The following is a 56,881-nucleotide window of genomic DNA, read 5'->3' as shown; positions in this document are numbered from 1 at the left end:
CGTGCGGCGGAGAGGCCGGCGCGCGACAGCGCCGTAGCGGCGACACCCCTTGCGCCGCTGGGCCGACGCATGGCGATCGCCCGGGACGCGGCATTCGCCTTCATCTATCCGCATTTGCTCGACGGCTGGCACCGCGCCGGGGCGGAACTCACCTTCTTCTCCCCGCTAGACGACGAAACGCCCGATGCCGGCGCCGACGCGATCTGGCTGCCGGGCGGCTATCCGGAACTGCATGCCGGGCAGATCGCCGCCGCCGGCCGCTTCGGCGCTGCCATGCGGTCGGCGGCGGCAAGGGGCGTGGCCATCTATGGCGAGTGCGGCGGCTACATGGTGCTCGGCGAGGCGCTGACCGATGCGGACGGCACGACGCATCCGATGCTGGGCCTGCTGCCCCTGCGCACCAGCTTTCGCGAGCGCAGGCTGCATCTGGGTTACCGCCGGCTGGCCCCGTGCGGCCCGGGCCCCTGGACCGGAAGCCTGCGGGCGCACGAATTCCACTACACGGCCATCGTGTCGGAGGGGCCGGGCGCGGCGCTGTTCACCGCCGCTGACGCGCGCGGCGAAGACCTCGGCGGCTTCGGCCTGCGGCGCGGCAACGTCTTCGGCTCCTTCCTGCATCTGATCGACGGGGAGGCGTGATGACGCCGCCGCAGACCGATCCGAACGTGCTGCGCCACGGCGGCGCGCTGGATGCGGCGATCGCCCGCCATGGCGGATCGCGCGCCGACTGGCTCGACCTGTCGACCGGGATCAATCCGTCGCCGCCGCGACTGCCGGATCTCGATCCCGCCTTGTGGCAGCGACTGCCGGAAGCCGCGCTCGAGGCGCGGGCGCTGGCGGCCGCGCGGCACTGCTACGGCGCGCCGGCCGGGGCCGGCCTCGTCGCCGCACCAGGGACGCAGGCGCTGATTGCGGCTTTGCCGCATCTGTTTGCGCCGGCCGACATCGCGATCCTGACGCCGACCTATTCGGAGCACGCCCTGACCTTCGCAAGCGCCGGCCACCGGGTCTCGGGCTTCGAGAGGCTGGAGGCCGTGCCGACCGACGCGCAGATCGTGGTGGTGGTGAACCCCAACAATCCGGATGGCCGCGTCTTCGAACCGGCGGATCTTCTCGCCCTTGCCGACCGCCCGGCGGCAAGCGGCGGCCTTCTAATCGTCGACGAAGCCTTCGCCGATGTCGCCCCGTCCCGCTCGCTCGCCTCCGCGACCGGGCGCGACGGACTGTTGGTCTACCGCTCCTTCGGCAAGTTCTTCGGCCTGGCGGGCCTGCGCCTCGGCTTCGCGTTGACGGCGCCGGCGCTGGCGACGCGGTTGGCGGAGCGGCTGGGGACCTGGGCGGTGTCCGGCCCGGCCCTGGCCGTCGGCGCGACGCTGCTCGGGGACGCGAGCGTCGTGGACCAGATCCGGACCGACATCCTGCGCCAGCACGAATTGCTGCGGACAGCGCTCGATGGTGCCGGCCTGCCGCTGGTGGGTGGCACCGCCCTGTTCACGACCGTCTCGCACCCGTCGGCCCACGCCCTGTTCGCCGCGCTCTGCCGGCGGCAGATCCTGGTCCGGCCGTTCACGGCGCCCCGCGAATGGCTGCGGTTCGGCAATCCCGCCGATGCGCAGCAAGCCCGACGGCTGGAAACGGCGCTGCGCGAGGCGCTCGCCGAGATCGGCACGTCATGAGCCTGCATTTGGCCATCCTCTTCGCCGGAACGGCGCTCGACCGGCTGGTGGGAGATCCCGACTGGCTCTGGCGCCGGCTGCCGCATCCGGTGGTCCTGTTCGGCAAGGCCGTCGACGGGCTGGATGTCGCCCTGAACCGCAGCGAATTGTCCGAAGCCCGCAGGCGGCGGAACGGCTTTGTCGCCGCGGCCATCCTCGTCGCCGGTGCGGCGGCGATCGGCGTCGCCCTGTCGCTGCTTTTCGCTCTTGCCGGACCGGTCGGCTGGGGTCTGGAAATTGTGATCTTGGCGGTGTTCCTGGCCCAGAAGAGCCTCGTGGATCACGTGCGCGCGGTGGCCGACGCGCTTGGCCGCGAGGGGCTTGCCGGCGGCCGCCGCGCCGTTGCGATGATCGTCGGCCGCGATCCCGATGCTCTCGACGAGGCCGGCGTCTGCCGCGCGGCGATCGAGAGCCTGGCGGAAAACGCCTCGGACGGCGTCGTGGCGCCGTTCCTCTGGTACCTGGTCTTCGGCCTGCCGGGCCTGCTCGCCTACAAGGCGGTCAATACCGCCGATTCGATGATCGGCCATCTGAATGCCCGCTACCGCGCCTTCGGCTTTGCCTCGGCCAGGCTCGACGATCTGATGAACTGGCCGGCGGCGCGCCTGACGGCCGTGCTCTTCGCCCTCGCCGCGGGGCTGCATGCAAGGCGCGTGGCGGTCGCGGGAACGGTGCTCGACATCGCCCGGCGCGATGCCCCGCAGCATCGCTCGCCCAATGCCGGCTGGCCCGAAGCGGCGGTCGCCGCAGCACTCGATCTGTCGCTGGGCGGGCCGCGGCGTTATGGCGAGCTGGTGGTCGAGGCGCCGATGCTCCATCCGGACGGCAGGCGCGAAGCGGGCGTGGCAGATATCGCCGTGGCGATCGCCCTGTTCGCAACCATGGCCAACCTCATCCTGGCGAGCGCGGCGATCCTTGCGGTCGCGGCCTGGGCTGCCGGCGCATGAAGGGATCAGGCGAAAGAGAGCGCCAACCCCGCAAGGGCCGCCATCTCGACGAGCTGCTGGGCCGCGCCGAGGCAATCGCCGGTCTGGCCGCCGAGCCGACGCCGGATGAAACGGCGAAAGCCGAGAAGCACCAGCGCGCCGAACCCATAGCCCGCCAGCGTCGTTCCGATACCGCAGGCGACGACGCCGCCGGCGAGATAGAGGATGCTGCCGATGGCCAGGGCCAGGCGGCCGGTGCGCGCGTCCGGGCGTCCGACCGTGTCGGCGAGGCCGCCGGGATCGGCCGAGACCAGCGACGACCACAGCCAGGCCATGGCGCCGCGGCTGACGGCTGCGACGGCGACCAGCGCCAGGGCGGCGCTGCCCGGCCCGTGGCTGCCGGCAAGTTCGGCCACGAGCGCGATGCGCAGGACCACCGACAGGGCGAGCGCCAACGCCCCATAGCTTCCGACCCGGCTGTCCTTCATGATCGCCAGCGCACGCTCGCGCTCGTGATGGCCGCCGAGCCCGTCGGCGACGTCGCCGAGGCCGTCTTCGTGCAGCGCGCCGGTGGTGAACACCATGGCGGCGACGGCAAGCGTCGCGGCGACGAGCGGCGACAGGCCGGCGAAGGCGGCGACCATCAGGACCAGCGCCGCCGGCAGCGCCGCGATCATCCCCGCCACCGGGAAGGCATGGGTGTCGTCGCCGAGAAGGTGGGTGCCGGTGAAGGCGCGCGCCACGGGCGGCATGCGTGTCAGAAATGCCAGGCTGCGCAGCGTCGCGGCGACATATCGCTCCATGGCGGCCCTTGCTCCCCGCGAGCGGCTGCGCCATTGCGGCGACATCGCTTCCCATCCCCGAACGGCGCCCTGCGCCGTCAACGTTCCGGAACCTAGAGGATTCGCTCCATGTCCACCACCGGACTGCCCTTCGACGACATTCGCGATCTGGTGCGCCGGATGCCCGGTCCCGACATCGCCGCGGTGAATGCCAAGCGCGAGCGCGAGGCCCAGCTGACCAAGCCGGCCGGCGCGCTCGGCCGCATGGAGGAATTGTCGGAATGGCTGGCGGCGTGGCAGGGACGCCAGCCGGCCGTGCGCCGCCCGCTCGTGGCGGTCTTCGCCGGCAATCACGGCGTCACCCGCCAGGGCGTCTCGCCCTTTCCCGCGGACGTGACGGCGCAGATGGTGTCGAATTTCGCGGCCGGCGGCGCGGCAATCAACCAGATCTGTGCAACCTACGATCTCGGCCTGAAGGTCTACGACCTCGCTTTGGAGGTGCCGACCAGGGACATCACCGAGGAGGCGGCGATGGACGAGCGGACCTGCGCCGCGACCATGGCCTTCGGCATGGAGGTGCTGGCCGGCGAGCCCGATCTGTTGTGCATCGGCGAGATGGGCATCGGCAACACCACCGTCGCGGCGGCGATCTACACCGCGCTCTTCGGCGGCGAGCCGAGCGACTGGGTCGGCCCCGGTGCGGGCCAGGATGCGGCCGGTGTCGCGAAGAAGGCCGATGTCGTGGCACGAGCGCTGGAATGCCATGCCGGCCATCTGTCCGACCCGCTGGAAGTGCTGCGCCGTCTCGGCGGCCGCGAGATCGCGGCCATGGCCGGCGCGATCCTGGCGGCGCGGATGCAGAAGGTGCCGGTGATCGTCGACGGCTTCGTGTCCACTGCCGCAGCCGCCGTCCTGCACGCGATGGATCGCCAGGCGCTCGACCATTGCCTGTTCGGCCATGTGTCGGCCGAGCCGGGCCATATCCGGGCGCTGGAGACCATGAACAAGGTGCCGCTGCTGGCCCTTGGCATGCGGCTGGGGGAGGGCACCGGCGCGGCGCTCGCGGCCGGCATCGTCAAGGCCGCGGCCGAATGCCATTCGGGCATGGCGACCTTCGAGCAGGCGGCGGTCTCCAACCGCGCCTGAGCCCGGCGGGACGGCAGCTGCCGCCTATGCCTGCGACAGCTCCGCGGGTGGGGAAGGATCGGCCACGATCTGCGGCTGGCCGGTCACCGTGCGCATCAAGGCCCGGGCGGCTTCCGCCGTCATCGGGCGGCCGAGAAAATAGCCCTGGGCCGTCCCGCAGCCGAGGTCGAGCAGCCGCTCCAACTGTTCCTCGTTCTCGACGCCTTCCGCGGTGGTGGCGATCGACAAATCCCTGGCCATCATCGTCACTGCCCGCAGCACGGCCATCGAACTGGCGTCGCCGGGGGCGGAGTCGATGAAGCTGCGGTCGATCTTGATCCGGTCGAGGTCGAATTCGCGCAGATGGGCGAGCGAGGAATAGCCGGTGCCGAAATCGTCCATGGCGATGCGCACCCCCAGGCTGCGAAGCGCCCTCAGGGTGGCGCTGATCCGCCGGCCGTCGTCGACCATCGCCGTTTCGGTCAGCTCCAGCTCCAGGCGGTGGGGCGTCAGGCCGAATTCGGCCAGCGCATTGGTCACCTGGCGCAGCATGTCGGTCTTGTGCAACTGGACCGGAGACACGTTGACCGAAACATAGAGATCGCCCGGCCAGCGACTGGCCTCGCGGCAGGCTTCCTGCAGGACCCACGCGCCGATCTCGGTGATCAGGCTGGTATCTTCTGCCAGCGGGATGAAGTCGGACGGGGGCACCATGCCGAGCGTCGGGTGGTTCCAGCGGATCAGCGCCTCGAATCCGACCAGGCCGCGGTCCGGAAGGCTGAAGAGCGGCTGGTAGTTCAGGGTGAACTCGCCCTGCTTCAGCGCCCGTTCCATGTCGGTTTCCATGTCGCGCCGCTTGACGGCATCTTCCATCATGCCGCTTTCGTAGCACTCGATGCGGTTGCGGCCGTTCTTCTTGGCCTTGTAGAGGGCCAGATCGGCCTGCCGGACGACGAGGTCCGGATCGTCCGTGCCGCTGGCCGTGGCGATGCCCACGCTGCAGCCGATGCTGATCCGGTGACTGTCGGCGGTGAACGGACGCGCGAATGCCTCGACGACGCGGCGCGCCAAGGTGCCGCTGTGTTCCCGGTTGCCCGGCAGGATCGCCAGCTCGTCGCCGCCGAGGCGGAAGATCACGTCGTTGGGTTCGCAGCATCCGCGCAGCCGGTCGCCCACCTGGATCAGCAACGCGTCGCCGACCGGATGGCCCAGCGTGTCGTTGACGGCCTTGAAGCGATCGAGGTCGATCATCAGGATCGTGGTGGGCTCGGACGCAACGAACCGCGCGGTGAGCTCGTCCTGGAAGCTGCGACGGTTCGGCAATCCGGTCAGCGCGTCGTGATAGGCCATGTGGGTGATGGTGGCCTGGACCTTGCGGGCCTCGGTCATGTCGTCATAGGTCAGGATGGCGCCGCCGTCGGCCATCGGGCAGCAGGCCACACCGAGCACGCGCCCGTCGGCAAGCTGATGCTCGACGCGGGTAATGGTGGAGCGGCGCATCCAGATGGCGTGGGTGTTGGAGACCCGGGCGATGCGCGCGGCGTCCCATCCGGCGTGGGCGCCGAAATTCTGCAGGAAGGTCTCGAGCGGCATGCCCGGCCGCAATTCGCTCGAGCCGAGGCCCAGGAGTTCGCAGGCGCGCTCGTTGTGCAGGGTGATGATCCCGTCGGGCCCCACCATGACGAGGCCATTCGACATGTTCTGCAGGGCAGCCGACAGGACACGCAGATGCTCCGCTGCTTCCGCCGCGGCCTCCCGCGACGACGCGTCGAGCTTCTCGCCGTTCACCGCCAGGATGAAGGCGAGGATGAAGATCATCAGCGCAGCGAGCGCCACGAAGGCCGAGAGCGTCACCGGATCCACGGACCAGACCTGGGCGGCGGGGGCGGGACTGAGCGTGAGGCCGGCAATCGCGATGAAATGCAGCGAGCACACGCCCAGCACCATGAGCGCCGCGATCAGGATGCGTCGCTTGCCTTGCGGCCGGATCGCCATCGCCGCCGCGAAGAAGCCGCAGCCCGCGAAAAAGGACACGAGGGTGACCGGCAGGTCGTAGGTCGCCAGGCAGCCCTGCAGCGCGCTCATGCCGGTGAAATGCATGGCACCGACTCCGACGCCCGCAAGGGCGCCAAGCCAGATCCGCGCGGCTCGCGACGTGACGATGACGGTCGCCGCCAGCGGCAGGCCGACGCAGACGATTCCGGCGAGCACCGAGACGGCGGTGACCACCGGATCGTAGCCCAGGATGACATCGGGCCGAAAGCCGAGCATCGCAACGAAATGCGTCGTCCAGACACCGAGGCCGGCGACCGCGGCACTGACGGCCATCCATCGGTAGCGCCGGGCGCCCTCGACGGAACGGGCGCGGTCGAGAACCGTCAGGATGATGGCGGCCATGATGGCGCACACGACGAGGGCCGTCGTGACGAAGCCAAGGGAATGGTCGACGAGGAAGGTCTGGGCGAGTGCTGCCAACGAAATCCCTGGTGCCGATATCCGGCCTGCCGAAGCGCCGGATCGATCCGAACACTGAAACGAGGTCGGCGAACTCTGCCCGGGCGCCCATGAAGGAAGAGTGAAACCGTCCGGGATGATTGGTTGATCTTCGGTTGCAGGGCAGGCGGCGGGAAGCGAAAGACCAGGCGCGCACTAGCGGGTTGGCGCTGCAGGCTGTTTCAGGGTGATCGCGGGTGTGAATGCATCATGGCGGAAGGACGCCCGATCCGGCGCCCTTCCGGACCTCCTAGCGCACCACGAAGACCGAGGCGGAGGCGTGGGACACCAGATGCCCGGCATGAGACGAAAACAGATGGTCCGGCAGGCCCGGCACATGGGATGCCATCACCACGAGATCGGCACCGCATTCGTCGATGGCGTCGAGCAGGGTCCGGCCGAGCTCGACGCTCGGGTCGTGGCGGACATAGGTCTGCGCCGTCTGCTCGACGCCATGGTCGCGGGCCTGCCCCGACGCGAAGGCCTGCAGCTTGCCGGCATATTCCTCTGGCGTGTGGGCGACACCCGACGGGGTGTTGCCGGTGACCCCAACGTAATGCACCGGAATGTTGTAGAGACTGGCTAGGCCGGCAGCCGTCTTCAGCGCCTTGTCGAGCTTGTCGGCATGCGCCAGGTCGACGGGAATCATGATCTTGCTGTACATGGCGGTCTCCTTCGTGTCCGACTCCCGTCGATATGCGCACGAAGCGGCGTGCGGAGGATTGACGGCGATCAAGTGCCCGCCCGAAAGGCTGGATGACCCGGACGGTTCGTCCGCGGGTCGCCGTGCACATAAACCCGATCCCCCGCATCGACCGCGGCGTCGCCGCGTGCCCTGTCAGCCGGCGGAAAAGACCGCGCGATCGGCGGCCACGCAATCGCGGATGAAGTCGGCGACGGCGGCGATCCGCCGGATGTCCCGGACGCTCTCGTGATAGACCAGCCAGTAGCTCCGGTGGATCGTCTCGTCCGGCAGGATGCGCACGAGTTGCGGGCGATCGGCCGCCATGAAGCCATGGAGGATGCCGATGCCGGCGCCGGCACACACGGCCTCGGTCTGGCCCAGCGCGCTCGACACCTCGTAGCGCGCCGGCCAGTGCGCGACGATGTCCGCGTGGTAGGCGAGTTTCGGGCTGTAGAGGAGATCCTCCACCGCGCCGACCAGCCGGTGCTGGCCGAGTTCGGCGGCGGAGGCGGGGGCGCCGTGTTCGCCGACATAGGCGCGTGAGGCATAGAGCCCCAGCGCATAGTCGGTGAGCTTGCCCGCAACGAGCCGGCCCGCCTCGGGCCGGGCGACGGTGATCGCGATGTCGGCCTCGCGGCGCGAGATCGAGAACGCCCGCGGCACCGGCACGAGTTGCACGGTGAGGTCGGGATTGCGTTCGGTCAGGCGCCAGAGCCGGGGCGCCAGGAACGCCGTGCCGAAGCCGTCGGGCGCACCGACGCGCACCGTGCCCGACAGCGCCACGTCGGTCGCGCCGAGATCGGCGCGCGCCGCCAGCATGGCGGCTTCCATCCGCTCGGCCTGTTCGAGAAAGTCCCGCCCCGTCGGCGTGAGCTCGCAGCCATTGGGGCGGCGGTCGAGAAGCCGCGCGCCCAGCGCCGTCTCCAGCGCGGTGATCCGCCGGCCGACCGTCGCGTGGTTGAGTTCCAGCCGCCGGGCGGCAGCGAGGATCTGGCCGGCGCGGGCAACCGCGAGGAACAGCCTGACATCGTCCCAGTTCACGTCCTGCAAGCCCTCATTCCCCGCAAAGATGTCGATGTTCGCACAACGGATGCGCAAAGCGAAGGATTGGCTTTTGCGGTCGCCTGCGCGAAGACAGTCGGCAACAACCGCAACAGGAGGAAACCGGATGGAACAGATCGGACATTACATCGGCGGCAAGCGCGTCGCCGGCACGAGCGGCCGCACGGCCGACGTCTTCAATCCGGCCACCGGAGAAGTCCAGGCCCAGGTGGCGCTGGCGAGCGCGGCGGAACTGCGCGCCGCGGTGGAAAACGCAAAGGCGGCCCAGCCGGCCTGGGCGGCGACCAATCCCCAGCGCCGGGCCCGGGTGATGATGAAGTTCGTCGAGCTTCTGAACCGCGACATGGACAAGCTGGCCGAGGCGCTGTCGCGCGAGCACGGCAAGACCATTCCCGATGCCAAGGGTGACGTGCAGCGCGGCCTCGAGGTCGTCGAGTTCTGCATCGGCGCGCCGCATCTCCTGAAGGGCGAGTTCTCGGAAGGCGCCGGCCCGGGCATCGACCTCTACTCGATCCGCCAGGCGCTCGGCGTCGTCGCCGGCATCACGCCGTTCAACTTCCCGGCGATGATCCCGATGTGGAAGTTCGCGCCGGCGATCGCCTGCGGCAACGCCTTCATCCTGAAGCCGTCGGAGCGCGATCCGTCGGTGCCGATCATGCTGGCGGAACTGATGGTCGAGGCGGGTCTGCCCGAGGGCATCCTCAACGTCGTCAACGGCGACAAGGGCGTGGTCGACGCGATCCTCGACGATCCGGACATCCAAGCCATCGGCTTCGTGGGATCGACGCCGATCGCCCAGTACATCTATTCGCGTGGCTGCGCCAACGGCAAGCGCGTTCAGTGCTTCGGCGGCGCCAAGAACCACATGATCATCATGCCGGATGCCGACATCGACAAGGCGGCGGACGCTCTGATCGGCGCCGGCTACGGCGCGGCGGGCGAGCGCTGCATGGCCGTGTCGGTGGCCGTGCCGGTCGGCAAGGAGACCGCCAATCGCCTGATGGAGAAGCTGATCCCGCGGGTCGAGGCGCTGAAGATCGCGCCCTATACCGCCGGGGACGACGTCGACATGGGACCGCTGGTGACCGGCGAGGCGCAGAAGCGGGTGCTCGGCATGATCGACCGGGGTGTCGAGGAGGGCGCCAAGCTCGTCGTCGACGGCCGCGGCTTCAAGATGCAGGGCTACGAGAACGGCTTCTTCGTCGGCGCCTGCCTGTTCGACGACGTCACCAAGGACATGGACATCTACAAGACCGAGATCTTCGGTCCGGTCCTGTCGGTGGTGCGGGCCAAGGACTACGAGGAGGCGATCGACCTGCCGATGAGCCATGAATACGGCAACGGCGTCTCGATCTACACCCGCGACGGCGATGCGGCCCGCGACTTCGCCAGCCGCATCAACATCGGCATGGTCGGCGTCAACGTGCCGATCCCGGTCCCGCTGGCCTACTACACCTTCGGCGGTTGGAAGGCCTCGGGCTTCGGTGACCTGAACCAGCACGGCCCCGACGCCTTCCGCTTCTACACCCGCACCAAGACGGTCACGAGCCGCTGGCCCTCGGGCATCAAGGATGGTGCCGAGTTCTCCATGCCGGTCATGCGATAGGACCCAGGCACGACGAACCGAACAGAAAACGGGTGCCAGCGGCGCCCGTTATTGCTTGTCCCGCAGGTCCGGTCAGGCAGGGCGCCGGACCTTGAGGATCGGCGGTGGCGCCGCGTCCGGCGTGGCGATCGCGCCCCGTGCGCCCGCCGCGACCGGACCGGTACCGCCGACCGTGACCTTCGCCGCCTTGCGCCACCAGTCGAGGTAGCGCGCCAGCGCGAACAGGATCGTGAGGCCGACCAGGATCATCGGCGTGTCGAACCAGATCGAAGGTTCGTCACCGTGCTTGATCACCTGGCCGAACAGAGACAGCACCGTGCCGACCGCGAAGACCGGCAGGGAATGCCGGCCGAGCATGGCAAAGATGTTGTCGCGTGAGATGTTGGCGAAGGGCGAGGTCGCGGCGGCATTGGCGAAGAGATAGCAGATCGCCATGACGTGCAGGAGCCGGGTGAGGCTCACATAGGTCTTGTCGAAGCCGGTGATCAGCACCGGCAGCGGGCTCTGCCCCCAGATCCACCAAAGGCCGAAGCGGATGGTCAGGAAAGCCAGCAGCGCGTAGGCCAGCGCCAGCGCGTAGAGCCATGGCCGGTACGGCGCAGCCACGCCGTTCTGGCGGCGGGTCAGGCCGCAATAGAGCCCGACGGCGAAGATCAGCTGCCAGGAGAAGGGGTTGAAGAACCAGCCGCCGGGCAGCGGGAAGGCGGGCACGTCGATCGCCCAGACATAGGCCACGACCCACATCAGCACGGCGCCGGCAAGCATGACGCCCCGGCTGATCTGCGCCAGCGCGATGTGAAGCGGCAGCATCAGGAGCAGCACGCAATACATCGGCAGGATGTTCACATAGCCGAGCTGGTGCCCGAGGCCGGCGACGCCGATCATGGTTTCCAGCGGCATGGTGATGAACGATTGCAGCCCGATCGTACGCATCATGTCGCCGTAGCCGAGTGTCAGCGCAGCCCAGGAGAAGATGGCGATCGCTGCCACCGTCAGGGTGATGTGGACGAGATAGAGAACGCCGGCACGCCGCCAGGCCTTTAGCGTCGCCACCAGCCGCTCGCCCGCCATGAAGAGCGGTGCATAGGCGTAAGCGGACGCAAAGCCCGCGAGAAATACGAACAATTCCGCGGCATCGGAGAAGCCGAAATTGCGGGAGGTGAAGTTCTCCCAGAAATTGCCGGGAATGTGATTGACGAAGATCATCGCCAGGGCGATGCCGCGCCAGAAGTCGACCCGGTGATCGCGGGTGGACTTGGGGGCAATACTCGTGACAGTGGTCATCGTCTGTGGGGCGGCCTCATGCGGGATCGGGTAGCACGGGTGCCACCGGGACTGTGGCTTTCTCAAGGTCCCCGGTGCCGACCAGCCCTGACAGCCGCTCATGCCAGAGGGCATAGCTGCGGATCACGGGTTCCGGATCGGCCTCGAACGGCGTCTCGAACAGGCGCAGCCGGCGCGCCCAGTCGCCCAGCGCGGGATTGCCCGTGGCACTGATCAGGAAGGGTGCCGCCACCAGCGGCAGCGCGATGGGCAGCGTCCACAGGACCAGATCCGGCGCATAGTTGATGGTGGCAAAAAGCACGATGCCGCCGGCCAGTACCATCCACCAGCTGGCCTTGAAGGCCGCGTCGAGGGGCAGGCTGCCGTCGGCGCGCTCGGTGGAGGGCCAGCCGGCATCGGCGCCGATCAGGATTTCGGCCACCGCTTTCGACTGGAACATCATCATCACCGGCGCGAGGATGCTGGTCATCACCAGCTCCGCGGTCGCACCGGCGAGCACGGCGAATGTGCCGCCGAAGCGCCTGCGGCGGGCGGTGAACGCGCTGCCGACGGCAATCAGCGTCTTCGGGAGCAGGAGCAGGACGAAGATACCGAAGAGGAGCAGCAGGGCCTTGCCGGTTTCGGGCCGCGGAAACACCGGAAACAGCGAATCGGCGGGAAAATAGTTCGGCTCGGGCGCCAGGATCGGGTCGAGCAGGCTGACGATCAGGAACATCAGCCAGATCGGCGAGGCCGCATAGGCCATGATCCCGCTCGCCAGCGACACCCGGCTCCACAGCTTCATGCCGGGCGCGGCAATGAGCTTGCCGTGCTGGAGATTGCCCTGGCACCAGCGGCGGTCGCGCTTGGCGTATTCGAGGATGTTGGCCGGAGCTTCCTCGTAGGAGCCCTCCAGGTCGGGATCGACCTGCACCTTGTAGCCGGCTCGCGACAGGAGCGCGGCTTCGACGGAATCGTGGCTGAGGATATGGCCGCCGAAGGGCGGCCGGCCCCCGAGATCCGNACCTGCACCTTGTAGCCGGCTCGCGACAGGAGCGCGGCTTCGACGGAATCGTGGCTGAGGATATGGCCGCCGAAGGGCGGCCGGCCCCCGAGATCCGGCAGCCCGCACGAAGCGGCGAAGGCCCGGATGCGGATGATGGCATTGTGGCCCCAGAACGGTCCCTCGCGGCCCTGCAGGGCCGCGATGCCGCGCGAGAAGACAGGCGAGAAGAGCGCGGCGGAAAACTGCAGCGCACGCCCGAACAAGGTGCGCCGGCCGATGATCAGCGGCTGCGTCTGCAACAGGCCGAGTTCCGGGTCGCCGTCCATTCGTGCGACCATCTCCACCATGGTCTCGGGCCGCATTAGGCTGTCGGCGTCGAGCACCAGCATGTAGTCGTAGGCACCGCCGCTTGTGGTGACGAAATCGGCAATGTTGCCGGCCTTGCGGCCGACGTTCTTTTCGCGGTTCCGGTAGTAGAGGCGTCCGGCCGCGCCGAGCTCGGCCAGCAGCGCGTCTATGAAGCGGCGTTCGGCGGCGACGTTTTCGGCCCGCGTGGAGTCGCTGAGGACGTGGAAGTCGAAGTCCTGAAGCCGGCCGAGGCTGCGAAGGCCCTCATACATGGCGCCGACGCGCGCCAGCACGGCCTGGGCGTCCTCGTTGTAGACGGGCACAAGAATGGCGGTGCGGCTGACATGCCCGGGAAGCGCCCTGCGGCGCGGCGGCGCGCCGGACGACATGATACCCGCCAGCGCCATGTTGAAGCCCCAGGCGAGCCACAGGCAGCACAGGACCAGCAGGCTGATCTGGGCAATGTGCAGATAGGTGACGCCATTCACCGTCACAACGATGAAGAACAGCGAGGCCGCAATCGCGGCGAGCACGACGGAGGCCAGGGCAAAGAGAAGGCGCTTGGCCGTGATCAACGCGGTGTCCGTCGGTCAGATCGTGCTCGGGCACGGGCCTGCATGAGGCCCGATGCCGAAGCCGGTGTCAGTTGCGGTCGGCGGACAGACGGCCGAACGAGATGCTCGGAAGCCGGATGCGCCGGGCGGTCAGCTGCTGAATCGGCATGGTCAGCCGGGCCACGGGCGGCGGCACGGCCACCGTCCGAACGAAGGCCAGCGATGTCTCGTCGCCATCCATGGCGGCGGAAATCAGACGTTCTGCGTCGCCATTGCGTCCGGTCGATGCCAGGCGTGCCCTTACGGCATCGAGGATCACCTCGTCGCCCAGATCGGCGCGTCCGATCAACCTGCCGGCGTTGGTCTCCTGCATGCAGAAGCGGTCTTCCGTTGCGAAAACGGTCATGTCCTGTTCGTCCACTGATAGAGCCATGTTTCACTGACAATGCGCTGCAGCATAGAAAGTTTCACGCGAAGTTCAGCGGGCTGTGAATCAGTCATCTCCAGTTCCAACGCAACGCGCCAGCCGCCATTCGGCAGCCGCGCGATTCCCGTGTGCACGAGCCTTGTATTGTCCGGCACGTCGATCAGGGGCTCGAGCTGGGCGTCGGCGGGCAGCCTGGCGATGCTGCCGCCCTCGAAATTGATGGCGATGCGATGGGTCGAGATATCGGCGTCGGCATCGGCAGCGTTGCCACCCACGCCGATGAAGGTTCCGGTCACCCTGGCCCGGTTGTCCGGCTCCTCGACATCCAGCCCCCAATGCATGCGGTAGCTGAACTCCATCGAGCCACCGGCTTCCGCGCGGGCCTCGGGAACCCAGAAGGCGACGATATTGTCGTTGGCTTCCGAGTCCGTCGGGATCTCGACGAGTTCCACCACACCGTTGCCCCAGTCGCCCAGGGGCTCGATCATCAAAGAGGGGCGGAGTTCGTAGCGGGCCTCGATGTCTTCGTAATGGGAGAAATCGCGATCGCGCTGCAGGAGGCCGAAGCCGCGCGGGCTGGTCTCCTGGAAATAGGACATGGCCAGGTTTTCGGGGTTCTTCAGCGGTCGCCACAGCGTCTCGCCGTCGGCGCGCTGGATGGACAGCCCGTCACTGTCATGGACCTCGGGACGGAAATCGTCCCGGCCGAAGCGGTCGTTTTCGCCGAACGTGTACATCGAGGTGAGTGGCGCGATGCCAAGGCGGTTGACGTCGGTGCGGAAGAACAGCCGCGACGTCACGTCGATCCGGGTCTGCGGGCCGGGCGCGATGACGAAGGAATAGGCGCCGGTCAGGCTGGCGCTGTCCAGTTCGGCCATCAGCCGGATGCGGTCGTCGCCCGGCTTCGGCGCTTCGATGTAGAAGGCACTGAAACGCGGAAATTCCTCGGTGTCGCTGGTGGCGGTGTTGATCGCCAGGCCACGGGCGGAAAGGCCGTAGCGCGTGCCCGTGCCGAGCGCGCGGAAATAGCTGGCGCCCAGGAACGTCACCAGTTCGTCGAAATAGTCCGGCCGTTCGATCGGCGCGTGGATCCGGAAACCGGCCACGCCGTCGAGGGCGATATCCTGGAATTGGGTCGGGTCCAGCGGCGGGCGATATTCGAAGTCGGACGGCGCGAAATCATGCCGGCTGTAGACGCCGTTCTGACCCACGAAGACCTTCGTGGTCTCCTTGAAGACCCAGCCGGGATAGAAGGCCTGCAGATGGAACTCGACCGGCTCGGCGCGCCACAGGGCATGGTCCGGCCGGAAGCGGATCGCCCGGTGCTCGTCGTAACTGAGATCGAGAATTTCCTGCGGCAGCTCGTTGGCCGGCGCGGCATAGTCTTCCTGTGCGCGCTGCTGCATGCGCGCGGCGAGTTCCTCGAAGCCGAAGGGTGCGTCGGGGGCGCCGACTGTGGCCGGCGGCTGTGCGGGTGGCGGAGCATCCGTCTGCTGGGCGAAGCCCGGACGGGGAAGAAGCGCGGCGAGGGTGAGGGTCACCCCGGCCTTCAGCGCGGTACGGCGGGACGCAAAACTCTTGTGATTCACGGGCTGCTTGCGTGTTTGAGAGCGGACAATAAATGTGAGCATATGCACAATTGCGGCGATTACATAGCCGTCTGGTGCGAGCCGTATCGAACCGGTGAATGAAGGCTTTCGGCGGCGACTGTTGCGCCGTCAGCCGCCGGAGAACCGGTAGAGGCTGTGGTGGCGGTAGGTGTCTCCCGGCTGCAGACGCACCTGAGGGAAGTCCGGGCGGTTCGGCGAATCCGGCCAGCCCTGCGGCTCCAGAGCCAGGGCAGACCGGCTGACGATCGGCCTGCCGCCGTGGCCGACGATCGATCCGTCGAGCTTGGCGCCGTCATAGACCTGAAGACCGGGTTCGGTCGTCGACACGGTGAGGGCGATGCCGCTCGTCTCGGCCTCAAGCCGGGCACAGAAGCGCGGCTCCGGCGATGGTGCGCTGCCCAGGCAAAAATTGTGGTCGAGCGGATCGGGCGCCTCGCCCACTGGCTTGCCCGCGCGAAAATCGAAGGCCGTGCCTTCGACCGGGTCGACGCTGCCGGTCGGCAGGGCGTCTACGTCGATCGGCAGGTAGCGGTCGGAGGCCAGAGTCAGGCGATGGCCGCGAATGTCGTCGCTGCCGTCGAGGTTGAAGTAGAAGTGCGTCGTCAGGTTCACCAGGGTCGGGCGGTCGGTCGTGGCCTCGTAGGTCACCGAGAGCGTGCAATCCGGCAGGATCGCAAAGCGCGCTGTCACCCGGATCTCGCCGGGATAGCCCTCGTCGCCATCGGCCGAGACGAGGGCCAGCGTCACCGCATCCGGCCCACGGTCGACGATGGACCAAGGCCGGGTGGAGAAGCCGCCGGGGCCGCCATGCAGATGGTTCGGCCCGTCATTGCAGGCCAACTCATGGGGACGGCCTTCCAGGGTGAAGCGTCCGGCGGCGATCCTGTTGGCGAAGCGGCCGATCGTGCCGCCGAGATACTCCCGATTGCCGGCGGAGTAATGTTCAAGGTCGGCAGCGCCGACGACCAGCGAATGGTCGTGCCCGACGAGATGGACTGCCCGGACCGCCGCCCCGGCGGTGACGATCTCGGCGCTGAGGCCATCCTTGGCGATCGTCACGATCTCGGTCATCGGCGCCATCCTTTCCGCAGCCGGTCGACCCGACCCCGGCGGAATAGGCAGTGCGGAAGCGCGCGTCAATCACGCGTCAGCGGGACCTGCTGCACCGGCCCGGCTACGGGAATCCATTGTCGCAAGGTCGCTGCGGAGAATAAACAACCCGCAGCGTCCTTGGGCGTCCTGCCGGGCGTTTCAGCGCAGGCGCCGCAGCTTCTGGGCAAGAAGATCGCCGGTGCGCGCCAGAGAACCCTGCAGGACCTCCAGTTCCTCCTCCGACAGGGAATGGGCAAGATCGACCTCGAGCCGCTGCCAGACCCCCCGCACGGTCGCCTGCACGCGCTCGCCATCGGATGTGAGATGCACCATGGTCCGCCGCGCGTCGGAACTGTTGGTCGAGCGTTCGACCAGTCCCTTTTCGATCAGCCGGTCGAGCATCTTGGAGACGGTGGAGGGCCGGACGCAGAGCTGCGCCGCCAGCGCCGAAACGCTGACCGGCGCCAGCGGATCGAGCTGGTCCAGAAGCTGATCCTGTCCCGGATGCAATCCGATGTCAGCCAGTAGGAGTGCAAGGAAGGCCCGGGTCGACTTTGCGATCGACAGGAGCGACGGCACGAGGACCGGCATTCCGATCGCGATCGGATCGTCGGTCGGGACCGATGATGAAATCTGCGAATTTGTATCCATAGGTCCGGTTAACCGATAGTCGGCGGCCGATCCTTAAACTGGTACATGCTCCGCAAGAAAAACGCAGTGAAAAACAGCATAGCACAGATTGACGGAAGTAGCACTATTCTTTTTGGAACCGAATTGCGAGCAGCCCGTTATGGGTGGTTACTTGAACGAGCGAACGGCAGAGGGGCCGGTTTCGCCGGCACCGTAGCCGCAACCCGCCGAATCTGGCATCACGCCACGAAGGTGGCGAGCCGTCGGGGCGCAGCGAACGGGGAGCGGGGCGAATGCCGGACGTCAGGGTCATCTGTGCCATCGGCCGGAGCGGGCAGCTCGGCCTGAACGGAGGCATGCCCTGGGAGGGTCGGCCCGAGCGGGTCTATACCGAAGACGTCGAGCGGTTCTTCGAGATCACGCGGGGCCATGTCCTGATCGCCGGTCCGAAGACCGTGGCGTCCTTTCCCGATTTCGCCCGCAAGGATCACACCATCGTGGAGATCCGCTCCTCCGACGATCCGGAGGCGGTGCTCGCCAGCTTCGCCGACCGGGTGGTCTATGTCGGCGGCGGACCGGCTGTCTGGGACGTCTATGCGAAATATGTCCGGCACTGGGACATCAACACGCTGCCCTATGACGGCGAGGCCGATACCTGGTTCGATCCCGCCTGGCTGCTCGCCGGCGGCACGATGCGACGCTGAGGCCTGCGATCGATCGGTCGGCGTTCATCCCGTGTGCCAACCGGGTTTCACCATTCAGCCTCAGCCGGGCAGCTTCGCTCCGCGCGTGCGCGGATCCACCTGGCACTCATCGCCGATCGCGTCGCAAAGACCTGTCATCAGCCGGACCAGATGCGGGTCCGCCGCGTCCGGTAGCCTGTCGCCCAGGCTCGCCGGCGCGATCAGGCGGAGGCTGTTGGTCAGGAAGACCTGCCCCGTCGCCAGATCCTCGACCGTCAATGGCCGTTCGGACGCGGCAAGGCCGAATTCCGCGGCATGTCCGAGAACCCAGCCCCGCACGATCCCATCGAGGACGCCTTCGTCCAGTGGCGGCGTGGCGATCTCCTCGCCGCTCAGCACGAAGACATTGGCCAGCGCCGAACAGGCGACGCGGCCGGCGCCGTTGAGGAACAGCGCCTCGTCGGCTCCTGCCTGCTTCGCCGCATGGTTGGCGAGCACGCTGTCGAGATAAGCGAGCGATTTCACGCGCGCCGTCGGCGACGTCTCGTTGCGGCGGATGGCCGCGACCTGCAGCCGCAGCGGCGCGAACATCATGGCCGGCGCCAGCGGCGCCGAGGTGCCGAGCAGCGTCGGCTGCGGTGAGGCGGGAAGCGTCAGGCCGCGTGGGCCGGGGCCGCGGGTCAGCGTCAGGCGGATCGCGCCGTCGCCGCGTCGTGTCGCGAGCGCCGTCATCGCTCCTTCGATCGCCGCGCGTTCGGCGGGGATGGCGAGGCTGGCCGCTGCGGCCATCAGCCGGTCGAGATGCGCCGTCCGGCCGAATACGGTGCCCCCCAGGACGAGCGACGTGTCGAAGACCCCGTCGGCGAGCGTGAAGCCGCGATCGTTTGCGGCTATCGCGCCGGGCGGCGCCTCGAAGCCGCCGTTAATCCAGATCTCGTCCACGCCAACGCTCCGCCAGGGACAGGAAATTCTCGAAGATCCGTTCGCCGTGCTCGGTGAGGACGGATTCGGGATGGAACTGGACGCCCCAGGTCGGATGCGAGCGGTGGGACAGCGCCATGATCTCGCCCTCGTCCGACCGCGCGTCGACGGCGAGATGGTCCGCCATCGCCGGCGTCTCCTCCACGATCAGCGAATGATAGCGCCCGACCATGGTCGGCTGCGGCAGCCCGTCGAAGAGGTTCGCGGCGTCGTGGGAGACGCGCGAGGCCCGGCCATGCATGGGCTTCAGCGCCCGCGTGACGGTGCCGCCGAAGGCCTCGCCGACGACCTGATGGCCGAGGCAGACGCCCAGTATCGGCGTGCGGCCGGACAGGTGCCGCACCAGATCGAGCGAGATCCCGGCCTCGTGGGGGGAACAGGGACCCGGCGAGATGATCACGGCCGACGGCGCAAGGGCGTCAATCTCGGCGATCGTGATGGCGTCGTTGCGCACGACCCGGGTCTCGCCGCCCAGCCGTTCCAGATAGCGGGCGACGTTGAAGACGAAGCTGTCGTAATTGTCGAGGACGAGGATCACCGCGGGCCGTCCTCCGCCGACGCCGTGTCGTCGGCTTCGAAGGCGGCGAAGACGCGGGTCGCCTTGGTGAAGGTCTCCTCGTATTCGGCCGCCGGGTCGGACAGCACGGTAATGCCGCCGCCGGCCGACAGCCGCGCCATGCCTCTGGCGAAGCTGACGGTACGGATGGCGATGTTGAGATCCATGGCGCCGTCGAAGCCGAGATAGCCGATGGCGCCGCAATAGGGCCCGCGGGCGGTGTTCTCGATCTCGGTGATGATGTCCATGGCGCGGATCTTCGGCGCCCCGGTGATCGAGCCGCCCGGGAAGGTGGCGCCGATGAGGTCGCCGGCGGTCGTGCCGGGGCGAAGCTGCCCGGTCACCACCGAGACGAGATGATGGACCGAGGCGTAGCTCTCGAGCCCGCACAGGACCGGCACCTCGACCGACGACGCCGTGCAGACCCGCGAGATGTCGTTGCGCAGGAGGTCGACGATCATGACGTTTTCGGCCCGGTCCTTCTCCGAGGCCAGCAGCGCTTCGGCGAGCGCCCTGTCCTCGACCGGGTCCGGCGAGCGTTTCGCCGTGCCCTTGATCGGACGGGTCTCGACCATGTCGCCATCGCGCTTCAGGAAGCGTTCCGGCGAAGAGGAGGCGATGGCAAGACCGTCATGCTCCAGATAGGCGCCGAAGGGCGCCGCGTTGGTCCGGCGCAGCCGCAGATAGAGCCCGAATGGGTCGAAGTCGTCGGGCAATGCCGCGCGGAAGGTCTGCGCGACATTCGCCTGATAGATGTCGCCGGCCAGGATGTAGTCCCGCACCCGCTGGATCGCCGCGCGGTAGTCGTCGGCGAAGAAATTCGATCGCCAGTCGAGGCCGCCCGGCCGTGCCCCGATGCCGGGAGGGGGCGCCTCGCGTTCGAGCGCGGCCCGAAAGCGGGCGATCCGGGCACGCGCCGACCCGTCATCCGTCTCTCCCGCGCGGCGCGCGCCGATCAGGAAGGCGCGGTCCTCGGCCAGGTCGCAGGCCAGGACCGTGTCGTAGAGATCGAACCGCAGGCTGGGCTGCGCCGGATCCAGATCGGCGGGCGCGGTCAGCCGCTCCAGATGGCGGGCAAATTCGTAGCCGATGAAGCCGACCGCGCCGCCCTGGAAGGGCGGTAGACCGGGCACCGTCGGCTGGCGATGCTGCGCCAGCACCGCGTCGAGCGCAGCCAGGGGTGCCCCTTCCAGTCGGCGGTCATCCAGCATGGCGCCTTCGCCATCCACCGTGAAGGCAGCGAAGGGTGCGGCGGCGACGTAGGAATAGCGCCCCAGCGTCTCGTGCCGCATGGCGCTGTCGAGATACGCCAGCCCGCCGAGAGGCCTCAGCCGGGCCGCCGCGATCTCCGGCGCAAGGGGGGCGATCTCGTCATACACCATGCCCGGCAGATGCCCTGATCCGTGCGTGCCCGTCAAACCGGTTTCGGAAAGACAGGCGTGCCGCCTTGCAGCGGCTGGCCGGGCCCGCGCGGCTCGCCACTGGCGCGCGCCTTCGCGGGCGCCATCTATCGATCCAGCCCCTTCATGATTCGGAGATGCGTGATGCGATCCGCCCTTCTTCTGGTTGCCGTGCTTGCCGGCGTAGCCGGCTGCAACAGCAGCGCCCCCTATCCCAACGACTCGCCCATCGTCGGCGCGCGTGTCTCGGCCAATCCCAATCCGCGCGGTTCGGAGGCGTTCTGCCGACAATATGCCCGCCAGACCGCGGGCAACAGCTACGAGAACCGCATCGATCGCAGCGAGGACGGGTTCGGCATCCGCGCGCTGACGCGTCAGCAGGCGCTCGACCAGGGCGAGGCGGCCTATCGCCGTTGCCGTGCCGGCCGCACGGGCTGAGATCACACAGGACCGACATTGCCTGACGGCGTGACGGCGCTGCGTCGCGCCCTTGTGCATCGCAAGGTCTTCCGTCATCGCTAGTGCAGGTGATCGGGGCCGCTCGTGCCCCGCTGTCGTGATGCGGACGGAGTGAAGACCATGCGGAGCGGTGCCCAGCCTGCCGAGCCTGGGCTGACAATGGCAGGAAAGCGGCTGACAGGCAGCATGAACGGCAAGGAAGCGGACGCGGATGTCGCGGTCATCGGCGCGGGGATCGTCGGCATTACCGCCGCCTTCGCATTGCAGGAGCGCGGTCTGTCTGTCGTCCTGGTCGAGCGCGGCGAGGTGGCCCATGGCGCCAGCTTCGGCAATGCAGGGGCGTTTGCATTCAGCGATGTCATGCCGCTGGCCTCTCCGGGCATCATGCGCAAGGCGCCGCGCTGGCTGCTCGATCCCCTGGGGCCGCTGAGCGTGCCGCCGGCCTATCTGCCGACCATCGCGCCCTGGCTGTTCCGCTTCTGGCGCGCCAGCCGCCCGGCCGCATTTGCCAGGAGCTTCGCCGCGCAGGTGGCGATGATGGATCTAGCAAGCACCGAGACCCGGCGGCTGGTCGCCATGGCCGGGCTCGACGCGATGCTGCGCTCCGACGGCGCGCTGGAGCTTTACGAAAGCCGCGCCGAATTCGAGGCGTCGCTGCCGTCCTGGCGGGCCCGTGCGGCCGCACGCATCGGGTTCCGCCATCTGGAAGGCGCGGCCATCGCCGAGCTGCAGCCGGGTCTGTCGCCAATCTTCACCCACGCGACCTTCGTGCCCGGCTGGCAGTCGATCGCGGACCCCTACGACTACGCCAGGGCGCTGGCCGACCGTGTCGTCGAAGGGGGCGGGCGGATCGTGCGCGCCGAGGTGACGGGCATCGCGCCCGCTGCCGACGGCGTGCGACTGGCGCTGGCGGACGGCGCCGGCGTTTCGGTGCGCCATGCGATCGTCGCCGGCGGCGCCTGGTCGAAGCCGCTCGCCGCATCGCTCGGGGACCGGCTGCCGCTGGAAACCGAGCGCGGCTACAACACGACACTGCCGCCAGGCGCCTTCGACCTGAAGCGGCAACTGACGTTCCCTGGTCATGGCTTCGTGGTAAGCCGGCTGACATCCGGCATCCGTGTCGGCGGCGCCGTCGAACTCGGCGGCCTGCGTCGCCCGCCGGATTACCGCCGCGCCGCCAACATGCTGGCCATGGCCAGGCGCTTCCTGCCGGGCCTCGACACCGAAGGCGGCCGGCAGTGGATGGGATTTCGCCCATCCATGCCCGATTCCCTGCCGGTGATCGGCGTCGCTGCGGCGAGCGACCGGGTCGTCTATGCCTTCGGCCACGGCCATCTCGGCCTGACCCAGTCGGCGGCGACCGCGCGCATCCTTGCCGATCTCGTCACCGGCGCGCCCCCGCCGATCAACATCGCGGCCTTTTCGCCCCGCCGCTTCGACTGACCCGCCACCGGAGACCTTCATGGCACGCCACAGCTTCTTCTGCCTCGACGGCCACACTTGCGGCAATCCGGTCCGGCTCGTCGCCGGCGGTGGCCCGTTCCTGTCCGGCGCCACGATGATCGAGAAGCGGGCGCACTTCATGGCGGAATACGACTGGATCCGCACCGGCCTGATGTTCGAGCCGCGCGGCCACGACATGATGTCCGGCGCGATCCTGTATCCGCCGACGCGGGACGATTGCGACGTGGCGGTGCTGTATATCGAGACCTCCGGCTGCCTGCCCATGTGCGGCCACGGCACCATCGGTACGGTGACCATGGCGCTGGAGCACGGGCTGGTGACGCCGAGGGAGCCGGGCGTGCTGAGGCTCGATACGCCGGCCGGCGTCGTCACCTGCCGCTACCGCGAGGAGAACGGCTTCGTGGAAGAGGTGCGGCTGACCAATGTGCCGGCGTTCCTGCATGCCGAAGGCATCGAGGTCGACTGTCCCGGTCTCGGCCCGCTGAAGGTGGACATCGCCTATGGCGGAAATTTCTACGCCATCGTCGATCCGCAGGAGAACTTCCGCGACATGGCCGACTTCACAGCGTCCGAGCTCGTCGCCCTGTCCGGCCCGCTGCGGGCCGCACTGAACGCGGCCCATGACTTCGTGCATCCCGAAACGCCCGCCATCCAGGGCCTGCGGCACGTATTGTGGGCCGGCGAGCCGACGGTGGAGGGGGCGACGGCCCGCAACGCGGTGTTCTACGGCGACAAGGCGATCGACCGCAGCCCGTGCGGCACCGGCACCTCGGCGCGCATGGCGCAATGGGCAGCGAAGGGGCGCCTCGCGCCCGGCGACGCCTTCGTCCACGAAAGCATCATCGGGTCGCTGTTCCACGGCCGGGTCGAGACGGCCACGCAGGTGGGCGGCAAGCCAGCCATCGTGCCGTCCGTCGCCGGCTGGGCGCGTCTGACCGGCCTCAACACCATCTTCATCGACGATCGCGATCCGTTCCGCCACGGCTTCCAGGTGCTGTAGGGATATCGCGAAAAGGCCGCCGGCGTTTCGCGCCGACGGCCTTCGATCATTCGAGGCATCACGGCCTCGGCACGCTACCCTCAGGCAGCGGCCTTGTTGATGCCGCCGGTGGCGATCTGGGTCATCGTCTTGTCGCCGTGATAGGTGGCGTCCAGGCACTTCTGCAGCTTGTGCGCATCGTCCTTGAGGTCGAGGCGCTCGGCGAAGGCCGTCAGGCAGCCATAGCCGGCGATCGCGTAATGGGCCATGCGCTGATACTGGGTGATGATCATCGCGTCCCGAGCGTCGGGATCGGTGATGTCCTCCTCGATGCCGTGGGAGCGTGCCTCCTTCACGAGGCCCTCCATGCCCTTGCAGAACTCGCCCGAGGGATCGGCGCCATGGGCGGTGATGATCTCCTTGAGCGTGGCCATTCCCTCCTCGATCCCGGCAACACCGGCCTCGAGCGCGCTCTTCAGGTCGCCGTCGGTGGCGACACCTGCCAGTTCGCGGGTGACCTTGGCGGACTGCTTGCAGGCACTGTGGATGTCCTGCAGCTGGTCGATGTAGATGTCCTTGAGATTGGCGAGAGCCATGATGCGTCCCTTCCGTCTTGTTTCATCGCGCCTTGGCGCTTCGGGAGGGTAAGCGTCGAGGCGGGCCCGGCGTTCCATGCGCGGCACTTGGTCTCGCCCGCCGGAGCGCCCGTGCGGCTTTGCCCACTTTCGGCGGAGCGGGCGACAGGTTAGACGGTAAGCCTCCGATTTCCTTTCGAGAATGGCTGCATCCGATCATGGACCAGGCAACCCGTTCCAGTTTCGACCTGCGCCTGCCGGCCTTCGTGACCATGATGCGCGAGAGCCAGCGGCTGCGTCTGGCGACGCTCGTGCGGCTGCGCTGGCTCTCCGTCGCCGGTCAGACCGCGGCCTGCGTCTTCGTCGCGTGGGGCCTGTGGTGGCCGTTTCCGATCATCACCTGCCTGGCGCTGATCGCCGCCTCGGTGGCGCTGAACATCTATCTGACGGTCAGCTTTCCGGCGAGCCGCCGCCTGTCGTCCACCGCAGCAGCCGGGGTGCTGACCTTCGATATCCTGCAACCCACCGGCCTCCTGTTCCTCACCGGCGGCATCGAGAACCCCTTTACGGTCTTCCTGGTGGTGCCCTCGATCATCGCCTCGGCGACGCAGCCGCCGCTGACGACGGTAGGCCTGGGGCTTCTGGCGGTGGTCTGCACGACGGTGCTGGCCTTCTTCCACATGCCGGTGCCCTGGCCGGACGGCCACTCGCTGGACCTGCCGATCTCCTATGTGGGCGGGCTGTGGTTCGCGATCGTCACCACCCTGGTCTTCTCCTCGATCTATATCTACCGCGTGGCCGCCGAGTCGCGCGCTCTGGCCGATGCCCTGAGCGCCACCGAACTGGTCCTGCAGCGCGAGCAGCATCTGTCGGCACTGGACGGCCTCGCCGCTGCCGCCGCCCACGAGCTGGGCACGCCGCTGGCGACCATCGCCCTCGTCGCCAAGGAGATGGGCCGCTCGGTGCCGGCCGACGATCCGCAGCGCGAGGATGTCGACCTTCTGGTCGAGCAGTCCGAGCGCTGCCGCACGATCCTGCGCCAGCTCAGCTCCCTGTCCTCGTCCAGCGAGACACATCTCGCCCGGCTGTCGGTGATGTCGCTGATCGACGAGGTTGCCGAGCCCCATCGCAATTTCGGCGTCGCGCTGAAGGTCGAGACGGTGGAGCGCGCCGGCGCCGAGCCCGTTGCCCGACGCAACGCCGGCATCGTCTATGGCCTCGGCAACATCGTCGAGAACGCCGTCGACTTCGCCGACAGCGAGGTGACGATCCGCGCCGGCTGGAGCGACAGCCACGTGTATGTCGAGGTGCTGGACGACGGGCCCGGCTTCTCGCCGGAAATCCTCGACCGCATCGGCGATCCCTACATGTCCGACCGCGAGACGACGGAGCGCAAGGCGGGCGGCGGGCTGGGTCTCGGGCTGTTCATCGCCAAGACGCTGCTGGAGCGCTCGGGCGCGACGATCGCCTTCGCCAATCGCGAGACCCGGGGCCGCGCCGCCAAAGGGGCCGCCGTGGTGATTTCCTGGCCGCGGGACGTGTTCCTGTCGAACCGCCCGGCCAGCCGCGACTGACGGGACGGCGGATCTGCCCTGATGCGTACTTCGGTCGCATGCCGCAGGCCCGTTTCTGCAGTGGTGCGCGGTTGAACCCTGCCCCGGCACGCGCCATTTCCCCAACCAACCGGAAAGGAACGCTGATGTTGACCGAAGAGGTTGTTGCCACGCCGGAGCGGCCGTTTCTACCGCAGGGGGATCGATCCCTGCTCCTGGTCGATGACGACCGGCCATTTCTGCAACGCATGAGCCGCGCGCTGGAACAGCGCGGATTCGACGTCGTGACAGCCGAAAGCGTCGAGGAAGGGCTCGCAGCCCTGCGCCAGTCGGCGCCTGCCTGTGCGGTGGTCGACATGCGGCTGGCCGACGGCAACGGCCTCGACGTGATCGCCGCGCTGCAGCGCGCCCGCGAGGATGCCCGGGTGGTGGTGCTGACCGGCTATGGCAACATCGCCACTGCCGTGACCGCCGTGAAGCTCGGCGCCATCGACTACCTCGCCAAGCCAGCCGATGCCGACGAAGTGATCGCCGCGCTCAGCCGCAAGGCGGGCGACCGGGCCGAACCACCGGAGAACCCGATGTCGGCCGACCGGGTGCGCTGGGAGCATATCCAGCGGGTCTACGAATTGTGCGACCGCAACGTCTCGGAAACCGCGCGCCGCCTGTCCATGCACCGGCGAACACTGCAGCGGATCCTGGCCAAGCGCGCCCCGCGCTGAGCGGGCAGTTCGCACGCAAGACACGGGGGCGGGTCAGTCCGCCTCCGACTCGCCGGTCATCCCGGTCATGAACGGGTTGGCCGCCCATTCCGCCTGCACCAGGCGGTCGGCCGCCAGCCGCGCAAAGCGCAATGTCAGTGCCTTGCGGGTGGCTGCCGCGATGCGATCCTCCGGCGCCTCGCGCAGGATCTCCGCCCCATAGCCATCCGACACGATCAGGCCGCAGCTGTCTGGAAAGATCTCCACCGGCACCCCCGGATGCGTGGCGAAGAACAGCCGGTCGCAATGCTGCAGGTAGTCCGGCCATTTCCGGTCGACCCGAAAATCCTCGATCGAGGTCTTGATCTCGATGATGGTGATCTCGCTCTTTTCCGACAGGCAGACGAGGTCCGCCCGGCGGCCCGATGCCAGCGGCATCTCGGGCAGCAGCGACACCTTGCGCGCCAGCATCAGGCGCTGCACGCCCCGGCGCACCATCATCGCGCGTTCGGACTGGCGTCCGTCGACCAGGGGATCGAAGGGGAACGGGGAAACGATCGGCATGGGGTCAAGGCTAGCCGAGCCGGCGGGTGCGCGGCAAGCAAAAACGTGAACAAATCATAAACGCGGGGGCGGCCGGGGGACAGGTTCGCCCCCAAGCCGCGTTTTCGCGGAATGCAGTCAGCCGGTCCGGTGGGGCCGTCAGCCGTTCGGCCGGTCGCCGGAGATCTCCTCCAGGATCGGGCAGTCGGGTCCGCCACCGCCCTGGCATCGCTCGCTGAGGTCGGCGAGCGCGCGCTTCAGCGATTGCAGCTCGGCGATCTTGCGGTCGATCTCGGCCATGCGGCGGCTGGCCATGGACTTGACGTCCTCGCTGCGCCGCCCCTCGTCCTCGTAGAGCGAAAGCAATCGCCGCGCTTCCTCGATGGTGAAGCCGAGCGAGCGCGAGCGCTGCAGGAATCGCAGCATGTGCACGTCGCGGTCGCCGTAATTGCGATAGCCATTGATCGCCCGGGATGGCTTCACCAGCCCGACTTCTTCGTAATAGCGGATCGTCTTGGGCGGGAGACCGGACAGCCGGGACGCCTCTCCGATATTCATCAGAAGCCCTCGTAGGTAATGGTTGCGAACGTCCCTTCCTGTCACTGAAATGTCGCAGCGGCCGAAGCCGTCAACTGTCACCCGGCGGCAACAAAGGCTCTGTTAACCAACGCCGTGGTTTCATCTCGTATTGCCTGACGGATGGACGCGGACTAACGAGGAGACGGCTACAGATGGTCGGCGCCTCAATGGTGCGCGGTTCGTTCGGCGGACCGATCCCATCCCACCCCGAACATGGCATTTTCGATGACGAGCAAACGATTCCTTCTTCTCGGCGCCGCGGTCCTGTCGCTGGCCGTGGCCGGCGGCTGCGCAAGCAGCCAGCGCGCGTCTCTGGCGCCGTCCGGGGTATCGGCCTACACCGCGCCGACCAACCTGCCGAACGAGGGCAGCCTCGGTGCCACCTCGGCACTGGGCTATTCCGCGGTCGTCGATGAAGGCTATGCGCTGCCCGCGATCCCGACCGACAAGATCGATCCGGAATATCTGCGTCAGCGCGTCTCCTTCCCGGAAGGCCGCGAATATGAGCTGGGCACGGTCGTCGTCGATACGCCGAACCGCTTCCTTTATGTCGTCGAGGCCGACGGCATGGCCATGCGCTACGGCATCGGCGTCGGTCGCGCCGGCTTCTCCTGGGCCGGCGACGCGAACATCCGCGCCAAGCGCTCCTGGCCGAAATGGTTTCCGCCGGCCGAGATGATCGATCGCAAGCCGGATCTCGAGCCCTATCGCGACGGCATGGATCCGGGCCTGACCAATCCGCTCGGCGCCCGTGCGCTGTATCTCTACCAGGGCGGTAAGGACACGTTGTTCCGCCTGCACGGCACGCCCGAATGGTGGACGATCGGCACCGCCGCTTCGTCGGGCTGCATCCGTCTGATGAACCAGGACATCATCGACCTCTATGAACGCGTCCCGATGGATGCGCGCGTCGTGGTCAAGCAGGGCAAGGAACGTCTCGCCGCCCGCTGATCGCGGCGTCTTTCCTCCGGCGATCGGTCGCCGGACACCAGTTACAGGGCGGGGGACCGCCAGGGCCGGATGCTTCGGGGGAGGCGTCCGGCCTTTTTTCGTCCGGTCGGCGATGCGCGAACGGCGTTGGCGCCAAGCTCAACCGTTGGACGCGGCTGTCGCAGGCTGGCCGCCGCGTGTCCTGGTCGTTGCCGCCAGCAGCAGCTTCAGTGTCGCGGCGTTGAGGATGTGCCAGAAGACATGCGTGCCGGTCGGCCATGCGGCGCAAAGCGGCGCGTCGGCCATCCGCATGCCCAGCGAGACCGTGAAGACCATCCCAGCCGCCAAGACGAGCGGACCGGCGCCATGGCCGGTGGCGACCAGGTAGCTGCCGATGCCGAGCATGGCGAGAAGCGCCGGCACGTAGCCCGCCGACGAACCGACGAGCCCGGCCAGGAACGGCTCCGACAGGATCGAGGCGACCAGGAACCCGGCCGTGCCCAGCCCGGCCACCCATCGGCCAAGCCCGACGAGGCGGAGCAGGGCGAGGAAGAAATAGGCGTAGATGAAGAGGGCGATCGGCAGGACGTCGGCCAGGCTCGACCAGCGGTTGGCGAATGTGTGGAACAGGAACGATCCGACGCCGATGACCGCGACGAGACAGGAGAGCAGGAACAGCGGCCGGTCGGATCGACCGGTACGGCGCCACAGGGCGAGGCCGATGGCCGCTGCCAGCAGGAATGCGAGATTGGACAGCGCGTTCAGCGGCTCGGCCCAGAAACCGTCTCCCAGCCGTTCGCAATAGGCGTCGATCGGTTGCGTCCAGTCCATGGCCGCGCGCGCCTCGGGCCGGGCCTACTGGCCCGTCCGCCAGGGGTCGTAGGTGCCGAAGTTCCACAGCTGCCCCTCGGGGTCGAGGCAGGAGAATTCCTTCGAGCCGTAGCCCTTCTCCTGCAGATCCACCACGATGGTCGCGCCGGCCGCCTGCACGGTCGCGTAGAGGTGGTCGACGTCCTCGACCACCAGATAGGGGCTCTGGGTGACCCGGACGCCGGTCTTCGCCGCCGCCTGCAGGGCACCGAAATCGTCGTCCCTGGCATCGCCGACCATCACCATGCCGTCGCCATGGACGAGCTCGGCATGCAGGATGCTGCCGTCGTCGGCCTCGTGGACGGCGTGGCGGCTGAAGCCCAGGGTATCGCAGAGCCAGGTGATCATCTTGCGGCAATTCTCGTAACGGATCGTGGGGATCACGGTCGATGGCATCGCGGCTCTCCCTGAGACTGAAGATAGCATCGTAATCGCGTTTCGCGATCCGGGTCATCAAAACTTCATGCCCGCCGGCCGGCCCGGTCGATGCTGGTACGCGCCGGCGCCGCCGCCCGTCAGAGGCCGGGCCAGGCCAGGGTTGCCCCCGCCACGACGGCGTAGCGGGCGAACTTGCCGATCGCCACCAGCACCGTGAAGCGCAAGAGCGGCACACGCAGCACTCCGGCGATCACCGTCAGCGCGTCGCCGCCGAGCGGCCACCAGGCCAGGAGCAGCATCCACGCCCCGTAGCGATTGAAGAACCGGGTCGCCCGGTCGAGGTGGCGTGGCGGCACCGGAAACCACCGACGGTCGGCGTAATGCAGCAGGAACCGCCCGCACACCCAGTTCACCACCGAACCCAGCGTGTTGCCGACCCCCGCAACCAGGACCAGCAGCCAGGGCTCGCCCACTCCCTCGGCCAGCAGCGCGACCAGGACGATCTCCGAGGCGCCCGGCAGCAGCGTCGCGGCGAGGAAGGCACTCCAGAACAGCCCGAGGCAGGCGACCAGGACGGTCATCGACGGGTCGTCCGTGACGGCGGAAAACGATCACGCCTGCCGATTTTCGTGGCCCGGCGATTGAACGCGGTTTCGACGCTCACCATGTTGGGGATACTGCAGTAAACATGACAAAGCCCCCGCGATGCCTGAGCGTCGCGGCCATTTTCGAAAGGAACGTGACTGCGATGACTTCGCGAGCTCTGATACGCCCGGCGTGGACGCCGGCAACGATTGCCCTGATGGTTGGTGGGTTCATGGTCTTCTGGCCTCTGGGCCTGGCGATGCTGGCCTACATTCTCTGGGGTGACCGTTTGGATGGCTTCAAGCGGGACGTCAATGAGACGACGGACCGCCTGTTCGGCGGCCTGAAGCGCGCTGGCGGGGCCACCCCCTTCGGCGCGCCGCGGACCGGCAATGTCGCCTTCGACGAATGGCGGGAGAAGGAACTCTCCCGTCTCGACGAGGAGCGCCGCCGCCTGCACGAGGCCGAGGCCGAGTTCGCCGCCTATGCGCGGGAACTGCGCCGGGCCAAGGACCAGCAGGAATTCGACCGCTTCATGGCCGACCGTGGCAACCGCCGCAATGACGGTCCGGTGGTCGACGGCCAGCCGGCCTGAACCAGACAATGTTTCCCTGCGCGTCCGGGGATCCATAAGGAAGGCGGCGGCGTCCCTCGGGCGTCGCCGCTTTTTCGTGCCGCAGCGCCGCAACGGTGTAGAATGCGATTCGCATGGCAGCGCGCGCTGCCGCCTTTTTCCGTGTCCGGCTGCCGATGTCATTCCTCTTCCCCCGCGCCAAGCCGCGCGTCACCGCGATCCCCGAGCGTCTCGATCTTGCCGGCGGCCCGGTGGCGGTCACGGTGCGGCGCAACCCGCGCGCCAAGCGGATGATCCTGCGGCTGGCCCCCGGCGCGTCCGGCATCGTGGTCACGGCGCCGCGCCAGGTATCCGGCCGGGCGATCGCTGAATTTCTGGAACGTCACAGGGGCTGGGTCGAGGAGCGCGTGGCGCGGGCGCCGGGTCAGGTGGTCGTCGCCGACGGTGCCACCATCCCGTTTCGCGGCGGGACCCTGCGCCTCGTGTCGGCGCCGGAGCGCCGCGCGTCGCGCATCGAGGTCGTCGACGATGCGGCCTGCCTTCTGGTCGGCGGCGCGCCCCAGCACTTCACCCGGCGCGTGGTCGACATGCTGAAGCGCGAGGCGCGGCAGGATCTGCAGGCGGCGGTGGACCGCCATGCCGCAACCGTGGGACTGCGCCCGCGCTCGCTGGCCCTGAAGGACACACGCAGCCGATGGGGCTCCTGCACGAGCGACCGGCGCCTGGCCTTTTCCTGGCGGATCGTCATGGCGCCACCGGAGGTGCTGGACTATCTCGCCGCCCACGAGGTGGCGCATTTTCGCGAGATGAACCATGGCGTCGCCTTCTGGGCGCTGTGTCGCGAGCTCTGCCCCGGCATGGACCACGGCCGCGACTGGCTGAAGCGCCACGGCAGCGGCCTGCACGCCATCGATTTTTCCGCCGCCTGACGCTTCGGCGCCCGGACCTGTCCTTTACAGGCCGGGGCGAGAGGCGCGATAAGGGCGCTCATAGTGCGATCCGACTTTCGGGAGTACGGCTTTTGCGAGCCTTCGACGTCAAGATCTGCGGACTGTCCACGCCCGAGACGATGGCGGCGGCGCTGGAGCGTGGGGCGAGCCATGTCGGCTTCGTGCACTTCGCCAAAAGCCCCCGGCATCTCGACATTGCGCCGATGGCCGTGCTGGTCCGCCAGGTCGCCGGTCGCGCCGAGACCGTCGTCGTCACCGTCGATCCGGACGACGCGCTGATCGAGCGCTTCGCCAGGGAGGTAAAGCCCGACTGGCTGCAGCTGCATGGCCGCGAGACGCCGGAGCGCGTGCGCGACATCAAGGCGCGCACCGGACTGAAGGTGATGAAGGCGCTGCCGGTCGCCACCGCCGCCGACCTGGCGGCGGTCGCGCCCTATCTGGGCGTCGCCGACCGCATCCTGCTCGATTCCAAGCGCCCCAAGGGCTCCGACCTGCCGGGCGGCAACGGCGTCTCCTTCGACTGGACGCTGCTATCTGCCGCCGAAGCGGGCCTTGACCCGCAAATGGGCTATATGCTCTCGGGAGGGATCGACGCCGACAACGTCGCCGACGCGCTCGCGATCGCCGATCCGTCCGGCATCGACGTCTCGTCCGGCGTCGAGAGCGCCCCCGGCATCAAAGATGTCGGCCGCATGCACCGCTTCTTCGATGCGCTGGACCGCCTTGGCGAGCCGGCGAGAAAGGCACGAATCTCGTGAACCAGCCGCTGACCCCGAATTCCTTCCGCGCCGGCCCGGACGAGGAAGGCCGCTTCGGTATCTTCGGCGGCCGCTTCGTCGCCGAAACGCTGATGCCGCTGATCCTGGATCTGCAGCAGGCCTGGGAAACGGCGCGCGTCGATCCCGAGTTCAAGGCGGAGCTTGACGGGCTCAACACCCATTACACCGGCCGTCCGTCGCCGCTTTATTTCGCCGAACGGCTGACCGAAAAGCTCGGCGGCGCAAAGATCTATTTCAAGCGCGACGAGCTGAACCACACCGGCTCGCACAAGATCAACAACTGCCTGGGCCAGATCCTGCTCGCCCGCAAGATGGGCAAGACCCGGATCATCGCCGAGACCGGCGCGGGCCAGCATGGCGTGGCGACCGCGACGGTCTGCGCCCGCTTCGGCCTGCCCTGCGTGATCTACATGGGCGCCACCGACGTCGAGCGGCAGTCGCCCAACGTCTTCCGCATGAAACTCCTGGGTGCCGAGATCGTGCCGGTCACGGCCGGCCACGGCACGCTGAAGGACGCCATGAACGAGGCGCTCCGCGACTGGGTGACCAATGTCGATTCCACCTATTACCTGATCGGCACGGCCGCCGGACCGCATCCCTATCCGGAGCTGGTGCGCGAGTTCCAGTCGGTGATCGGCAAGGAGACCCGCGAGCAGATGATGGCCGCCGAGGGGCGGTTGCCGGACATGCTGGTGGCAGCCGTCGGCGGCGGTTCCAACGCCATCGGCCTGTTCCATCCCTTCCTCGACGACAAGGACGTGGCCATCGTCGGCGTCGAGGCGGGCGGCAAGGGGCTCGACGGCGAGGAGCATTGCGCGTCGCTGACCGCCGGCTCGCCCGGCGTGCTGCATGGCAACCGCACCTATCTGCTCCAGGACGACGACGGCCAGATCAAGGAAGGCCATTCGATCTCGGCCGGCCTCGACTATCCCGGCATCGGGCCGGAGCATTCCTGGCTGAAGGATTCCGGCCGCGTCGAATATGTGCCGATCATGGACCACGAGGCCCTCGACGCCTTCCAGCTCCTGACCCGCACCGAGGGCATCATCCCGGCGCTCGAGCCGGCCCATGCCCTGGCCGAAGTGGTCAAGCGCGCCCCGACGATGGACAAGGACCAGATCATCGTCATGAATCTCTGCGGCCGCGGCGACAAGGACGTGTTCACCGCCGCCAAGCATCTGGGGGTGGAGCTTTAGGCTGCCAGCCGGGCGGCCGTCGGCCCGCCTTCCGCACCGGTCGCGACAGCCGGGGCTGCGTATCCCGGCAGCCGGACAAGCCCGCACCGAGCCAGCGAGAGAAGCGAGCACGCATGACTGCCATCGTCGAAATCCACGTTACCTGCCCGTCGCTCGATGCAGCGCGCGAACTTTCGCACATCCTGATCGACGGCCGGTTCGCGGCCTGCGTCAACATCGGCAAGGAAGTCGACAGCCGCTACACCTGGCAGGGCAAGAAGGAGCGCCACGACGAGTGGCCGCTGACGATCAAGACCACGGTGGACCGGTTCGATGCCTGCGCGGCGGCGATCCGCGAACACCATCCCTATGACACGCCCGCGATCTTCGGCTTTGCCGTCGATCACGTGGACGAGGCGACCGCCCAATGGGTCGCCGAGGTGACGAAAGCCTGACATGACGACACGCATCGAAGACCGGTTCCGCGCGCTGAAGCAGGAGGGTCGTCCCGCCTTCGTGACCTTCGTCATGGCCGGGGACCCGGACCACGAAACGGCGCTGGAGATTGCCCGGGCGCTGCCCGCGGCGGGGGCCGACATCATCGAGCTCGGCATGCCGTTCTCCGACCCCATGGCCGACGGGCCGGCGATCCAGAAGGCGGGCCTGCGCGCCCTGCAGGCCGGCGAGAGCCTGAAGAAGACCCTGTCGCTGGTCCGCGCTTTCCGTGAAGGGGACCAGACCACGCCGATCATCCTGATGGGCTATTTCAACCCGATCTACATCTACGGCGTCGACCGCTTCGTCCCGGACGCGCTGGAAGCGGGCGTCGACGGGCTGATCGTGGTCGATCTGCCGCCGGAGATGGATGACGAGCTCTGCCTGCCGGCCCTCGAGAAGGGCCTCAACTTCATCCGTCTCGCCACCCCGACGACCGACGACAAGCGTCTGCCGGCGGTCCTGAAGAACACCTCCGGCTTCGTCTACTACGTCTCGATCACCGGCATCACCGGTTCGGCCGCGCCGGACGCGGACAAGGTCGCCGCCGCGGTCGGCCGCATCAAGAAGCACACCGACTTGCCGGTCTGCGTCGGCTTCGGCGTCACCTCGGCCGACCAGGCGCGCGAGATCGGCAAGGGCGCCGACGGCGTCGTCGTCGGCTCGGCGATCGTCAAGGCGATCGAGCAGTCGCTGAAGGACGGGCGCGCCACCGAGTCCACGGTCGGTGCCGTCCGCGACCTGGTGAGCGAGATCGCCGGCGGCGTGCGCGCCGCCCACCTTGCCAATTCCTGAGCGGGCGTCCATGTCCGGGGCGCTGCGCGTCCGTCGACATCACCGCGTGACCGCCTAACTCTGACGCAGCGGACCGCTGCCGGCGCTTGCCGGCCTCGGTCGCCGGACAGACATTCAACGGGACAAGTGCCTTGAACTGGATCACCAATTACGTCCGCCCGAAGATTTCGAGCCTTCTTGCGACGCGCGAAGTGCCGGAAAATCTCTGGATCAAGTGTCCCGAGACCGGCGAGATGGTATTCCACAAGGATCTGGAGGCCAATCAGTGGGTGGTCCCGTCCTCGGGCTTCCACATGCGCATCCGGGCGCGGGACCGGTTGAAGACCTTCCTGGACGACGGCGAGTTCGAGACGATCGAACTGCCGAAGGTCGCGGTCGATCCCCTGAAGTTCCGTGACTCCAAGCGCTATGTCGACCGGCTGAAGGAGTACAAGGCCAAGGCCGAGATGGACGACGCCGTGATCGCGGCGCGCGGCGCGCTCGAGGGCGTGCCGGTGATGGCCATCGTCCAGGACTTCGCCTTCATGGGCGGCTCGCTCGGCATGGCTGCCGGCGAGGCGATCATCCGGGGCTTCGAGACGGCCATCGCCGAGCGGCGGCCGGTGGTGCTGTTCGCCGCGTCCGGCGGCGCGCGCATGCAGGAGGGCATCCTGTCGCTGATGCAGCTGCCGCGCACCACGGTGGCGGTGGAGATGCTGAAGGAAGCGGGCCTTCCCTACATTGTCGTCCTGACCAATCCGACGGCGGGCGGGGTGTCCGCCTCCTACGCCATGCTGGGCGACGTCCATATTGCCGAGCCCGGTGCGGTGATCGGCTTTGCCGGCGCCCGGGTGATCGAGCAGACCATCCGCGAGAAGCTGCCCGAGGGGTTCCAGCGCGCCGAATATCTGATGGCCCACGGCATGGTCGACATGGTCGTGCACAGGCACGAACTGCGGCCGACGATCGCCAATCTCCTGAAGCTCCTGACCAAGCAGCCGGCCGAGGCGTTCGCCGCGGCATCGTACAGCGAGCCGGAGCCGGTCGAGGCGATGGGATCCGAGGCCGTCCCGCAGGAGCAACAGGCGGCAGGCTGAGCGCCGTCTTTGCATCGCTCCACGCACTGGCGTAATTCATTCCCGATGACAACGACCTCGCTGGCCGCCGCCGAAATCGATGCCCTGATGCTGAAGCATCCGAAGGGCTACGACCTGTCGCTCGACCGGATCCGCCGTCTCTTGACCGATCTCGGCGAGCCGCAGCGCCGGCTGCCACCGCAGATCCATATCGCGGGCACCAACGGCAAGGGCTCGGTCACGGCCTTTTGTCGGGCGATCCTGGAGGCCGACGGCCAGGCCGTGCACGCCCATACCTCGCCGCATCTGGTCAATTGGCACGAGCGCTACCGCATCGGCCGCAAGGGCGAGCCGGGCGCTCTGGTGGACGACGCCATGCTGGCGGACGCGGTGGCGCGGGCCGCCCGTGCCAATGCCGGTGCGCCAATCACAGTCTTCGAGATCCTCACCGCGGTGACCTTCCTGCTGTTCTCGGAAAACCCCGCTGACGTGGTGCTCCTGGAGGTCGGCCTCGGCGGTCGTTTCGACGCCACCAACGTGGTCGAGAAGCCGGCCGCGACGGTGATCACGTCGATCTCCCTCGACCATCAATCCTACCTTGGCGACCGCGTCGAACTGATCGCGGCGGAGAAGGGCGGCATCATCAAGCCGGGCGTCCCGGTGGTCCTCGGCCAGCAGAGCGAGACGGTCGCGCTGGAGGTGCTCACCTCGATGGCCGACCGGGCCGGTGCGCCGCTGCTCGTCTACGGGCAGGACTTCTTTGCCTATGAGGAACACGGACGGCTGGTCTATCAGGACGAATCCGGCCTTCTCGACCTGCCCATGCCGCGGCTGCCGGGCCGCCACCAGTTGATCAACGCCGCCACTGCCATCGCCGCGCTGCGTCACAGCGGTTTCGCGCCGGTCGACAGGGCGATCGAGGCGGGCCTCGTCAGTGTCGAATGGCCGGGGCGGATGCAGCAGATCGCCTCCGGTCCGCTTTACCGGGCGGCCTATCCCGGCTCCGAGCTCTGGCTCGACGGCGGTCACAATCCCGGCGCGGGCGCGGCCATCGCCGAGACGCTGGCCGATCTGGAGGAGCGCGTCTCGCGGCCGCTGTTCCTGATCGTCGGGATGATCAACACCAAGGACCCGGCCGGCTTCTTTTCTGCCTTCGCCGGCATCGCGCGGCATGTCTTCACCGTCCCGGTTGCCTCGTCGGATGCCGGCATCGACCCCGAGGACCTGGCGGACGCGGCAATCGAGGCGGGGCTGGACGCCGAACCCTGCGACAGCGTCGAGGAGGCGATCCGGCTGGTCTCCGACAGCTGGGACGACGGCCGCGCGCCGCGCTTCCTGATCTGCGGCTCGCTCTATCTGGTAGGGGACGTCCTGTCCGGCAGTGGCCTCGCCCCGCGCTGAGCGCCGGTCTTGTCGATCGACCATGAAAAAGGCCCGGGCGATCGACCCGGGCCTTCTTGCGTCATGCGGATGCTGCGAAGGGCAGGCGGCTCAGGCCGCGCCCTTGGTGATCCAGTCGACCAGCTTCGACTTCGACTGCGCACCGACCATGGTATCGGCATGCTCGCCGTTCTTGAACATCATCAGGGTCGGGATCGAACGCACGCCAAACTGGGCGGCGATGTCCGGGTTCTCGTCGATGTTCACCTTGGCGATCCGGACATTGTCCATCTCGTTGGAGATTTCTTCCAGGCTCGGTGCGATCATTTTGCAGGGGCCGCACCACTCGGCCCAGAAGTCCACGACGACGGGCTTGTCGCTCTCGAGGACGTCGGACTTGAAATTGCTGGTGTCGATCTTCGTTGTGGCCATGGTTGGCTCCTCAATCCTGTTCACCTTGTTAGGTAGAAGTCGGCCGGTGGCAAATCAAGCGACGGCGTCGTTCTCTTGACGCTCCGTTGCCGTTTGAGCGGCCGAACGGCGGCGGGCCACGGCAGCCTCCATCACTGCCGGCGACAAGGCGATCAGCCGCGGCGCTTCGGTAAACAGCAGCGCGGCCTCGATCGGCCGGTCCGGATAGAGCGGCTTCAGCATTTCGCGATAGAGCGCCAGCTGCGTGATGTAGGCCGGCGACACCTCGTCCAGGGTCGTGGGGGGTGGCCGGTTGGTCTTGTAGTCGACGATCAACACCCGCGACGGGGTGACGGCCAGACGGTCGATCGTACCGTTGACCCGGTAGCAGCGTTCGCCGAGCGTGATCTCGCCTGCAACCGGCACCTCAGCGCGGCTGCCGGGCGCGAAGATCGGCGCGAAGGCCGGGTCGTCCATGACGGCCAGCGCAGAGGCCACCAGCGCGTCGTGGTCGCCCGGGCGCATCTCTGCCGCCGCCATGGCCAGATAGCGCCGTGCCGCCGCCTCACGGTCGTCTGCGGCGATCTCCGGCAGCACCTGGAGCAGCTTGTGGACGGCAAGGCCGCGCCGGATCGCAAAGGACGGGTCACCCGTACCGGCCAGCACGGGTGAGACGAATGTGGGCACTGCCTCCATGCCGGCCTGGTCCGCGACGATCTCGGTGCCTTCGCCGGCAGAAGAGGGCGAGAGCGGGCGCGGCGGCAGGAGTTCCGGCGGCAGCGGCGTGAGGTCGAGTGTCGCGGCGGGGCCCGCCGGCTCCGCGGCCGCGGCGGCGGCCAGCTTGTCGCCGGTCCCTCCGGCGCCGAAGCGCCAAGCAATGGTGGTGCCGTCCGCGTCGGTGACGGCTTCGCATTGCGCCGACAGGGCCGCCTGGGCGCGCTGCAGCCAGGAATTCTCGTTCGGGCCGCGCACCCCGGAGACCCCACAGACGACCAGCCGGTCGGCGGCGCGGGTCATGCCGACATAGAGCAGCCGGCGATATTCCTCCTCGGCCCGCTGCTTTTCCGCCTCCTTCAGCGCTGCGACCGCATCGTTCTCCAGATCCCTGGCGGCCCGCCACAGGAAGCCCGGCGACATGCCCGGCACGAGCCCCGGCATGTCCGGCCATTCCATCAGGCGGGCACCATGGGCATGGCTGAATGGTGCCGAGCCCGGATCGACCAGGAACACAACCGGCGCCTCGAGCCCCTTGGAGGCGTGGGTGGTCATGATCCGCACCTCGCCGCGGCCCTGATCCATCTCCCGCTTGATCGAGGGGGGCGCGGCGGCCAGCCGCGCCAGGAAGGCGTCGAGGCCGGGCTCGCCCGCCTCTTCGTCGGCCAGCGCCAGATCGAGGAAGGCGTCGATCACCTCGCCGGCATCCGAGCCGAGCCGGCCGGTCAGCCGCGCCCGGCCGCCCTCGGGGCCGAGAATGCGGGCGTAGAAGGCGAAGATCGTCTCGAAGCCCGAACGGGCGCGCAATTCGTCGAGCCGCGCCAGCGCCGTCCGGCACTTTCCCAGAAACGCTTCGGTGGTCTCGTCGGGCACGAAGGCCGGCACCCGGGCGAGACCTTCCGGGCCGCAGATCCGGCGAAGGCCGAGGGACAGCGGTTCGTGGCGCTCCCGCGACAGGGCGAGCGCCATCAGGTCATCGTCGGAAAAGTCGAAGAACGGCGATTTCAGGACCGCGGCGAAGGACAGGTCGTCCTCGAAATTGGCCACCGTACGACCGAGCGCCATCAAATCCTTCACCGCGATATGGTCGGTGATGACCAGCCGGTCGGCACCGGCCACCGGAATGCGGGCGTCGCGCAGTGCCTTCGCCATGGCGGCGACGAAGCCCGAGCGCTTGCGCACCAGCACGATGACGTCTCCGGCCGCCAGCGGGCGCACCTTGCCCTTGTGGGCAATCGGATCGCCGATCCACGTGCCGATCTGGGCGGCGATCCGTCGGGCCAGCCGGTTGGCCGGGGAATGGGCCGGCTCGTAGTCGATGGCCTGCAGCCAGTCGCGCGACTGCGGCTGTTCCTCGGCCTGGTAGACCGGCCAGATCTCCACGAGGCCCGGCGCCTCGCCGCGGGCCGTCTGGTGGGCCGGCGGCTCGTCGCCCGACGACAGACCCTTGCGGTTCTCGGCATCGGCGAAGACGGTGTCGACCGCCCGCAGCACGTCGGCGGCGGTGCGGAAGGACTGGGTGAGCCGCACCTCCTCGTACCGGGCCTCGGCATCCTCGGCGCGGCGTCGCATCGCGCGCTGCTCGTCGGCGAACATGCGCGGCGAGGCGCCCTGGAAGGAGTAGATCGACTGCTTCTCGTCGCCGACGGCAAAGACCGTGCGCGTCACGTCGCGGGCGCCGGCCCCGGCAAAGAATTCCTCGACGAGCTGGCGCATCACCTGCCATTGCCGCGGGCTGGTATCCTGCGCCTCGTCGATCAGCACATGATTGATGCCCTGGTCGAGCTTGTAATGGACCCAGGCCGAGGCCGCGGACCGGGTCAGGAGTTCGGCGGTCCGCACGATCAGGTCCTCGAAATCCAGCCGCCCCCGCCGGCGCTTGAGGATAGCGTAGTCCCGCTCGAAGGCGTCGGCGATCACCAGCGCCGCCGCGCTGGCGCGGAACAGCCGCAGGCTGGCCAGGCGCTCGTCGATGCGCAGCACGTGGTCGGCAAGCTGCTGCAGCCTTTCGGGGAAGTCGGCCAGGGCGTCGGCCACCGCCTTGGTCGCGACGCTGGACGGCTTGTAGGGCGTGCCCTTGGCCGTCAGGCACAGCGTCCGCAGCGCCGCGAGCCGTGCCTCACCCGTGCCGGCGCTTTCGACCGCCTGCAGGCGCTCGCAGAACTTCGCGTCGGTCGGCTTGGCGCTGACGCGGGCAAGGCTCATGGTGCTGGCGCGAAAGGCCGCATCCAAGCCCGGCGCGTCGTCGGCGGCCGCCACGATCGCCGCCTCGTCCTCGTCGGGCGCCAGGCCGAGTGCGCGGCCCAGCAAGGCGACCGCCGCCTCGATCCCGCCCGTCTCGTCGAGATGCCGGCGGATGGCGTCACGCCGGTTGACGATTTCGCCGATCAGCTGGTCGAGGCCCCATTCGCCGGCCAGCGTCAGGGTCGAGGCGAAGGCCTCGGCAAGCGGGGAGGCGGCCTCGCCCGGCGCCTTTTGCGACGCGCCGGTGATCAGCAGCCGCCGCGCCTCGGCGAGAAGCGCCATGCTCTCGGCATCGTCCAGCACCTCGAAATGGCCTGGAACGTTCGCCTCCAGCGGAAACTGGTGCAGGATCGCCTCGCAGAAGGCATGGATGGTCTGGATCTTCAGCCCGCCCGGCGTTTCCAGGGCCTCTGCGAAAAGCCGGCGCGCCACGATCATCCGCTCGGACGTGGGCGGGCGGCCGTCGAGCCGGCCGATCTCGTCGGCGAGACCGGCATCCTCGGCGGTCGCCCATTTCGCCAGGCGCGCAAAGACGCGGCCCGACATCTCGGCCGCCGCGGCCTTGGTATAGGTCAGGCACAGGATCTTCGACGGCTCGACGCCGGACAGGAGCAGCCGAACAACGCGCTCGGTGAGGACGTGGGTCTTGCCGGAGCCGGCATTGGCCGACACGAAGACCGAGCGTCCCGGATCGGCGGCAATCGCCTGCAGGCGCGTCGTCTCGGCAATGCCGGTAAAGCCGCTCATGCGGACGCACCCCCGTCGTTGCCGTCGCCGCCCTCGTCGACGCCGATCGACCATTCCTGGGCCCGGGCCAGATGGTCGTAGGCACCGGAGAAATCGCCGGCGAGAAACGGCCGGGTTCGCGAGCGGAACGGTGTCGCCGCGTCGCGGAAATTGGCCACCAGTCCGCGGAATTTCGTCAGCGCCTCGTCGCTGAGCGCATCGGGGTCGACCGGCTCGCCCTTGCGCCCGCCGTCGCTGGCGAGGCGGTCCTCGTAGAGCGTGCGTTCGCGCAGCCGGACATAGACGAGGTCGGAGATTGCCGATGCCGTGCCGGCGTCGGCGAAGGCGCCGAGCTTGGCCATGGCGCCTTCCAGCGGCAGCTGGGGGGCGAGCAGCGCACGCGCCTGCGACAGCGACGGCGTCGTGCCGGTCTTGAAGTCGAGGATTTCGGTGGAGCCGTCCGCCATGAGATCGACGCGGTCGGCGCGGCCGCGCAGCGTCGTTCCCAGATCGTCGAAATCGTGGGTGCCGCTGATCTCGGCGTGGCGCTTGGCGATGCGCGGGCCGCGCTCGCGCTCCCAGGCGACAAAGTTCGCGCATAGCGATTCGGCGCGAGGCCACCACACCGCCTCGATGTCCGGCGGCAGCATCTCCTCGTCGAAGCGCTCGCGGGCGATGGCGAGGATTTCGTCCCCCGCGTCCGGCGCCTCGGGATCATGGCCACGCTGGACGAAACGGCCGAGAATGTCGTGGAAGAGATTGCCGCGTTCGATCGCATGCGGGTCACGCATGAGTTCGGGCAAGGGCTCCAGGTTCATGATCTTGCGGGCGTGGATGGCGTAGGGATCGCGGATCAGCGTCTCCACGTCGGTCACCGAATAGGCGGTCGGCCGCCGGTCGAGGGGCGGGCGTGGCTCGGGGCGCAGGGCGCGGTCCTGCAGACCGCTCGCGGCCGGAACGTTATCGAACTGGCGGGCATGGTCCAGAAAGATCTGGCCGGCGGCCCGCAGCCTGGCCGTCCCGTCCTCGCCGGCCAGCGTCGTCAGGCGCTGCACCCAGCGCGAGGCGATCGCCGGGGCCCCACCTGAGCGGCGCGAGCGGGTGATGACGACCTTGCGGGCCCCCATCGCCATCCAGAAATCATGGGCCGCAAGGCCGATGCGCCGCTCGGGCGGGTCGAGGGCGATCTCGCGGCGCATCAGCCGCGACAGGAAGGCGCCGCTCTTGGTGCCGCCGGGCCATGTGCCCTCGTTGAGGCCGCCGAGAATTGCCGTGTCGACGCTCTGCAGCCGTGCCTCCAGCGTGCCCCAGACGAAGGCCCGTGCCGACAGGCCGCCGCGCGGCTTGACCGTCACGCCGGCGATCAGCGCACCGATCACGTCGCCGAGTTCGCGCGCGGCAAATCCGAATCCGGTGTCCGGCGTCCGGACGAGATCGCTGAGAAACTCGACCATCGCCCGCCCGGCCTCTTCGGCATAGACCTCCGAGGCGTCGCCATCGCCATGTGCCGCGACGGCTTCGAGGCACCGGGTCAGCGCGGTTGCATAGGCGGAGATCTCGCATTCGCTCTCGCCGCGCATGGCGATCAGCGGCTCCAGTGCCGACTCCAGCCGGTCGGCCATGGTCTGGGCGAGTTCGCGCTCGGCCTCGGGCAGGATGCGGACCGGCCGCGGCATGTGGGTCGCGGTTTCCAGCAGCTTGCGCCGGCCGGCGACGATGGCGCCGAGGCGGGACGCGTCGGGAATGCCGACCGAACCGCGCAGGGCCAGCATCTCGATGGCGCGGGCGGCGCGGCGCGCCTCGGCGGCGGGCATGCCGAGCCGGGTCAGCGGATGCTTGAGGAGGGCGATCAGCGCGATCGGGTCGCCCGGCTGCAACGCAACCGCGGCCAGGGTGGTCAGCAGCGTTCCGGGGGGCGTGGTCGCCAGCGGCCGACCGCCGGAATCATTGGCGGCGATGCCGAAGCGGGCCAGTTCCGACACCACGCGGCGGGCGAGATTGCGGTCCGGCGTGATCAGGGCCGCCGTGGCGGCCGGGTCGGCGAGCGCGGAGCGCATGGCACAGGCGACCGCAAGTGCCTCCTCGCGTTCATCGTCGGCCTCGACCAGGGCCAGATCGTCGAGCGCCCCGGCACCGTGCAACCGTGCCGTTTCGCGCCAGCGATGGGTGGTCTCGGCCGGACGCAGCGCATCGGCGATGAAGGCCTCGCGCGCGGCAAGGCCGGGTTCCTGGTCCCCGGTCAGATGGACGACCGATTCCGGCGGGATGGCGAAGCGGGTCAGGATGGTCTTCAGCCCGTATTGTGGATGACCGGGCGCCGAGATCGCGCCGTCGCGGGAGATCGCGGCGAAGGCAGCAGGATCGAGATGCCGGTCGAGCCCAGGGAGCACCAGCGCGCCCTCGTCGAGATGGGCAATGGCGTGCATCAGCTCGATCGTGGCGGGCGCCGTGGCGGTCGAACCGGCAAGGATCACCGGGCCGGTGCCGGGGTTGCGCCGCAGCCGTTCGGCCTCGGCCCTCAGCCAGGCATTCTTGGCCGCCGCCTCGCTGATACGGCCGGCCTCGGTGAGCGCCTGCGGCCAGGTTTCGGTGACGATCGACAGGAAGGTGACGGTGAGCTGCCACCAGTCGGACAGCGCGTCCGGGGCAAGGCCTGCCAGCTTGCCGAGGCTGGTGCCTTCGGTCTCCACCTCGTCCAGCAGCGCGCCCAGATCGGCCGCCAGCCACAGGGCGTCGGCGGCAGAGGCTGGCAGTACGGCCGCCTCGCCGATCAGCGACTCGAATTCGCGGCCGCGGGTGACAGTGCGCCACTGGCGCGCGAGCCGCGCCAGCTGCAGGCGGCGCTCCAGTTCGCCCATGGTGGGCGCCAGAGACGGCTGCTCGCCCTCGGGCGCGAACTGGCTCGCCTCGTCGCTTTCGCCGATCGGCCGGATGGCGGGCAGGATGGCGCTGCCGGTCCCCAGAAGACGGGCGAACTCGCCGGCCAGTGCCCGCGCGGCACGGCGGGTCGGCACGTAGATCGTCACCCCCGCCAGCGCCAGCGGGTCGCCTTCGTAGCGGAAGGACGGCACGATGCGGCCTGCGAGCAGGCCCTCGGCAAGGGTGGCAAGGAAGGGGCGTCCCGGCGGGATGGAGAACAGGCTGGCGCTCATGGCGCGAGTCTAGGCGATGGCCGGGCGATTCGCACTGGCAGGCGGGACATCGAGCGATGGCTTGCCGATGAGGCACGACCCGACGTGCAGGCGATGCCGGAAGCCCCGGCCGGACAGTCCAATGCGGAAGTTGGATCAGTTGGAGCGTCCGGTCGGATGCTCGCGCTCTAGGAGGCCTTTGCCCAGGCCGGAGGCTCCGCCGTCGGCGGCAGGCGCTGTGCGAAGAGCTTCAGGAGCTTCGTCGTGCTGTCGAAGTCGGCAGGACGGGCGAAATGGTAGCCCTGCCCGAGAAGATAGCCGAAATCATTGAGGCGCTCGGCCTGCCCGGCATTTTCGATGCCTTCTGCCACGACGCGCATCCCGAGCTTCTCGGCGATGCCCATCAGGCCCTCGATGATCGCGCTGCTGGGTGCGTCGGTCAGCACCAGGTCGACGAAGGACCGGTCGATCTTGATGATGTCGACGGGCAGCTTGAGCAGGTGGGTGAGCGAGGCAAAGCCGGTGCCGAAATCGTCGAGCGCGACGAGAACGCCCTTGCTGCGAAGCCGCGTCAGGCTTTCGGCAACGTTCTCGCCGAGGCCGTCCAGGAAGACGTTCTCGGTCACCTCGACGACGAGGTGCCTGAACGGGACACCGGCAGCCTCTAAAGGCGCAAGGAGGCGCGTCTCCAGATCGCCGCGATCGAAATCCGCCGCGGCGAGGTTGATGCCCACATGCTGGAACGGCAGGCCGCTGCCGATCCAGGCGGCGAGATCGCGGGCGATGCGGGCGAACATCCGGTCGCTGAGGCGCGAGGCGACCTTGTTGTCCGAAAGGGCCGCAGCGAACGTTCCGGCAGGGACGATCTGGCCGTCGGGCATGACCATGCGCGCGAGAGCCTCGAGACCGACGACCTCCGCCGTGTCCAGCCGCACGATGGGCTGATAGTACGTCCGGATCCGGTCCTCGGTCAAAGCCAGATCGACCGCGCGGATCGTCTCGCCCCGCCGCATCATCGTGGTGCGCAGTCCGGCATCGAAGGCGACGTAGGTGCCCCGGTGCGTCTCCTTGGCGTGGTACAGGGCAAAATCGGCATTCTGCCGCAAGGCATCCGCGTCGCAGCCGTCCGGACCGTAGACGACACCGCCCAGCGTGACCTGCGGAACGATCATGTTGCCATGGCCGTCGAAGGGGATGTTCATTCGCTCGCGGATGCCCAGGGCGATCCGCCGGAGTTCGGCATGGTCGTCGCAAGGATCGCAGACCACGGCGAACTCGTCGCCGCTGAGCCGGTAGGCGGAATTGTCGCCCTGCGTGCCGCGCAGCCGTTCGGCGACCTCGCGGATCAGGCAGTCTCCGACCAGATGGCCCATGGAATCGTTGATCGTCTTGAGATGATCGATGTCGACGAGGATCAGCCCGAAGCTTGGCGAGGTGCCGAGCGCAAGGGCGGTGATCGCCTCGTCGAAGCAGCGTCGGTTGGGCAGGTTGGTCAGCTGGTCGAAATAGGCGAGGTGATGGTTTCGCTGCAGCATCTGCGTGTGGTCGATGGAGATCGTGCACAGATGCACGCAGGCCTCCACCATCTGTCGCTCGAACTCGCTCGGGCCACGCCGGACATCATAGTAGAAGGCAAATGTCGCCACCACGCGCCCGGCGGAATCGCGGATCGGGCTGGACCAGCAGGCCTTGAGCCCCAGATCCAGGGCAAGATGGGCGAAGTCGGACCAGAGCGGGTCGACCTCGATGTCGGTCACCTCCACCGGCTCCCCACGCCACGCCGCCGTCCCGCATGAACCGGCATTCGGACCGATTCGCAGGCCATCCAGGGCTCCGCAATAATGCGCCGGCAGCGATGGACCCGCGAGCGAGCGCAGACGCCCGTTCTCGTCGACCAGCAACATTGAGCAGGTCACGCCGGGAGCCAGGCTTTCGACGCGCGCACACAGAAGGTTCGCGATGGCCTCGAATTGCGCACCTAGCGCGATCGCTTCGAGGATTTCGGTCTGCAACCGCTGCAGGGCGAAATGACCGTCTGACTCCATGGAAACCATCCCCCGAACCGGCTGCAACATGCCGCATGCGGGTTAGGAAAGCTTCAACGCCAAGCCTCGGAATGCGAACACTTCGCCGTGTCCGTCTTCCGCGAGGGCCGTTCCGCAGCCCAAAGCCTGTGTGCGAGTGCGGATGCTGCCTCGCGCCCGGGGCGGGTTACGCCGCGGCGCTGGCGACGAAGGCGGCTTCGGCGAGCGGGATGGCCTTGGGCGTGCCGACCGTGATCCAGAGGCCGCCGAGGCGCACGCCGAACAGGCGGTCGGCCTCGATGAGGTCGTCGAAGACCCGGTTGAGGGAAAACTTCTCGGGCTTCATGCCGGCAAAGACCTGCGGCTTCACGATCGCCACGCCGGCATAGATGAAGGGCGACATGTCGCGCTCCTCCACCCGGGTCAGTCGACCTTCCACGTCCATGACGAAATCGCCCTTGCCGTCATAGCCGGTTGCCTGCTGCATGTCGGCGATGAGCAGCGCCATGTCCATCTTCGCCGGGTTCCACAGATGCGCCATCAGGTCGAGGTTGTCGCGATAACCGTCGATCCAGAACGTGTCGGAATTGATCACGTAGAACGGCTCGGAGCCCAGCTCCGGCAGGGCCTTGACGATGCCGCCACCCGAATCGAGCAGTTCGTCCTGTTCGTCGGAAACGATGATTTCCATGTCCTTGCGCTTGCGCAGATGCGCCCGCATCAGGTCGGCCATGTAGTGGACGTTGACCACGACCCGCTCGACACCGTTGCGGGCCAGCGCGTCGAGTCCATAATCGATGAGCGCCTTGCCCCTGATCTCGACGAGGGGCTTGGGGATCGTCGAGGTGATCGGCCGCATGCGCTTGCCGAGGCCGGCAGCCAGGACCATTGCGGTCTTGGGCTTGGCAACCTCGGGCCGGGGGGACGGGACGGTCTTCTGGGTCATGCAGCTTCTGTCCGGGCTCAAAGGGGGCGCTGGGTCCGTGCGTCGAGAACACCCCAGTCTTCGTAGAGGTCGCGCAGGGCTACCAGGGAAGGGTGGCCGAGCGTGCGCGCAAAATAGGCTTTAATGCGAGGGATGTGACGCAGATATTGCGGCTTGCCGTCCCGTTCCAGGAGTCGCACGAAAATACCGAGGATCTTGGAGGCTCTCTGCGCTGCCATGATGGCGTAGTCGCGCTCGAAGCTTGCCGCATCGAAGCCTGCGTCGCCGCCTCGCAGCGACATGTAGAGGGAGACGAGCCGCGTTTCCAGCTCGCGCGGGACATCGACGCGGGCATCCTGCGCCAGCGAGGCGAGATCATAAGCGGCCGGGCCCATCAGGGCGTCCTGGAAGTCGATCAGTCCGATGCGGCCAAGACCGGCTTCGGCCGGGCGCCAGATGATGTTGGGGGAGTGGAAATCGCGCAGCGTCAGACTGACCTCGGCCGTTTCGAGCGTGTCGAACAGATCGTTCCAGACGGCCGCGAAGCGTGCCGTTTCGTCGTCGGTCGCCGGGCGCTGCCGGGCGTGGGGCAGGTACCAGTCCGGCAGGAGATCGACTTCCATGCGCATGGCGCGGCGATCGTAGGGTGGCACGGTGTGCATGAGGCCACGCTCGACCGGCATGATCGGATCCCAGCGCGTTCGGTGCAGGGCAGCGAGAACGGCGGTCGCCGTTTCGTAGCGCTCGGGGATCGGGCGACCGTCCGCATCGAGTAGTGTCTGGCTGCCGAGATGGTCGATCAGCAGCAATCCCGCGTCCAAGTCGATGCGATGAATGTGCGGCGCCGCGAAGCCCTGCGCGGACAAGGCGTTCGCCACGGCCACGAAGGGTGCCACGTCCTCGGCGAGATGGGCGATGCGGCTGTAGGGGAGGCCGTCGCGGATCGGCGGACCATCCGGCTGGCGCGGCGCATCCATCACGATGAGGGTTTCCCCTGCGTGCTCCACCGTCTCGTAGCGGCGGCCGGAGGCGTCGCCGCTGAAGCGCTGGCGGAGCGTATCGCCAAGCCCGGCATCGGCGAGAAAGGCCCGGATCGCGAGGCTGCGTGACAGCCGCTGCGCTGCCGGCGCACTGGCTGCGATACGGGCGGTGCGGCCGCCGCCCGATGCCGCCTCGATCATGACGATCACCGAGGCCGCGGCGAGGGTGGAGGGCGCGTTCTGCGGCCATTCGACGAGCACGATGCCGTCGCGCACCATATCGTCGAAGCCGATCTCGTCGAGCTCGTCGTCGCCCGACAGGCGGTAGAGATCGAGATGGGCCGTGGGCGGCACGGTCTCGTAGGGCTGGACCAGCGTGTAGGTCGGCGAGGGCACTTCGAGGTCCGGCTCGCCGGTGAGCGTGCGGATGGCTGCGCGGGCCAGGGTCGACTTGCCGGCGCCCAGGTCGCCGATCAGCGCGACGACGTCGCCCGCGATCAGCGCCAGCGCCAGGTCGCCGCCAAGGCGGATGGTGGCGGCTTCGTCGGCGAGTGCGATGCGCGCGATCTCCGCATGGTCGGCCCGGTCTGCTGCCGGTGCCCTGGCCGGATGTACCGCGCTCATTCGGCTGCGTCCTCGAAAGTCTGGCCGTCCTCGTCGCCGCGCTGCGCCGCCGCCGGGTCGAGCGGAAGGTCGCAGATTACCGTCGTGCCCCTGCCGGGCGCCGAATCGATGCGGATCGTGCCGCGGTGCAGATCCACGAAGCTCTTGACGATGGACAGACCAAGGCCGGCGCCGGAATGGCGCCCGCCGGCCGGATTGGCCTCGAAGCGCTCGAACACCCGGTCGACCTGGTCTGCGGGGATGCCGGGACCACGATCGGTCACGGCAAAGGAGATCGTCTGCGGATTGCGCGTGGCGACGATGTCGACGGCGGTGCCGGCGGGAGCGAAGTTCGCCGCGTTCGACAGGAGGTTGAAGAGGATCTGGGTCAGGCGGTGGCTATCCGCCATGAAGCTCCTGCCGGCCTTGTCGATGTCGATCCGGAGGGTGACGCCGGCTTCGTCCAGCCGTTCGCGGATGCCGTCGACGGCATGTTCGACGGTGCTGACGATGTCCACCTCCGACAGGTCCAGTTCCATGATGCCGGCATCCACCGTGGCAAGGTCCAGAATGTCGTTGACGATGGTCAGCAGCGAACTCGTCGAGACGGCGATATAGTCGAGATACTCGCTCTGGCGCTCGTTGAGCGGCCCGGTCTCGGTGGACCGCAGCAGCGCCGAGAATCCGATGATGTTGGTCAGTGGCGAGCGCAGCTCGTAGTTCACGTGCTGGACGAAGTCGTTCTTGATCTGGTTGGCCTGTTCCAGGGCCTCGTTCTTCTCGCGCAGCATCCGTTCGGCCTGGCGGGCGTCGGAAATGTCGGAGAAGGTCAACATGGTCTGCCCGTTGGGCAGCGGCACGATGGCGTAGGCGATGGTCCGGCTCGAGGACAGGGTCATCTCGCCGGTTTCGGTCTCGCGGCGGGTCTCGTCGAAGGCGGTGACCGCCTGGCAGAACAGCGGCCAGCCGCCGACATCGGCATGCGCCCCGTCCGCTTCGGCGGCCGGGATCGTGCCGCGGATCGTCACGCCGGCAAGATCGGACAGGGTGTGGATGCGCGGCCGCGACAGGAGATAGTCCGGGTCGAGCCCGAACAGCTCGGCGAAGGAGGGATTGGACAGGCGCAGCCGGCCGTCGCTGCCGAACACCGCCACCGCTTCGGACAGATAGTCGATGGTCTCGCGCTGCAGCTGGACGGTGGCCTTCACCTGGCTTTCCAGGTCGAGCTTCTCGGTGATGTCCTCGAAGATCCAGGTGGCGCCGCCCTGCGGCTGCGGCGTCGCGATGACGCGCAGGGTCCGCCCGTCGGCGAGATGCCACATGGTCTCGGTCGGCTCGGTCGCCCGGTAGGCGGCGAGGTCCTGGTCCTGGATCTCGCTGCGGAACAGTTTCTCCACCGGCAGGATACCGCGAGTGCGCAGATGGTCGAGCAGTGCGAGATGGTCCGGCTCGGATTCCAGATAGGCATTGGTCAGGTCGAACAGCCGCTGGAAGGCGGCATTGTGGTAGGTCAGGCGGGTCTTGTCGTCGAAGCGGGCAACGGCCGTGGTCAGCTGGTCGAGCGTTTCCGACTGGCTATCGATGGTCTGGCGCAGTTCCATGCGGACCTGCTCGGTTTCCGAAACATCGATGGCGAGCCCCGCCGAGCCCAGCGGGCCGGTGGTTTCGACGACGGCGAAGTTGCGCCGGTCGGCCGCCACCACGGTCGAGACCTTGTCGGAGAAGACGGCCTGCTCCGCGATCCGCGCGGCGATGGTGAGGCGATCCTGCTCGGAGAGAAACTCCACCTGCCGCTCGAGGCTGTCGGCGGCCTCGCTGGCATCGACCGACGCCGCATAGGCGTTGTTGACCCAGCCGAGCCGGCCGTCGCGGTCGCGCAGCCAGACCGGGATCGGGGCGGCATTGAACAGGTTCTGCATGGTCTCGATCATCGCGAGCGCGTCCGCGCTGGCGATTTCGGCCTCGCGCACGCGCTCGCGCAGGCCTTCCATGGCGACGAAGCGGACGACGGCCAGGCCGCCGATGGTCTTGCCGGTGGCCTCGATCAGGCGCCCCCGCAGCAGGTCGATCTCCAGGCTGAACGGCTCGGCGTCATGGCGCAGCGCCGTGATCGCCGTCTGCAGCCGCAGGGCGACATCACCCGCCATCCAGTCGCCGAAGGACAGGAAGCGCTTTTCCTCGACCGGCGCGCCGGCGGGGCCGGGCAGGGTGCCGAGGATTTCCGGTGCGCCGGGGCCGGAATAGACCAGGAGCCGTTCCTCGCCGGCGGCCAGCAGCATCATGCGTGCTTCGGCTTCGGCGCGGCTTTCGGCAAGGCTGGCCCGCAGATGGTCGTTCTCGGTCGCTGTCACCGCGCGCTGACGGATCAGGAAGACCGCGCTCAGCATGCTGGCGCCGATCAGCATGGCGACCAAGGCCAGATAAAGGATATCGGCGGGTCCCAGTATGGTGTCGACGCCGCCCGACAGCGGCAGGACCTGCGCAAGGGCCGAACCGGGGGTCAGCACCAGGATTGCCAGCGCGGGGCCGAGGGCCCGCAGCCGCGACCCGGTGGCCCGTTCACCGTCGCCATGGTCTGCCGTTGCGGCAGGGTTCCCGTCGCGGGAATCCATCCTTGTCCGGAAAGCGCCGCCGCGCCCGGATCCACACCCCTCGTACATTCCGTCAGTCCCCGTTCGTGCCAGCCAGTGTTTCCCGACGTCCTTGTCCGACCGCAGGCGCTTACCGCACGCACCGCCGCTGCCGGAGGCTCCTGGATATCGGCTCGGAAATCAGAGATTTCGCGGCCATCCGGGGCCGAAGCCAAGGCAACAAGGTGCCCTGACGAGACGCAAAGAAACGCTGACGCTCCGGCCAGTCCACCTCTTGGCCGCAGCGATTCGAGCATAGTAGCCTCTGCTGAATCTTGCGCAATCCACAACAACGTCCGTTGCGCAAAAGAAAAACCGCCGGGACGCCTTGCGCCCCGGCGGTTTGTCTGATTCGGGTCCGGTGTCCGGGAGGGATCAGTAGCGGTAATGCTCGGGCTTGTATGGGCCCTGCTGTTCCACGCCGATATAGGCGGCCTGCTCGGAAGACAGCTCGCTCAACCTTGCGCCGAGCTTGGCGAGATGCAGACGGGCAACACGTTCGTCGAGATGCTTGGGCAGCACATAGACCTCGTTGCCGTATTTCTCACCCTTGGTGAACAGCTCGATCTGCGCCAGCACCTGATTGGTGAAGGACGCCGACATGACGAAGGACGGATGGCCGGTGGCATTGCCGAGGTTCAGCAGGCGGCCTTCCGACAGCAGCAGCATCCGGTTGCCCTTGGCGAACTCGATCATGTCGACCTGAGGCTTGATGTTGGTCCATTTGAGATTCTTCAGCGCGTCGATCTGAATCTCGTTGTCGAAATGGCCGATATTGCCGACGATCGCCATGTCCTTCATCTCGCGCATGTGCTCGATGCGGATGACGTCCTTGTTGCCGGTGGTGGTGATGAAGATGTCGGCGCTGGCGACGACATCCTCGAGCTGCACGACCTCGAAGCCGTCCATGGCGGCCTGCAGCGCGCAGATCGGGTCGACTTCCGTGACCTTCACGCGAGCGCCGGCGCCCTGCAGCGAAGCGGCCGAGCCCTTGCCGACGTCACCATAGCCGCAGACGACGGCGACCTTGCCGGCCATCATGACATCGGTGGCGCGGCGGATACCGTCGACCAGCGATTCCTTGCAGCCATACTTGTTGTCGAACTTCGACTTGGTGACCGAGTCGTTGACGTTGATCGCCGGGAAGGGCAGCAGGCCCTTCTTCTGCAGCTGGTACAGCCGGTTGACGCCGGTGGTGGTCTCTTCCGTGACACCCTTGATGGCGTCGCGCTGCTTGGCGAAGAAGCCCGGCGTGGCGGCCATGCGCTTCTTGATCTGCGCGAAGAGGATCTGCTCCTCCTCGTTACCCGGGTTGGACAGGACGTCCTCGCCGGCTTCGGCGCGGGCACCAAGTAGGATGTACATCGTGGCGTCGCCGCCATCGTCGAGGATCATGTTCGACGGCTGGCCGTCCGGCCACTGGAAGATCGCGTCGGTATAGGTCCAGTAGTCCTCGAGGCTCTCGCCCTTGATGGCGAAGACCGGAATGCCGGTCTCGGCAATTGCCGCAGCGGCGTGGTCCTGCGTCGAGAAGATGTTGCAGGAGGCCCAGCGCAGGTCGGCGCCGAGATCGCGCAGCGTCTCGATCAGGACGGCGGTCTGGATGGTCATGTGGAGCGAACCGGTGATCCGGGCGCCCTTCAGCGGCTTGTCGGTGCCGAATTCCTCACGGCAGGCCATCAGGCCCGGCATCTCGGTCTCGGCGATGTCGATCTCCTTGCGACCGTAACCCGCGAGGGAGATATCCTTGACGACGTAGTCCTGTGCATTGGCCATGTGCTGTCCATCCATACGGTTGAAATTCGGGAGCAGACCTGGGCGAACCCGGTCGCATTGGCAGCGATTTACCAGTCTTGGGGCCTTGGGACAAGGGGACATAAACACTTGCTTATGTCTTGATTGGATGTGTTCGGCTTTGCCCGCGCCGCTTTTGCGGCTAGCCTGCCGCGGCAATGGATGAGGAGACGGCGATGGGGTTGAGGTCTGGCGTACTGGCTGCCGGCCTGTGTGGGCTCCTTCTGACGAACGCCGGATCCGCGCGGGCGGGCGAGGTCGACGCCGAGTTGCCGGGCAGCCTGCTCGAGTTTGCGCTGCCCTATTCGCCCTATCTGTTCGATCTCGCCCTCTATGCCGGACGCAACGTTGCGCAGATCACCTACGATGCGCGCCGTTACGACGATGTGACGCGGTCCCTGATCGTGACCGGCCTGAAGATCCGCCGCGACGATTTCACCGCGGATATCGGCCAGATGCGCCTCTCCGCCGATCAGGCGGTCTACGAGTCCGTCGCGGTGGACACCCGCGCCCTGCCGCTCGATCCGACCATGCGCGCCGTCCTCGAACGGCTCGACCGCCAGGTCCTGACCGGCGACGTCACCGTGACCGGCGGGACCGATGTCGCCGCCGCAAACTACGATCTGCATGCGACCGTCGCGGTCGACGGCGTGGGAACGTTCGACATCGCCGCCGACCTCGAAGGCTTCCACGTCCTGATGCCGCTCACCGCGTTCGAGAATGGCGGCGGCAATGACGATCCGGTGCTTGCAGGGCGACTGCGATCGGCCGAGGTCAGCTTCACCGACGCCGGGCTGGTCGAGGCGCTCTACGAGGTCGTCGGCGGAAACCAGGGTATGACGGCCGACCAGGCCCGCGGCACGGCCGCCATGATGGCCGGTATCGGCGTATCCGCGATGTTCTCGGGGCTCCCGGACGGTCCTGATCCGCGCCTGCAGGAATTGACCTGGGACTGGTCGGCGACCGTGCAGGCCTTTCTCGCCCGGCCGGACCGCCTGAGCCTCAGCCTTGCTCCGGCCGCCCCGTTCGACCTGTCCCGCCTGAGCGACGGCCGACAGTTCGGAGCCGACGAGATCCTGGCCCTGGCGCCGTCGCTCGCTGGTGGGCCGGCGCCGCAAGTGGCGCTGCTCGATCCTGATGCCCTCGCTTTGTCCTCAGACGCAGGGACCGACGAGATTCTGGCGACGGCGGAAGCGCTGATCACCGGCCGCGGCGTGCCCCAGGATATCGCGCGCGGCGTTGCGATGATCTTGCCGGCGGTCGCCGCCGACAACCGCGCTGCCATCGCGCTGCTTGCCCGCGCGCTGGCGCTGAATCCGCGCGTGGCGATCCCCCAGGACGGTTTGCGCGGCATCTATGTGGCGCTGCTCCTGGCGCGGGCCGACGGCATCGCGGTCGAGACCAGCAGTCTGGCGGCCGTGCAGGGCCGTCTCAGCCCGGAGGAGGTTGCGACGGCGGAAGACGAGGCGCAGCTGCGCTGGCGTCGCACGCCCGCCGGCGAAGCCCGTCACGCTGCCGAGGTCGCCGCCTTCGGCAACCGTGACTGGGCGACCATCCGGCGGCTTGCCTTCGGCTATTACGAGGGCATCGAGACCCCGCGCAACGGCTTGCGCGCCTATGGCTGGGCCAGCATCGCGGCGGCCGGCGGGGACCGCATCGCCGCGGGGCTGCGCGACGATCTGGTCGCGGCAGTGAATGCCGGCCGGTTCGTCCTGCCGATGGAGCGGGCCGAGGCGGCGACAGTCGAACTCTGGAAGTTGCTGATCACCGCGGCGCCGGAAGCCGGCGGCGGCGAAGCCATGCCGGAGGAGAGCAAAGCCATACCGGAGGAAGGCGGGGCCGGACGAACGGATGGCCCCGATCCGCCGGCCGGCGATACGGGCTCCGGCGGTCCGGATACCGACAATCCCGGACGGACAATCCCGTCGCCCGAAGAACTGGAGGGCAGGGCTGCCGAGGATGCGCCGGCAGGCGCAAGGCCGCCTGCGGGGTAGCGGCGAGCGTCCGACGTGCGAGGGATGCTCCGACCGATTGAATCTCGGGATCACCGGCGAATTTGCTGACGCGTCAGCTGTCCTCGCCGAAGCGGCGGGCGACGAGGGTCTGGATGGCGTCGAGGGCTGCCATCGCGTCGTGGCCCTTGGCCGCGACCTCGATGGTCGTGCCCTGGCTCGCGGCGAGCATCATCAGCCCCATGATCGACTGGCCGCCGACGGTCATGCCGTCGCGCGAAATCGTCAGTTCGGCATCGAACGTCTCGGCCGTCTGGACGAAGCGCGCCGAAGCGCGGGCATGCAGGCCACGCTTGTTCATGATGGTCAGGATACGGGGAGGAGGGGTCCGGGATGAGGTCATGGAACAATGTCTGCCGGCTTCGGCCGGCCGGGATGCAGGGGTGCGGGGATCGGTGCTCACTTGCCGCTCAGAACCCGGCTGGCGACATTGATGTATTTGCGGCCGGCCTCCTGCGCTTCGACGAGAGCGACCGCAAGCGGCTTCTCCTCGCGTACGCTGGCCAGCTTGATCAGCATGGGCAGGTTGACGCCGGCCAGGACGTCGACCCGATTGCCGTCCATGACCGAAATGGCGAGATTGGAGGGCGTTCCGCCGAACATGTCGGTGAGAATGATCACACCGCTGCCGCGTTCCGCCCGGGCCACGGCCTCGACGATATCGACGCGCCGCTGCTCCATGTCGTCTTCCGGCCCGATCGAGATCGTCTCGAAGGCGTCCTGCGGGCCGACGACGTGTTCGACCGCGTGACGAAATTCGTCGGCAAGCCGGCCGTGAGTCACGAGTACGAGGCCGATCATAGACCGAACCTCCCGCTAGTCTGGCCCGGCATTGCTGCGGCCTCCCTGAAACGCTGGGCCATCCGGCCGCATATTTTTGTGCACCGATGCGGCGACGCCGATCGGTACGGCGCGCATCCTCGC

At 68.1% G+C, this 56,881-nt stretch carries 50 protein-coding genes and 1 pseudogene (1 of these 51 running past the window's edge); 21 read left to right on the top strand and 30 right to left on the bottom strand.

All coding sequences use genetic code 11. The annotated features are described in order from the left end of the window. The 3 genes in view from VQ042_RS05260 to cbiB are tightly spaced (each overlapping or abutting the next) and all read left to right on the top strand, a layout consistent with a single transcriptional unit that may run on beyond the window. On the top strand, positions 1-639 hold the 3' portion of the coding sequence (locus VQ042_RS05260) for a cobyrinate a,c-diamide synthase (protein WP_331816308.1). Its footprint begins 669 nt before the window's first position; only the last 639 of its 1,308 coding nucleotides appear in the window; its start codon lies off the left edge, out of view; its stop codon occupies positions 637-639. Then, on the top strand, positions 639-1,676 hold the full coding sequence (gene cobD, locus VQ042_RS05255; RefSeq protein ID WP_331816306.1) for a threonine-phosphate decarboxylase CobD: 1,038 nt from the start codon (positions 639-641) through the stop codon (positions 1,674-1,676). Before VQ042_RS05260 ends, cobD begins: the two co-directional genes overlap by 1 nt. Further along, a complete protein-coding gene (gene cbiB, locus VQ042_RS05250) occupies positions 1,673-2,662 on the top strand; it encodes an adenosylcobinamide-phosphate synthase CbiB (RefSeq protein WP_331816304.1) in 990 nt (329 codons plus the stop codon). Before cobD ends, cbiB begins: the two co-directional genes overlap by 4 nt. 5 nt (positions 2,663-2,667) lie before the next feature. Here the strand turns inward: cbiB and VQ042_RS05245 are convergent, their stop codons facing one another. After that, positions 2,668-3,444, bottom strand: coding sequence for an adenosylcobinamide-GDP ribazoletransferase (locus VQ042_RS05245; RefSeq protein ID WP_331816302.1), 777 nt, complete (start codon positions 3,442-3,444; stop codon positions 2,668-2,670). A gap of 108 nt (positions 3,445-3,552) precedes the next feature. On the opposite strand from VQ042_RS05245, the gene cobT reads away from it, so the two are divergent. After that, positions 3,553-4,569, top strand: coding sequence for a nicotinate-nucleotide--dimethylbenzimidazole phosphoribosyltransferase (gene cobT / locus VQ042_RS05240; protein ID WP_331816301.1), 1,017 nt, complete (start codon positions 3,553-3,555; stop codon positions 4,567-4,569). A 24-nt stretch (positions 4,570-4,593) separates the two neighbouring features. Here the strand turns inward: cobT and VQ042_RS05235 are convergent, their stop codons facing one another. The 3 genes from VQ042_RS05235 to VQ042_RS05225 all read right to left on the bottom strand — a co-directional run bounded on the left by VQ042_RS05235 (position 4,594) and on the right by VQ042_RS05225 (position 8,767). Next, positions 4,594-7,023 carry an EAL domain-containing protein gene (locus VQ042_RS05235; protein WP_331816299.1) on the bottom strand — a complete coding sequence of 810 codons (2,430 nt, stop codon included), beginning with the start codon at positions 7,021-7,023 and terminating at the stop codon, positions 4,594-4,596. Between the two features lie 268 nt (positions 7,024-7,291). Continuing rightward, complete coding sequence (locus VQ042_RS05230) at positions 7,292-7,705, bottom strand: universal stress protein (RefSeq protein ID WP_331816297.1); 414 nt, start codon at positions 7,703-7,705, stop codon at positions 7,292-7,294. Positions 7,706-7,879: 174 nt separating this feature from the next. After that, entirely contained in the window at positions 7,880-8,767 is an 888-nt protein-coding gene (locus VQ042_RS05225; RefSeq protein ID WP_331816343.1) for a LysR family transcriptional regulator, read from the bottom strand. Positions 8,768-8,894: 127 nt separating this feature from the next. On the opposite strand from VQ042_RS05225, the gene VQ042_RS05220 reads away from it, so the two are divergent. Next, positions 8,895-10,394 (top strand): CoA-acylating methylmalonate-semialdehyde dehydrogenase, encoded by a 1,500-nt coding sequence (locus VQ042_RS05220; protein ID WP_331816295.1) that lies wholly within the window; start codon positions 8,895-8,897, stop codon positions 10,392-10,394. Between the two features lie 72 nt (positions 10,395-10,466). Here the strand turns inward: VQ042_RS05220 and VQ042_RS05215 are convergent, their stop codons facing one another. The 7 genes and pseudogenes from VQ042_RS05215 to VQ042_RS05190 form a co-directional block, all read right to left on the bottom strand. After that, positions 10,467-11,678, bottom strand: coding sequence for an OpgC family protein (locus tag VQ042_RS05215; RefSeq protein WP_331816293.1), 1,212 nt, complete (start codon positions 11,676-11,678; stop codon positions 10,467-10,469). A 16-nt stretch (positions 11,679-11,694) separates the two neighbouring features. Next, complete coding sequence (locus VQ042_RS25930) at positions 11,695-12,591, bottom strand: hypothetical protein (protein WP_442880034.1); 897 nt, start codon at positions 12,589-12,591, stop codon at positions 11,695-11,697. 146 nt (positions 12,592-12,737) lie between these two features. Beyond that, positions 12,738-13,544 (bottom strand): annotated as a pseudogene (locus tag VQ042_RS05210) (glycosyltransferase); the annotation flags it as partial. A 109-nt stretch (positions 13,545-13,653) separates the two neighbouring features. Further along, a complete protein-coding gene (locus VQ042_RS05205) occupies positions 13,654-13,971 on the bottom strand; it encodes a hypothetical protein (RefSeq protein WP_331816290.1) in 318 nt (105 codons plus the stop codon). Beyond that, positions 13,968-15,581: a glucan biosynthesis protein gene (locus VQ042_RS05200; RefSeq protein ID WP_331816289.1), complete on the bottom strand. Its 1,614-nt coding sequence runs from the start codon at positions 15,579-15,581 to the stop codon at positions 13,968-13,970. Before VQ042_RS05200 ends, VQ042_RS05205 begins: the two co-directional genes overlap by 4 nt. A 129-nt stretch (positions 15,582-15,710) precedes the next feature. Further along, positions 15,711-16,673: an aldose epimerase family protein gene (locus VQ042_RS05195; protein WP_331816287.1), complete on the bottom strand. Its 963-nt coding sequence runs from the start codon at positions 16,671-16,673 to the stop codon at positions 15,711-15,713. A gap of 180 nt (positions 16,674-16,853) precedes the next feature. Next, complete coding sequence (locus tag VQ042_RS05190; RefSeq protein WP_331816285.1) at positions 16,854-17,345, bottom strand: MarR family winged helix-turn-helix transcriptional regulator; 492 nt, start codon at positions 17,343-17,345, stop codon at positions 16,854-16,856. Positions 17,346-17,617: 272 nt separating this feature from the next. Between VQ042_RS05190 and VQ042_RS05185 the strand changes: the two genes are divergently transcribed. Then, the gene (locus VQ042_RS05185) at positions 17,618-18,028 is read left to right on the top strand and encodes a dihydrofolate reductase (protein WP_331816283.1); all 411 of its coding nucleotides are present in this window, start codon (positions 17,618-17,620) and stop codon (positions 18,026-18,028) included. 60 nt (positions 18,029-18,088) lie between these two features. Here VQ042_RS05185 and VQ042_RS05180 read toward each other — a convergent pair whose 3' ends face one another. From VQ042_RS05180 to pabB, 3 genes are read right to left on the bottom strand one after another with little or no spacing between them, the layout of a single operon-like run. Beyond that, complete coding sequence (locus tag VQ042_RS05180) at positions 18,089-18,949, bottom strand: aminotransferase class IV (protein WP_331816281.1); 861 nt, start codon at positions 18,947-18,949, stop codon at positions 18,089-18,091. After that, positions 18,930-19,526: an anthranilate synthase component II gene (locus VQ042_RS05175; RefSeq protein WP_331816279.1), complete on the bottom strand. Its 597-nt coding sequence runs from the start codon at positions 19,524-19,526 to the stop codon at positions 18,930-18,932. The genes VQ042_RS05180 and VQ042_RS05175 overlap by 20 nt, the downstream gene beginning before the upstream one ends. After that, positions 19,523-20,926, bottom strand: coding sequence for an aminodeoxychorismate synthase component I (gene pabB / locus VQ042_RS05170; RefSeq protein WP_331816341.1), 1,404 nt, complete (start codon positions 20,924-20,926; stop codon positions 19,523-19,525). The genes VQ042_RS05175 and pabB overlap by 4 nt, the downstream gene beginning before the upstream one ends. A gap of 162 nt (positions 20,927-21,088) precedes the next feature. Between pabB and VQ042_RS05165 the strand changes: the two genes are divergently transcribed. From VQ042_RS05165 to VQ042_RS05155, 3 genes are all read left to right on the top strand, one after another. Beyond that, positions 21,089-21,382, top strand: coding sequence for a hypothetical protein (locus VQ042_RS05165; protein WP_331816277.1), 294 nt, complete (start codon positions 21,089-21,091; stop codon positions 21,380-21,382). Positions 21,383-21,589: 207 nt separating this feature from the next. Next, on the top strand, positions 21,590-22,846 hold the full coding sequence (locus VQ042_RS05160) for an NAD(P)/FAD-dependent oxidoreductase (RefSeq protein ID WP_331816339.1): 1,257 nt from the start codon (positions 21,590-21,592) through the stop codon (positions 22,844-22,846). Between the two features lie 19 nt (positions 22,847-22,865). Then, a complete protein-coding gene (locus tag VQ042_RS05155; protein ID WP_331816275.1) occupies positions 22,866-23,867 on the top strand; it encodes a 4-hydroxyproline epimerase in 1,002 nt (333 codons plus the stop codon). Between the two features lie 80 nt (positions 23,868-23,947). Here VQ042_RS05155 and VQ042_RS05150 read toward each other — a convergent pair whose 3' ends face one another. Continuing rightward, positions 23,948-24,442 (bottom strand): YciE/YciF ferroxidase family protein, encoded by a 495-nt coding sequence (locus tag VQ042_RS05150; RefSeq protein WP_331816273.1) that lies wholly within the window; start codon positions 24,440-24,442, stop codon positions 23,948-23,950. 197 nt (positions 24,443-24,639) lie between these two features. Here VQ042_RS05150 and VQ042_RS05145 point away from each other — a divergent pair, with 197 nt between their 5' ends. Further along, a complete protein-coding gene (locus tag VQ042_RS05145; RefSeq protein ID WP_331816271.1) occupies positions 24,640-25,995 on the top strand; it encodes an ActS/PrrB/RegB family redox-sensitive histidine kinase in 1,356 nt (451 codons plus the stop codon). Between the two features lie 125 nt (positions 25,996-26,120). After that, positions 26,121-26,696 (top strand): ActR/PrrA/RegA family redox response regulator transcription factor, encoded by a 576-nt coding sequence (locus tag VQ042_RS05140; protein ID WP_331816269.1) that lies wholly within the window; start codon positions 26,121-26,123, stop codon positions 26,694-26,696. Between the two features lie 33 nt (positions 26,697-26,729). Here VQ042_RS05140 and VQ042_RS05135 read toward each other — a convergent pair whose 3' ends face one another. Beyond that, complete coding sequence (locus tag VQ042_RS05135) at positions 26,730-27,239, bottom strand: MmcB family DNA repair protein (protein ID WP_331816267.1); 510 nt, start codon at positions 27,237-27,239, stop codon at positions 26,730-26,732. A gap of 138 nt (positions 27,240-27,377) precedes the next feature. Further along, positions 27,378-27,776, bottom strand: a complete 399-nt coding sequence (locus VQ042_RS05130) for a MerR family transcriptional regulator (protein ID WP_331816265.1) — start codon at positions 27,774-27,776, stop codon at positions 27,378-27,380. Positions 27,777-28,022: 246 nt separating this feature from the next. Between VQ042_RS05130 and VQ042_RS05125 the strand changes: the two genes are divergently transcribed. After that, a complete protein-coding gene (locus VQ042_RS05125) occupies positions 28,023-28,748 on the top strand; it encodes a L,D-transpeptidase (protein ID WP_331816263.1) in 726 nt (241 codons plus the stop codon). Positions 28,749-28,886: 138 nt separating this feature from the next. On the opposite strand, the gene VQ042_RS05120 is transcribed toward VQ042_RS05125, so the two are convergent. The 3 genes from VQ042_RS05120 to VQ042_RS05110 form a co-directional block, all read right to left on the bottom strand. Then, on the bottom strand, positions 28,887-29,558 hold the full coding sequence (locus VQ042_RS05120) for a ceramidase domain-containing protein (RefSeq protein ID WP_331816261.1): 672 nt from the start codon (positions 29,556-29,558) through the stop codon (positions 28,887-28,889). Between the two features lie 24 nt (positions 29,559-29,582). Then, complete coding sequence (locus VQ042_RS05115) at positions 29,583-29,993, bottom strand: VOC family protein (protein WP_331816259.1); 411 nt, start codon at positions 29,991-29,993, stop codon at positions 29,583-29,585. A 119-nt stretch (positions 29,994-30,112) separates the two neighbouring features. Further along, a complete protein-coding gene (locus tag VQ042_RS05110; RefSeq protein WP_331816257.1) occupies positions 30,113-30,556 on the bottom strand; it encodes a YqaA family protein in 444 nt (147 codons plus the stop codon). Positions 30,557-30,723: 167 nt separating this feature from the next. Between VQ042_RS05110 and VQ042_RS05105 the strand changes: the two genes are divergently transcribed. The 8 genes from VQ042_RS05105 to VQ042_RS05070 all read left to right on the top strand — a co-directional run bounded on the left by VQ042_RS05105 (position 30,724) and on the right by VQ042_RS05070 (position 37,784). Continuing rightward, entirely contained in the window at positions 30,724-31,155 is a 432-nt protein-coding gene (locus VQ042_RS05105; protein WP_331816255.1) for a DUF2852 domain-containing protein, read from the top strand. Between the two features lie 113 nt (positions 31,156-31,268). After that, a complete protein-coding gene (locus tag VQ042_RS05100; protein WP_331816253.1) occupies positions 31,269-32,063 on the top strand; it encodes a M48 family metallopeptidase in 795 nt (264 codons plus the stop codon). A 92-nt stretch (positions 32,064-32,155) separates the two neighbouring features. Then, positions 32,156-32,842 carry a phosphoribosylanthranilate isomerase gene (locus VQ042_RS05095; protein ID WP_331816251.1) on the top strand — a complete coding sequence of 229 codons (687 nt, stop codon included), beginning with the start codon at positions 32,156-32,158 and terminating at the stop codon, positions 32,840-32,842. Next, positions 32,839-34,059 (top strand): tryptophan synthase subunit beta, encoded by a 1,221-nt coding sequence (trpB, locus tag VQ042_RS05090; protein WP_331816249.1) that lies wholly within the window; start codon positions 32,839-32,841, stop codon positions 34,057-34,059. Before VQ042_RS05095 ends, trpB begins: the two co-directional genes overlap by 4 nt. A 113-nt stretch (positions 34,060-34,172) precedes the next feature. Beyond that, positions 34,173-34,493 carry a divalent-cation tolerance protein CutA gene (gene cutA / locus VQ042_RS05085; protein WP_331816247.1) on the top strand — a complete coding sequence of 107 codons (321 nt, stop codon included), beginning with the start codon at positions 34,173-34,175 and terminating at the stop codon, positions 34,491-34,493. A 1-nt stretch (position 34,494) separates the two neighbouring features. Next, complete coding sequence (gene trpA / locus VQ042_RS05080) at positions 34,495-35,328, top strand: tryptophan synthase subunit alpha (RefSeq protein ID WP_331816245.1); 834 nt, start codon at positions 34,495-34,497, stop codon at positions 35,326-35,328. 131 nt (positions 35,329-35,459) lie between these two features. Beyond that, complete coding sequence (gene accD / locus VQ042_RS05075; RefSeq protein WP_331816243.1) at positions 35,460-36,404, top strand: acetyl-CoA carboxylase, carboxyltransferase subunit beta; 945 nt, start codon at positions 35,460-35,462, stop codon at positions 36,402-36,404. 45 nt (positions 36,405-36,449) lie between these two features. Continuing rightward, positions 36,450-37,784 carry a bifunctional folylpolyglutamate synthase/dihydrofolate synthase gene (locus VQ042_RS05070; RefSeq protein WP_331816241.1) on the top strand — a complete coding sequence of 445 codons (1,335 nt, stop codon included), beginning with the start codon at positions 36,450-36,452 and terminating at the stop codon, positions 37,782-37,784. A 90-nt stretch (positions 37,785-37,874) separates the two neighbouring features. Here VQ042_RS05070 and trxA read toward each other — a convergent pair whose 3' ends face one another. The 8 genes from trxA to ahcY all read right to left on the bottom strand — a co-directional run bounded on the left by trxA (position 37,875) and on the right by ahcY (position 53,927). Beyond that, complete coding sequence (gene trxA / locus VQ042_RS05065) at positions 37,875-38,195, bottom strand: thioredoxin (RefSeq protein WP_331816239.1); 321 nt, start codon at positions 38,193-38,195, stop codon at positions 37,875-37,877. 54 nt (positions 38,196-38,249) lie between these two features. After that, positions 38,250-41,879 (bottom strand): double-strand break repair helicase AddA, encoded by a 3,630-nt coding sequence (addA, locus tag VQ042_RS05060; protein ID WP_331816237.1) that lies wholly within the window; start codon positions 41,877-41,879, stop codon positions 38,250-38,252. Beyond that, complete coding sequence (addB, locus tag VQ042_RS05055; RefSeq protein ID WP_331816235.1) at positions 41,876-45,010, bottom strand: double-strand break repair protein AddB; 3,135 nt, start codon at positions 45,008-45,010, stop codon at positions 41,876-41,878. Before addB ends, addA begins: the two co-directional genes overlap by 4 nt. 167 nt (positions 45,011-45,177) lie before the next feature. Next, complete coding sequence (locus VQ042_RS05050) at positions 45,178-47,034, bottom strand: putative bifunctional diguanylate cyclase/phosphodiesterase (protein ID WP_331816233.1); 1,857 nt, start codon at positions 47,032-47,034, stop codon at positions 45,178-45,180. 166 nt (positions 47,035-47,200) lie between these two features. Continuing rightward, entirely contained in the window at positions 47,201-47,959 is a 759-nt protein-coding gene (locus VQ042_RS05045; RefSeq protein ID WP_331816231.1) for a nucleotidyltransferase family protein, read from the bottom strand. 17 nt (positions 47,960-47,976) lie between these two features. After that, positions 47,977-49,542, bottom strand: a complete 1,566-nt coding sequence (gene tsaE, locus VQ042_RS05040) for a tRNA (adenosine(37)-N6)-threonylcarbamoyltransferase complex ATPase subunit type 1 TsaE (RefSeq protein WP_331816229.1) — start codon at positions 49,540-49,542, stop codon at positions 47,977-47,979. Further along, entirely contained in the window at positions 49,539-52,133 is a 2,595-nt protein-coding gene (locus VQ042_RS05035) for a sensor histidine kinase (protein WP_331816227.1), read from the bottom strand. The genes tsaE and VQ042_RS05035 overlap by 4 nt, the downstream gene beginning before the upstream one ends. A 393-nt stretch (positions 52,134-52,526) precedes the next feature. After that, positions 52,527-53,927: an adenosylhomocysteinase gene (gene ahcY / locus VQ042_RS05030; protein ID WP_331816225.1), complete on the bottom strand. Its 1,401-nt coding sequence runs from the start codon at positions 53,925-53,927 to the stop codon at positions 52,527-52,529. A 194-nt stretch (positions 53,928-54,121) separates the two neighbouring features. Between ahcY and VQ042_RS05025 the strand changes: the two genes are divergently transcribed. Further along, positions 54,122-55,939 (top strand): hypothetical protein, encoded by a 1,818-nt coding sequence (locus VQ042_RS05025; protein ID WP_331816223.1) that lies wholly within the window; start codon positions 54,122-54,124, stop codon positions 55,937-55,939. Between the two features lie 73 nt (positions 55,940-56,012). Here the strand turns inward: VQ042_RS05025 and VQ042_RS05020 are convergent, their stop codons facing one another. Both VQ042_RS05020 and VQ042_RS05015 read right to left on the bottom strand, forming a co-directional pair. Next, positions 56,013-56,300 (bottom strand): HPr family phosphocarrier protein, encoded by a 288-nt coding sequence (locus VQ042_RS05020; RefSeq protein ID WP_331816221.1) that lies wholly within the window; start codon positions 56,298-56,300, stop codon positions 56,013-56,015. Between the two features lie 56 nt (positions 56,301-56,356). Next, positions 56,357-56,758, bottom strand: a complete 402-nt coding sequence (locus VQ042_RS05015) for a PTS sugar transporter subunit IIA (protein ID WP_331816219.1) — start codon at positions 56,756-56,758, stop codon at positions 56,357-56,359. Between the last annotated feature and the right edge of the window lie 123 nt (positions 56,759-56,881).

Source organism: Aurantimonas sp. A2-1-M11, from assembly GCF_036549475.1.
GTDB lineage: Bacteria > Pseudomonadota > Alphaproteobacteria > Rhizobiales > Rhizobiaceae > Aurantimonas.
Note: the sequence above shows the minus strand (reverse complement) of the source record. Positions and strands in the feature narration are given on the sequence as shown.

What these genes read in the sequence shown, in the direction of transcription:
- cobD (WP_331816306.1), top strand. Translation starts at nt 639, where the DNA reads ATGACGCCGCCGCAGACCGATCCGAACGTGCTGCGCCACGGCGGCGCG.
- cbiB (WP_331816304.1), top strand. Translation starts at nt 1,673, where the DNA reads ATGAGCCTGCATTTGGCCATCCTCTTCGCCGGAACGGCGCTCGACCGG.
- VQ042_RS05245 (WP_331816302.1), bottom strand. Translation starts at nt 3,444, where the DNA reads ATGGAGCGATATGTCGCCGCGACGCTGCGCAGCCTGGCATTTCTGACA.
- cobT (WP_331816301.1), top strand. Translation starts at nt 3,553, where the DNA reads ATGTCCACCACCGGACTGCCCTTCGACGACATTCGCGATCTGGTGCGC.
- VQ042_RS05230 (WP_331816297.1), bottom strand. Translation starts at nt 7,705, where the DNA reads ATGTACAGCAAGATCATGATTCCCGTCGACCTGGCGCATGCCGACAAG.
- VQ042_RS05220 (WP_331816295.1), top strand. Translation starts at nt 8,895, where the DNA reads ATGGAACAGATCGGACATTACATCGGCGGCAAGCGCGTCGCCGGCACG.
- VQ042_RS05215 (WP_331816293.1), bottom strand. Translation starts at nt 11,678, where the DNA reads ATGACCACTGTCACGAGTATTGCCCCCAAGTCCACCCGCGATCACCGG.
- VQ042_RS05205 (WP_331816290.1), bottom strand. Translation starts at nt 13,971, where the DNA reads ATGACCGTTTTCGCAACGGAAGACCGCTTCTGCATGCAGGAGACCAAC.
- VQ042_RS05195 (WP_331816287.1), bottom strand. Translation starts at nt 16,673, where the DNA reads ATGACCGAGATCGTGACGATCGCCAAGGATGGCCTCAGCGCCGAGATC.
- VQ042_RS05190 (WP_331816285.1), bottom strand. Translation starts at nt 17,345, where the DNA reads ATGGATACAAATTCGCAGATTTCATCATCGGTCCCGACCGACGATCCG.
- VQ042_RS05185 (WP_331816283.1), top strand. Translation starts at nt 17,618, where the DNA reads ATGCCGGACGTCAGGGTCATCTGTGCCATCGGCCGGAGCGGGCAGCTC.
- pabB (WP_331816341.1), bottom strand. Translation starts at nt 20,926, where the DNA reads ATGGTGTATGACGAGATCGCCCCCCTTGCGCCGGAGATCGCGGCGGCC.
- VQ042_RS05165 (WP_331816277.1), top strand. Translation starts at nt 21,089, where the DNA reads ATGCGATCCGCCCTTCTTCTGGTTGCCGTGCTTGCCGGCGTAGCCGGC.
- VQ042_RS05160 (WP_331816339.1), top strand. Translation starts at nt 21,590, where the DNA reads ATGAACGGCAAGGAAGCGGACGCGGATGTCGCGGTCATCGGCGCGGGG.
- VQ042_RS05155 (WP_331816275.1), top strand. Translation starts at nt 22,866, where the DNA reads ATGGCACGCCACAGCTTCTTCTGCCTCGACGGCCACACTTGCGGCAAT.
- VQ042_RS05150 (WP_331816273.1), bottom strand. Translation starts at nt 24,442, where the DNA reads ATGGCTCTCGCCAATCTCAAGGACATCTACATCGACCAGCTGCAGGAC.
- VQ042_RS05145 (WP_331816271.1), top strand. Translation starts at nt 24,640, where the DNA reads ATGGACCAGGCAACCCGTTCCAGTTTCGACCTGCGCCTGCCGGCCTTC.
- VQ042_RS05140 (WP_331816269.1), top strand. Translation starts at nt 26,121, where the DNA reads ATGTTGACCGAAGAGGTTGTTGCCACGCCGGAGCGGCCGTTTCTACCG.
- VQ042_RS05135 (WP_331816267.1), bottom strand. Translation starts at nt 27,239, where the DNA reads ATGCCGATCGTTTCCCCGTTCCCCTTCGATCCCCTGGTCGACGGACGC.
- VQ042_RS05130 (WP_331816265.1), bottom strand. Translation starts at nt 27,776, where the DNA reads ATGAATATCGGAGAGGCGTCCCGGCTGTCCGGTCTCCCGCCCAAGACG.
- VQ042_RS05125 (WP_331816263.1), top strand. Translation starts at nt 28,023, where the DNA reads ATGACGAGCAAACGATTCCTTCTTCTCGGCGCCGCGGTCCTGTCGCTG.
- VQ042_RS05120 (WP_331816261.1), bottom strand. Translation starts at nt 29,558, where the DNA reads ATGGACTGGACGCAACCGATCGACGCCTATTGCGAACGGCTGGGAGAC.
- VQ042_RS05115 (WP_331816259.1), bottom strand. Translation starts at nt 29,993, where the DNA reads ATGCCATCGACCGTGATCCCCACGATCCGTTACGAGAATTGCCGCAAG.
- VQ042_RS05110 (WP_331816257.1), bottom strand. Translation starts at nt 30,556, where the DNA reads ATGACCGTCCTGGTCGCCTGCCTCGGGCTGTTCTGGAGTGCCTTCCTC.
- VQ042_RS05105 (WP_331816255.1), top strand. Translation starts at nt 30,724, where the DNA reads ATGACTTCGCGAGCTCTGATACGCCCGGCGTGGACGCCGGCAACGATT.
- VQ042_RS05100 (WP_331816253.1), top strand. Translation starts at nt 31,269, where the DNA reads ATGGCAGCGCGCGCTGCCGCCTTTTTCCGTGTCCGGCTGCCGATGTCA.
- cutA (WP_331816247.1), top strand. Translation starts at nt 34,173, where the DNA reads ATGACTGCCATCGTCGAAATCCACGTTACCTGCCCGTCGCTCGATGCA.
- trpA (WP_331816245.1), top strand. Translation starts at nt 34,495, where the DNA reads ATGACGACACGCATCGAAGACCGGTTCCGCGCGCTGAAGCAGGAGGGT.
- VQ042_RS05070 (WP_331816241.1), top strand. Translation starts at nt 36,450, where the DNA reads ATGACAACGACCTCGCTGGCCGCCGCCGAAATCGATGCCCTGATGCTG.
- trxA (WP_331816239.1), bottom strand. Translation starts at nt 38,195, where the DNA reads ATGGCCACAACGAAGATCGACACCAGCAATTTCAAGTCCGACGTCCTC.
- addA (WP_331816237.1), bottom strand. Translation starts at nt 41,879, where the DNA reads ATGAGCGGCTTTACCGGCATTGCCGAGACGACGCGCCTGCAGGCGATT.
- addB (WP_331816235.1), bottom strand. Translation starts at nt 45,010, where the DNA reads ATGAGCGCCAGCCTGTTCTCCATCCCGCCGGGACGCCCCTTCCTTGCC.
- VQ042_RS05050 (WP_331816233.1), bottom strand. Translation starts at nt 47,034, where the DNA reads ATGGAGTCAGACGGTCATTTCGCCCTGCAGCGGTTGCAGACCGAAATC.
- VQ042_RS05045 (WP_331816231.1), bottom strand. Translation starts at nt 47,959, where the DNA reads ATGACCCAGAAGACCGTCCCGTCCCCCCGGCCCGAGGTTGCCAAGCCC.
- tsaE (WP_331816229.1), bottom strand. Translation starts at nt 49,542, where the DNA reads ATGAGCGCGGTACATCCGGCCAGGGCACCGGCAGCAGACCGGGCCGAC.
- VQ042_RS05035 (WP_331816227.1), bottom strand. Translation starts at nt 52,133, where the DNA reads ATGGATTCCCGCGACGGGAACCCTGCCGCAACGGCAGACCATGGCGAC.
- ahcY (WP_331816225.1), bottom strand. Translation starts at nt 53,927, where the DNA reads ATGGCCAATGCACAGGACTACGTCGTCAAGGATATCTCCCTCGCGGGT.
- VQ042_RS05025 (WP_331816223.1), top strand. Translation starts at nt 54,122, where the DNA reads ATGGGGTTGAGGTCTGGCGTACTGGCTGCCGGCCTGTGTGGGCTCCTT.
- VQ042_RS05020 (WP_331816221.1), bottom strand. Translation starts at nt 56,300, where the DNA reads ATGACCTCATCCCGGACCCCTCCTCCCCGTATCCTGACCATCATGAAC.
- VQ042_RS05015 (WP_331816219.1), bottom strand. Translation starts at nt 56,758, where the DNA reads ATGATCGGCCTCGTACTCGTGACTCACGGCCGGCTTGCCGACGAATTT.